This is a genomic window from Kluyvera genomosp. 3, assembly GCF_011765685.1.
Taxonomy (GTDB): domain Bacteria; phylum Pseudomonadota; class Gammaproteobacteria; order Enterobacterales; family Enterobacteriaceae; genus Kluyvera; species Kluyvera georgiana_A.
Map to the genome: position 1 here is coordinate 2,201,687 of NZ_CP050321.1, position 57,543 is coordinate 2,259,229.

General features: G+C 51.0%; 59 protein-coding genes (2 of these 59 only partly in view). 48 read left to right on the top strand and 11 right to left on the bottom strand.

The window, feature by feature from the left end:
- From GY169_RS10265 to GY169_RS10410, 30 genes are all read left to right on the top strand, one after another.
- A protein-coding gene (locus tag GY169_RS10265) for a FliM/FliN family flagellar motor switch protein (protein ID WP_167575679.1) crosses the window boundary here: on the top strand, positions 1–321 show its 3' portion. The gene continues 627 nt to the left of window position 1, outside the view; only the last 321 of its 948 coding nucleotides appear in the window; its start codon lies beyond the left edge, outside the window; the stop codon is at positions 319–321.
- The gene (locus GY169_RS10270) at positions 308–976 is read left to right on the top strand and encodes an EscR/YscR/HrcR family type III secretion system export apparatus protein (protein WP_167575680.1); all 669 of its coding nucleotides are present in this window, start codon (positions 308–310) and stop codon (positions 974–976) included. Before GY169_RS10265 ends, GY169_RS10270 begins: the two co-directional genes overlap by 14 nt.
- Positions 977–988: 12 nt before the next feature.
- On the top strand, positions 989–1,246 hold the full coding sequence (locus GY169_RS10275; RefSeq protein ID WP_167575681.1) for an EscS/YscS/HrcS family type III secretion system export apparatus protein: 258 nt from the start codon (positions 989–991) through the stop codon (positions 1,244–1,246).
- A 2-nt stretch (positions 1,247–1,248) separates the two neighbouring features.
- Positions 1,249–2,025 carry a type III secretion system export apparatus subunit SctT gene (gene sctT / locus GY169_RS10280; RefSeq protein ID WP_167575682.1) on the top strand — a complete coding sequence of 259 codons (777 nt, stop codon included), beginning with the start codon at positions 1,249–1,251 and terminating at the stop codon, positions 2,023–2,025.
- 19 nt (positions 2,026–2,044) lie between these two features.
- The gene (locus GY169_RS10285; RefSeq protein WP_167575683.1) at positions 2,045–3,109 is read left to right on the top strand and encodes an EscU/YscU/HrcU family type III secretion system export apparatus switch protein; all 1,065 of its coding nucleotides are present in this window, start codon (positions 2,045–2,047) and stop codon (positions 3,107–3,109) included.
- 81 nt (positions 3,110–3,190) lie between these two features.
- Positions 3,191–3,697 (top strand): type III secretion system translocator chaperone SicA, encoded by a 507-nt coding sequence (gene sicA, locus GY169_RS10290; RefSeq protein WP_223802738.1) that lies wholly within the window; start codon positions 3,191–3,193, stop codon positions 3,695–3,697.
- A 52-nt stretch (positions 3,698–3,749) separates the two neighbouring features.
- On the top strand, positions 3,750–5,642 hold the full coding sequence (sctE, locus tag GY169_RS10295; RefSeq protein ID WP_167575684.1) for a type III secretion system translocon subunit SctE: 1,893 nt from the start codon (positions 3,750–3,752) through the stop codon (positions 5,640–5,642).
- 18 nt (positions 5,643–5,660) lie between these two features.
- Entirely contained in the window at positions 5,661–6,770 is a 1,110-nt protein-coding gene (locus GY169_RS10300) for a hypothetical protein (protein WP_167575685.1), read from the top strand.
- A 56-nt stretch (positions 6,771–6,826) separates the two neighbouring features.
- Complete coding sequence (locus tag GY169_RS10305) at positions 6,827–7,987, top strand: IpaD/SipD/SspD family type III secretion system needle tip protein (protein WP_167575686.1); 1,161 nt, start codon at positions 6,827–6,829, stop codon at positions 7,985–7,987.
- A gap of 1,287 nt (positions 7,988–9,274) precedes the next feature.
- A complete protein-coding gene (locus tag GY169_RS10310; RefSeq protein WP_167575687.1) occupies positions 9,275–11,665 on the top strand; it encodes a hypothetical protein in 2,391 nt (796 codons plus the stop codon).
- Between the two features lie 31 nt (positions 11,666–11,696).
- On the top strand, positions 11,697–11,942 hold the full coding sequence (locus GY169_RS10315; RefSeq protein ID WP_167575688.1) for an acyl carrier protein: 246 nt from the start codon (positions 11,697–11,699) through the stop codon (positions 11,940–11,942).
- A gap of 602 nt (positions 11,943–12,544) precedes the next feature.
- Positions 12,545–13,762, top strand: coding sequence for a PrgH/EprH family type III secretion apparatus protein (locus GY169_RS10320; protein WP_167575689.1), 1,218 nt, complete (start codon positions 12,545–12,547; stop codon positions 13,760–13,762).
- A gap of 1 nt (position 13,763) precedes the next feature.
- On the top strand, positions 13,764–14,027 hold the full coding sequence (locus GY169_RS10325; RefSeq protein WP_167575690.1) for a type III secretion system needle complex protein: 264 nt from the start codon (positions 13,764–13,766) through the stop codon (positions 14,025–14,027).
- A gap of 15 nt (positions 14,028–14,042) precedes the next feature.
- Positions 14,043–14,345: a type III secretion system inner rod subunit SctI gene (gene sctI, locus GY169_RS10330; protein WP_167575691.1), complete on the top strand. Its 303-nt coding sequence runs from the start codon at positions 14,043–14,045 to the stop codon at positions 14,343–14,345.
- 2 nt (positions 14,346–14,347) lie between these two features.
- Positions 14,348–15,220, top strand: coding sequence for an EscJ/YscJ/HrcJ family type III secretion inner membrane ring protein (locus tag GY169_RS10335; protein ID WP_167575692.1), 873 nt, complete (start codon positions 14,348–14,350; stop codon positions 15,218–15,220).
- Positions 15,210–15,749 (top strand): type III secretion apparatus protein OrgA/MxiK, encoded by a 540-nt coding sequence (locus GY169_RS10340; RefSeq protein ID WP_167575693.1) that lies wholly within the window; start codon positions 15,210–15,212, stop codon positions 15,747–15,749. The genes GY169_RS10335 and GY169_RS10340 overlap by 11 nt, the downstream gene beginning before the upstream one ends.
- Positions 15,730–16,443, top strand: coding sequence for a hypothetical protein (locus GY169_RS10345; protein ID WP_167575694.1), 714 nt, complete (start codon positions 15,730–15,732; stop codon positions 16,441–16,443). The genes GY169_RS10340 and GY169_RS10345 overlap by 20 nt, the downstream gene beginning before the upstream one ends.
- Positions 16,430–16,630, top strand: coding sequence for a hypothetical protein (locus tag GY169_RS10350; protein ID WP_167575695.1), 201 nt, complete (start codon positions 16,430–16,432; stop codon positions 16,628–16,630). The genes GY169_RS10345 and GY169_RS10350 overlap by 14 nt, the downstream gene beginning before the upstream one ends.
- Positions 16,617–17,210, top strand: a complete 594-nt coding sequence (locus tag GY169_RS10355; RefSeq protein WP_167575696.1) for a hypothetical protein — start codon at positions 16,617–16,619, stop codon at positions 17,208–17,210. Before GY169_RS10350 ends, GY169_RS10355 begins: the two co-directional genes overlap by 14 nt.
- A gap of 224 nt (positions 17,211–17,434) precedes the next feature.
- Complete coding sequence (locus GY169_RS10360) at positions 17,435–18,982, top strand: winged helix-turn-helix domain-containing protein (protein WP_167575697.1); 1,548 nt, start codon at positions 17,435–17,437, stop codon at positions 18,980–18,982.
- A 674-nt stretch (positions 18,983–19,656) separates the two neighbouring features.
- The gene (locus GY169_RS10365) at positions 19,657–20,190 is read left to right on the top strand and encodes a fimbrial protein (protein ID WP_167575698.1); all 534 of its coding nucleotides are present in this window, start codon (positions 19,657–19,659) and stop codon (positions 20,188–20,190) included.
- Between the two features lie 52 nt (positions 20,191–20,242).
- Positions 20,243–20,800 (top strand): fimbrial protein, encoded by a 558-nt coding sequence (locus tag GY169_RS10370; RefSeq protein ID WP_167575699.1) that lies wholly within the window; start codon positions 20,243–20,245, stop codon positions 20,798–20,800.
- Positions 20,800–23,298, top strand: a complete 2,499-nt coding sequence (locus tag GY169_RS10375; protein ID WP_167575700.1) for an outer membrane usher protein — start codon at positions 20,800–20,802, stop codon at positions 23,296–23,298. The genes GY169_RS10370 and GY169_RS10375 overlap by 1 nt, the downstream gene beginning before the upstream one ends.
- Before the next feature lie 80 nt (positions 23,299–23,378).
- Positions 23,379–24,131 carry a fimbria/pilus periplasmic chaperone gene (locus tag GY169_RS10380; RefSeq protein WP_167575701.1) on the top strand — a complete coding sequence of 251 codons (753 nt, stop codon included), beginning with the start codon at positions 23,379–23,381 and terminating at the stop codon, positions 24,129–24,131.
- 5 nt (positions 24,132–24,136) lie between these two features.
- Positions 24,137–24,769 (top strand): fimbrial protein, encoded by a 633-nt coding sequence (locus GY169_RS10385; RefSeq protein ID WP_223882161.1) that lies wholly within the window; start codon positions 24,137–24,139, stop codon positions 24,767–24,769.
- A gap of 10 nt (positions 24,770–24,779) precedes the next feature.
- The gene (locus GY169_RS10390) at positions 24,780–25,277 is read left to right on the top strand and encodes a fimbrial protein (protein WP_167575702.1); all 498 of its coding nucleotides are present in this window, start codon (positions 24,780–24,782) and stop codon (positions 25,275–25,277) included.
- 10 nt (positions 25,278–25,287) lie between these two features.
- Positions 25,288–25,803, top strand: coding sequence for a fimbrial protein (locus GY169_RS10395; RefSeq protein WP_163446177.1), 516 nt, complete (start codon positions 25,288–25,290; stop codon positions 25,801–25,803).
- 10 nt (positions 25,804–25,813) lie between these two features.
- Positions 25,814–26,368, top strand: coding sequence for a fimbrial protein (locus GY169_RS10400; RefSeq protein WP_167575703.1), 555 nt, complete (start codon positions 25,814–25,816; stop codon positions 26,366–26,368).
- 10 nt (positions 26,369–26,378) lie between these two features.
- A complete protein-coding gene (locus tag GY169_RS10405; RefSeq protein ID WP_163446175.1) occupies positions 26,379–27,302 on the top strand; it encodes a fimbrial protein in 924 nt (307 codons plus the stop codon).
- A 289-nt stretch (positions 27,303–27,591) separates the two neighbouring features.
- Positions 27,592–28,092, top strand: a complete 501-nt coding sequence (locus GY169_RS10410) for a LuxR C-terminal-related transcriptional regulator (RefSeq protein ID WP_167575704.1) — start codon at positions 27,592–27,594, stop codon at positions 28,090–28,092.
- Between the two features lie 133 nt (positions 28,093–28,225).
- Here GY169_RS10410 and ychF read toward each other — a convergent pair whose 3' ends face one another.
- The gene (gene ychF / locus GY169_RS10415; RefSeq protein ID WP_038641169.1) at positions 28,226–29,320 is read right to left on the bottom strand and encodes a redox-regulated ATPase YchF; all 1,095 of its coding nucleotides are present in this window, start codon (positions 29,318–29,320) and stop codon (positions 28,226–28,228) included.
- A 115-nt stretch (positions 29,321–29,435) separates the two neighbouring features.
- Complete coding sequence (gene pth, locus GY169_RS10420; RefSeq protein WP_064544934.1) at positions 29,436–30,020, bottom strand: aminoacyl-tRNA hydrolase; 585 nt, start codon at positions 30,018–30,020, stop codon at positions 29,436–29,438.
- Positions 30,021–30,298: 278 nt separating this feature from the next.
- Here pth and ychH point away from each other — a divergent pair, with 278 nt between their 5' ends.
- The gene (gene ychH / locus GY169_RS10425; protein WP_064544936.1) at positions 30,299–30,583 is read left to right on the top strand and encodes a stress-induced protein YchH; all 285 of its coding nucleotides are present in this window, start codon (positions 30,299–30,301) and stop codon (positions 30,581–30,583) included.
- A gap of 79 nt (positions 30,584–30,662) precedes the next feature.
- Here the strand turns inward: ychH and lysC are convergent, their stop codons facing one another.
- Complete coding sequence (lysC, locus tag GY169_RS10430) at positions 30,663–32,027, bottom strand: lysine-sensitive aspartokinase 3 (RefSeq protein WP_065356710.1); 1,365 nt, start codon at positions 32,025–32,027, stop codon at positions 30,663–30,665.
- A gap of 614 nt (positions 32,028–32,641) precedes the next feature.
- Here lysC and GY169_RS10435 point away from each other — a divergent pair.
- The 9 genes from GY169_RS10435 to GY169_RS10475 all read left to right on the top strand — a co-directional run bounded on the left by GY169_RS10435 (position 32,642) and on the right by GY169_RS10475 (position 43,203).
- Complete coding sequence (locus GY169_RS10435) at positions 32,642–34,027, top strand: diaminobutyrate--2-oxoglutarate transaminase (RefSeq protein ID WP_167575705.1); 1,386 nt, start codon at positions 32,642–32,644, stop codon at positions 34,025–34,027.
- Positions 34,028–34,042: 15 nt separating this feature from the next.
- Positions 34,043–35,506: a pyridoxal phosphate-dependent decarboxylase family protein gene (locus GY169_RS10440; protein ID WP_411908112.1), complete on the top strand. Its 1,464-nt coding sequence runs from the start codon at positions 34,043–34,045 to the stop codon at positions 35,504–35,506.
- A 196-nt stretch (positions 35,507–35,702) separates the two neighbouring features.
- Positions 35,703–38,468 (top strand): sigma 54-interacting transcriptional regulator, encoded by a 2,766-nt coding sequence (locus GY169_RS10445; protein WP_065356799.1) that lies wholly within the window; start codon positions 35,703–35,705, stop codon positions 38,466–38,468.
- A 100-nt stretch (positions 38,469–38,568) separates the two neighbouring features.
- A complete protein-coding gene (locus GY169_RS10450; protein WP_065356707.1) occupies positions 38,569–38,991 on the top strand; it encodes a PTS sugar transporter subunit IIA in 423 nt (140 codons plus the stop codon).
- A gap of 14 nt (positions 38,992–39,005) precedes the next feature.
- Positions 39,006–39,476, top strand: a complete 471-nt coding sequence (locus GY169_RS10455) for a PTS sugar transporter subunit IIB (RefSeq protein ID WP_163446164.1) — start codon at positions 39,006–39,008, stop codon at positions 39,474–39,476.
- A gap of 16 nt (positions 39,477–39,492) precedes the next feature.
- Complete coding sequence (locus tag GY169_RS10460; protein WP_163446163.1) at positions 39,493–40,272, top strand: PTS mannose/fructose/sorbose/N-acetylgalactosamine transporter subunit IIC; 780 nt, start codon at positions 39,493–39,495, stop codon at positions 40,270–40,272.
- Entirely contained in the window at positions 40,250–41,101 is an 852-nt protein-coding gene (locus GY169_RS10465; protein ID WP_065356704.1) for a PTS system mannose/fructose/sorbose family transporter subunit IID, read from the top strand. The genes GY169_RS10460 and GY169_RS10465 overlap by 23 nt, the downstream gene beginning before the upstream one ends.
- Before the next feature lie 12 nt (positions 41,102–41,113).
- Complete coding sequence (locus tag GY169_RS10470; RefSeq protein WP_167575707.1) at positions 41,114–42,175, top strand: SIS domain-containing protein; 1,062 nt, start codon at positions 41,114–41,116, stop codon at positions 42,173–42,175.
- 17 nt (positions 42,176–42,192) lie between these two features.
- Positions 42,193–43,203 (top strand): SIS domain-containing protein, encoded by a 1,011-nt coding sequence (locus GY169_RS10475; protein ID WP_167575708.1) that lies wholly within the window; start codon positions 42,193–42,195, stop codon positions 43,201–43,203.
- 42 nt (positions 43,204–43,245) lie between these two features.
- On the opposite strand, the gene dauA is transcribed toward GY169_RS10475, so the two are convergent.
- The 4 genes from dauA to lolB all read right to left on the bottom strand — a co-directional run bounded on the left by dauA (position 43,246) and on the right by lolB (position 47,676).
- Complete coding sequence (gene dauA / locus GY169_RS10480) at positions 43,246–44,934, bottom strand: C4-dicarboxylic acid transporter DauA (RefSeq protein WP_263406859.1); 1,689 nt, start codon at positions 44,932–44,934, stop codon at positions 43,246–43,248.
- A gap of 123 nt (positions 44,935–45,057) precedes the next feature.
- Positions 45,058–46,005, bottom strand: a complete 948-nt coding sequence (gene prs, locus GY169_RS10485; protein ID WP_003856663.1) for a ribose-phosphate diphosphokinase — start codon at positions 46,003–46,005, stop codon at positions 45,058–45,060.
- Positions 46,006–46,210: 205 nt separating this feature from the next.
- Complete coding sequence (gene ispE, locus GY169_RS10490) at positions 46,211–47,062, bottom strand: 4-(cytidine 5'-diphospho)-2-C-methyl-D-erythritol kinase (protein WP_167575709.1); 852 nt, start codon at positions 47,060–47,062, stop codon at positions 46,211–46,213.
- On the bottom strand, positions 47,059–47,676 hold the full coding sequence (gene lolB / locus GY169_RS10495; protein WP_167575710.1) for a lipoprotein insertase outer membrane protein LolB: 618 nt from the start codon (positions 47,674–47,676) through the stop codon (positions 47,059–47,061). The genes ispE and lolB overlap by 4 nt, the downstream gene beginning before the upstream one ends.
- Before the next feature lie 206 nt (positions 47,677–47,882).
- Between lolB and hemA the strand changes: the two genes are divergently transcribed.
- The 6 genes from hemA to kdsA are packed head-to-tail and all read left to right on the top strand — an operon-like array spanning position 47,883 to position 53,216.
- Positions 47,883–49,139, top strand: coding sequence for a glutamyl-tRNA reductase (hemA, locus tag GY169_RS10500; protein ID WP_065356699.1), 1,257 nt, complete (start codon positions 47,883–47,885; stop codon positions 49,137–49,139).
- Between the two features lie 35 nt (positions 49,140–49,174).
- Positions 49,175–50,257, top strand: a complete 1,083-nt coding sequence (prfA, locus tag GY169_RS10505) for a peptide chain release factor 1 (protein ID WP_163446160.1) — start codon at positions 49,175–49,177, stop codon at positions 50,255–50,257.
- On the top strand, positions 50,257–51,108 hold the full coding sequence (prmC, locus tag GY169_RS10510; protein ID WP_167577285.1) for a peptide chain release factor N(5)-glutamine methyltransferase: 852 nt from the start codon (positions 50,257–50,259) through the stop codon (positions 51,106–51,108). Before prfA ends, prmC begins: the two co-directional genes overlap by 1 nt.
- Positions 51,105–51,497 carry a SirB2 family protein gene (locus tag GY169_RS10515; protein WP_167575711.1) on the top strand — a complete coding sequence of 131 codons (393 nt, stop codon included), beginning with the start codon at positions 51,105–51,107 and terminating at the stop codon, positions 51,495–51,497. The genes prmC and GY169_RS10515 overlap by 4 nt, the downstream gene beginning before the upstream one ends.
- Positions 51,498–51,500: 3 nt before the next feature.
- Positions 51,501–52,310: an invasion regulator SirB1 gene (gene sirB1, locus GY169_RS10520; protein ID WP_065356697.1), complete on the top strand. Its 810-nt coding sequence runs from the start codon at positions 51,501–51,503 to the stop codon at positions 52,308–52,310.
- Positions 52,311–52,361: 51 nt separating this feature from the next.
- Positions 52,362–53,216, top strand: coding sequence for a 3-deoxy-8-phosphooctulonate synthase (gene kdsA / locus GY169_RS10525; protein ID WP_065356696.1), 855 nt, complete (start codon positions 52,362–52,364; stop codon positions 53,214–53,216).
- Between the two features lie 141 nt (positions 53,217–53,357).
- Here kdsA and GY169_RS10530 read toward each other — a convergent pair whose 3' ends face one another.
- Together GY169_RS10530 and chaA are read right to left on the bottom strand one after the other, a co-directional pair.
- Complete coding sequence (locus tag GY169_RS10530; protein WP_167575712.1) at positions 53,358–53,465, bottom strand: type I toxin-antitoxin system toxin Ldr family protein; 108 nt, start codon at positions 53,463–53,465, stop codon at positions 53,358–53,360.
- 310 nt (positions 53,466–53,775) lie between these two features.
- Positions 53,776–54,876, bottom strand: a complete 1,101-nt coding sequence (chaA, locus tag GY169_RS10535) for a sodium-potassium/proton antiporter ChaA (protein ID WP_064544973.1) — start codon at positions 54,874–54,876, stop codon at positions 53,776–53,778.
- A gap of 364 nt (positions 54,877–55,240) precedes the next feature.
- Between chaA and GY169_RS10540 the strand changes: the two genes are divergently transcribed.
- A complete protein-coding gene (locus GY169_RS10540; RefSeq protein ID WP_163448671.1) occupies positions 55,241–55,921 on the top strand; it encodes a gamma-glutamylcyclotransferase in 681 nt (226 codons plus the stop codon).
- A gap of 46 nt (positions 55,922–55,967) precedes the next feature.
- On the opposite strand, the gene GY169_RS10545 is transcribed toward GY169_RS10540, so the two are convergent.
- A complete protein-coding gene (locus GY169_RS10545) occupies positions 55,968–56,213 on the bottom strand; it encodes a DUF1883 domain-containing protein (protein ID WP_064544976.1) in 246 nt (81 codons plus the stop codon).
- Positions 56,214–56,458: 245 nt separating this feature from the next.
- On the bottom strand, positions 56,459–56,812 hold the full coding sequence (locus GY169_RS10550) for a DsrE/DsrF/TusD sulfur relay family protein (RefSeq protein WP_163448670.1): 354 nt from the start codon (positions 56,810–56,812) through the stop codon (positions 56,459–56,461).
- Positions 56,813–57,208: 396 nt separating this feature from the next.
- On the opposite strand from GY169_RS10550, the gene GY169_RS10555 reads away from it, so the two are divergent.
- Positions 57,209–57,543 carry the 5' end (the start) of a YchO/YchP family invasin gene (locus tag GY169_RS10555; protein WP_167575713.1) on the top strand. 1,057 nt of this gene lie beyond the right edge of the window, so the window shows 335 of its 1,392 coding nt (coding positions 1–335); its start codon is at positions 57,209–57,211; its stop codon lies beyond the right edge, outside the window.

Consider the following 57,543-nt stretch of genomic DNA (forward strand, 5'->3'; position numbering starts at 1 on the left):
GATGGTCATGAATATATCGAAAACACCGACTCTGTCGCTGCCGACGAATCAACAAGTTCGATTGAAAAAAAAGCTTTACTGCCTGTAGATAAGATCAAAATTGAACTTGGTTTCGTTTTACAGAAAAGCACCGTCAGTCTCCAGGATATTGAAGGGTTTTATCAAGGGGAGATTTTGCCTTGTCACTTTGATGCGGAGAAAAATATTGAGATTACCGCTAACGGTGCTGTCGTAGCGAGAGGGGAGTTGGTATGGTTTGAAGAGCATTTTGGCGTGGAAATTAAAGAATTATGCCATGAGGTCAATAATGATCCAAGGTAATGATATTTCGCTGATTGCCATTCTGGCTTTCTCCACGTTATTGCCGTTTATCATTGCCTGTGGCACTTGCTATATCAAATTCTCGATCGTATTTGTGATGGTCCGCAACGCCCTCGGTCTGCAACAAATCCCGTCGAATATGACGCTGAACGGCATCGCGTTAGCATTATCTTTCTTTGTAATGATGCCAGTGGTAAAGAACGGCTATGAAGAATATAAACGCTCTGATATGGATACCAGTAATCCAGAATCCGTGGCATATTTCATTGAGCATGGCATGGATAGCTACCGGGACTATCTACAAAAATATTCTGACCCTGAACTTACGCAATTCTTTGAACGCGTTCAGTTGCAAAGAGATCAAGATGCGATGGGGGCCGCCGAGGAGGAGGAAAAACCTTCTATAATATCGCTGCTGCCTTCTTATGCGCTCAGTGAAATAAAAAGTGCCTTTAAAATAGGATTCTATATCTATTTGCCTTTTGTGGTTATTGATTTATTGGTATCCAGTATTTTGCTGGCTCTGGGGATGATGATGATGAGTCCGGTGACGATATCGGTGCCAATAAAACTGGTGTTGTTTGTGGTCATGGATGGATGGACCTTATTATCCAAAGGCTTGATTTTGCAATATATCAATCTGGCTACTTCATAGGTTTTTATAACAATGAATGAAATAGCATATGCAGGTAATAAAGCGCTGTATCTGATCCTCATGCTATCGGCTCTGCCGATTATTGTGGCGACGGTTGTAGGCCTGTTGGTTGGTCTTTTTCAAACGGTTACGCAGTTGCAGGAACAAACGCTACCCTTCGGCCTGAAACTATTAAGCGTGGCATTATGTCTATTCCTGGTCACCGGTTGGTATGGCGATGTGTTGGTTGGGTTTGCTAAAGAGGTGATTCGTATGGCAATGGTAAGCTGACGATGTACACGCTACTTTTCTTTGATCTTCATCGATGGTTATATGAAATGGCAATGGTATCGGCAAGAGTGATGCCTGCCTTTATCTTATTACCTTTTTTTAACTCCAGTACCCTGAGCGGCGCAATTCGTATGCCAGTGGCCATGCTGGTTGGCGTTTCTCTTTGGCCTTATCCCGGTGCACCCATCGCCGGGTTTGACAATGCCTGGTTTCTCATTCTTATTGCTAAAGAGCTAATGCTAGGGCTGATTATCGCCTTTTTTTTATGCTTACCTTGCTGGGTACTTCATGCTACCGGCAGCTTTATCGATAATCAGCGCGGGGCAACATTAAGTAGTTCTATTGATCCCCTTTCTGGTGTTGATACCTCTGAGCTAGCCAATTTCTTTAACTTATTTGCGGCGGTGGTGATGCTGCAAAATGGCGGGCTGCTGCTGTTGCTGGAAGTTTTTGAAAGGAGCTATCTTCTTTGGGCTCCTTATCAAATGGAAATGCCGGGTTTTATGCTGGTGGTGAAGTTTATTACGCTGGTGGTCAGTCACGCGATTGTCATTGCCAGTCCGTTGATCATCATATTTTTGCTTACCGAGCTTTGCCTTGGCCTGCTAGCACGATTTGCGCCGCAGCTTAACGCCTTCGCATTAGCATTGACCGTGAAAAGCATCATCGCATTTTTTCTTCTGCTTCTGTACTTCACGCCGATCATTCCAGGGAAAATCATGTCTCTACAGTTGGTCCCGGATATTTTAAATGGATGGTCAGTTAAAACAATTTATTGAGTAACAAGTCGAGGAGTAAATGTCAGGAAGTAAAACCGAAAAGCCAACACCGAAGAAGAAAAAAGAAGCCGCCGAGAAAGGACAGTCTTTTAAAAGCAAGGACCTGATTATCTCCTGCTTAATACTCCTTGGTGTGCAATACCTTATTAATACTCATGATGCAGTAGAATTTATGACCCTGTTACGTAGAGTCATTGAAAATGGCTTTGCCAATGATATGGAGGGATATGCTAAAGCCGTTTTCTGGACCGGTATCAAAATATTCCTACCTTTTTTATTGCTTTGCATTGTGGCATCGGCTCTCCCTGCGCTCTTACAAACAGGGTTCCTGCTCGCCAGCAAAGCTCTTAAGCTTAATTTCTCCGCGCTCAACCCAGTGAATGGTTTTAAGAAATTGTTTAGCTTGAGAACCGTAAAGGACGTCATCAAATCATTACTGTTTTTGGTCAGCTTTGTGTGTGCTGCCATCATGTTCTGGAATAAGAATAAGGTTACAGTTTTCGCTCAGGTCAATACAGATACGGTCAATATGTTCCCAATATGGGCCCAGCTATTTGGCGCGTTGGTTTATCTTTGCTTGGGTTGTGCACTTATGGTGTTGATTCTTGATGCCCTTGCTGAATATTTTCTGCACATGAAAGATCTGAAAATGGATAAGCAGGAGGTTAAAAGAGAGCATAAAGAGCAGGATGGCGATCCTGAGATTAAATCAAAGCGTAAAGAACTGCATATGGAACTGCTTTCCGATCAGGTGAAATCTGATATTGAAAACTCCAAGGTTATCGTCGCTAACCCCACCCACATCGCGGTTGGTATTTACGTCAACCTTGAAGTAGTGGGGATACCGTTTATTTCTGTACTGGAGACCAACCAGCGCGCCCTGGCTGTCCGCGCTTATGCGGAGAAAGTGGGCGTGCCAGTTGTAGAAAACATCCATCTTGCCCGTCGCATCTACAAAACCCACCGCCGATATTCATTTGTTAGCCTCGAGGAACTCGATGAAGTTATTGAAGTTTTAATCTGGCTTGAACAGGTTGAGAATGCCTGGAAGAGTGAACATGTTACCCCTACTGAACGTGAATGAGCGTTCTTTGTGCGTACGCCTTAAATCATTATGTTGTAATGCAGTCATCAGTCGGTGATGACGTAATCAGAGAGTAAATAAATGATGAAAAAAGATATTACCGAGCAAGAAGCATCCTTAGTTCTTACGGCCACTTTGGAACATGGTGCTACGTTAAGAGAAATCCATGGTATTCCTGATAATACAATGGAAAACATTTATGCCCATGCCTACCAATATTATAAAGAAGGGCGATTGGATGAAGCGGAGAGTTTCTTCAACTTTCTCTGCATGTACGATCTTAAGAACCCCGATTACTTCATTGGGTTAGGGGCGGTTAACCAGTTGAAGAAAAATTATATTAAAGCCTGTGATTTTTATGCACTGGCATATGTGATGGCTGATAATAATTTCACGCCGGTATTTTACTCGGGGCAATGTCAGCTATTAATGGGTAATTTTGTTAAAGCCCTACAGAGCTTCGAGATTATCTGTAATCGTTGTCCCGATGAGGCCTTGGTTAATAAGGCAAAAATATATATGGAAACCATTCGTAGTAATCGTTTTGAACAAGCCGAAGTTGAAGACACTCAGGAGGTGGAACAGTAGTTTTAAAATATCTATTTATGTGCTGAAAGCTAATAAGTTATAAGGAAATTATATGAGTTTAACTTTATCTAATAATGTTCACGCTGGGAAAGTGGTCGACACCACTGTATCCAGTGATGCCATTAGCCACAAAACGCATATTTCCAGCAGTCAAGGCTCGCGGCTTAACTTGATCGCACAGCAAAAGAGCATGGATGAAATTGCGACAGGTGTTTCTGATGAACTTGCTCGGGAGATTGAGACTGAAATTGACAGGCCCGCTATTCGGCAGTCAACGGGTAAGCTGACCAATAAATCGCAAATGTTATTGACCATGCTGCGTTATCAATCGGTCAGCAACTCAATGAGCGAGAGTATGCTGGCTAACGCGGCGGCTGTTTTTAATGCCCAGGCCAATGCCAATATTCAGAAGGCCCAAGAATTATCTGCCGAACTTGACAAGCTAAAGGAGGAATTTGATACCCAGTCAGGCGTGATTAATGACATGCAGGATGTCTTTGACTCAGCGAAATCAGATTGGGGGAAAGCTAACAGTAAGTTAACCGATGCGCAGAACACGCTCAATAACTTACTCGACGATCCCGACGCGAAAAGCGAAGACATTAAAAAAGCGCAAACAGCCGTTGCTGAAGCTCAGCAGGGATTAACCCAGGCTTCACAGGCGCTGTCGAATGCTCAGCGTAATCTCGATAAGGCGTTGGACGTCGGGCAAAAGATACTCAATAACGTCAACGCCAAAACGGCTGAGATGAATGCCAAATATAGCAACGTTCAGTTTAACAATACTGCAGGTAAACCTGCAGAACAGCATTCAGAACAGGCGCTCACCCGCACGGCAATCATGATCCAATTGATTACCGAGTTCATCATGAAGATGGATGATATTTCTTCTGAAAAGCTAAAGAACGATCTTGAAATCAATAAGATGCAAACTCAGGCTCGTCAGGCTGAAATGAAGCGTAAATCTGATGAATATGAAGAGCAGGTACGCAAAGCTGAGGAAGCACAAAAAACGGCAGGCTGTATCGGCAAAATTTTAGGTGGCTTGGCTATCGCTTTCGGCGCGATTACCACCATTTTTGGCGGTGGCGGCGCGGCGCTGATGGCTGTTGGTATTGCCTTGATGGTTGCCGACCCCATTGTCGAAGCGATTACTGGTCAATCCCTGACCGGCATGATTATGGATCCTCTTATGGAACATGTCCTCATGCCGCTAATGAATGTTCTGGGTGATATTGTTACTAAAATCTTTGATAACACCCCGCTAGGGCTGCTATTGAATGCCATTGATAAAGCAACCGGCGCTAACATGATGGACACGATCCATTCTGTGGTAACCGCGGCGGTGGCGATTGCGGCGATTGTTGCTGTGGCCTTTGTCGCTAAAAGCGCGGCCAAATTCTTGATTGAGAAAATGTCGCAGGCGATGACTTCTGCCATTGTTCAAACGGTGAAAGCGGCGATTGCTAAAGCGATCAATAAGCTCATCCCGACGCTGGTTAAAAATACAGCGAAGCAGGGCGCCGCTGCCGCCAGAGCGGTAGCCACACAGGTTTCGCAAAGCATTCAAAATGTTACCCAGAGTGTCACTAAAAATATTACTGGTTTTCTTCAGGGGAGTGAGTCGACGGTTCTGAATAATCTGAGCAAGATTAATATGAACCATATCATGATGGCGAACGTCGGTGTCAACACTTCCAATGGCATTATCCAGTCCGGCATGAGCATGAATATTGCCAATATTCAACTGGAAGCCCAGAAAGCATTGGCGAGTTTCCAACTCGCACAAACCGATGTGAGAATACTAAGCGATATTATCTCGAGCTATTTGACACGTTTTAAACAAGACCAGGAGCAAGTGCAGAAAATGGGGCTGACGCTCTCTGATATGCTGCAAAATCAGGCTGCGACTGGTGCTGCTGTTATTAAAAATATGAAAGCTTAATTTTATTCAGGATATATTATGACGACTATTTCTAATTCCGTTGTATCACAGCGTCCAATAACTACGCTCGATAATGATAGCTATGTTAAAAAGGCCGAGTCGGCACCGTTAAAATCTCAGGAAATTACGCAAAGCACTGCCACACCTGTATTTGTTGACAGTGCAGCAAAAAATGTGGTGTCTGCGGCGTCTCTGAAAGACACCGCCCCTGATATTGTACCTAGTCCAGTGCAGGCAGACCCAGAAGCCTTCACCAAACAGGTTTCTCAGGCGTTGGGGTCCATTTCTAACTTAACCCAGTCCGAAGCCTCAAAAGCCATGGAGCAGATGAACGATTCATTGGTTGTGCTGGCTAATAAGAGCGGCTTCGATATTTCGACTATTGCCAATGGTTTTAGTGGCAAAGCAGCACAAGTTCTGCAAACGATTTGCCTGGCCGCACAATATAACCAATCTATTATGCGTGAACAGTCTAGTGCCAATAACATGATGGCGCGCAGTTTGGGGGAGATGAGCTCTAAGCAAATTGTTCAGGCTGGTATTGAAAATAAAGCGATGGTGGATAAACAGGCCGGTATTTCGTTAGCGACAACAGCTGTGTCCGGTGGTATCCAGACCAAAGCGTTAACTAAATCAAACCAGGCGATTCAAGTTCATGGTTCAAAATCTATTAACCTTAAGCGCGATTCCGATGCGCTGAGTGCCAGTGCGGTACCAGGCTCACGTTCAAGACTGGATAAGATGACGTCACAGGATGCCTCTGATATCAAGCTGCTGAAGAAAGAGTCTAATCGATTGAAGCATGATTCTTCAGCAGAAAACCTGCAGCAGCAACTGCGCGCCAACGATGCAAGCAAGCTGAATATGCAGGGTATGATGTTTGGTCAGGGGGGGCAGGCGGTTGCGAACCTGTCTTCTTCAAATGGTCATGTTGACAAAGCAAACGCTGAAGCGAACGCACAGCTTCTGAAAACTGATGAAAACGTCTTTACTTCACGTAAAGAATCTGATGAGCGCGAGCAGCAGGCCATCGGTCAGTTTAAGGCGGAATTGATGCAATTGCTTAACCAGATTCTCGCCAACCGAGCGGGCACTGTCAGAGCCATGACTGCTAACCTGAAAGCCTAGTCCTCCTGTTATCATTAAGCCCAGCCTCCTGCTTAAGGAGGCTTTTGTGAGTTAAAATGCCAATTGATCATATTACGTCGAACCCCATTACTCCGGCTTGGCTATTGAACAAAACGGTGGAGAGCGAGTCGCCAGTTGATAATAACCAACATCTGGCATCGACAGATGATATGGCCCCGGAGTCCACCGCCACACTGAAGAGTTTACTGCCAGATTCCGTTGTCCGTTTACTCTTAAAATCAACGCCATCAACCCGTGATGACGTCGCGGAACTTAGCAAGTTGGTTGAAAACGGGCAGACGTCCGAACTACAGAAAAAGCTGGAAGTCATTAAGGCTAAAAATGCCATGACAAGTCTGGCTGTTGAGCAGAAGAAAGCACTTTTAGCGGGTGTCGCAGCGGGATTGTCTTCATCCGTTAGCGCCGCTGGCGTGAGTACAAGTAATGAAGTGCCGGCGGCGCTAACCCTTGCCGATCAGGAATTCCTTAACTCGGCCAGGACTGCCGCGGCGTTTACCCGTACCTCGCTACCGGTTGCAGCCGAAACGCCTGATGACGCCTCCACGGTAGATGCGGAAGATATTCTCAGCATATTTAATGAGGTGGTTAAGGATAGCGAATTTTCCACTTCCAGTAGCAAAGAGATTTGCGATGCCGTTGCCGAGGCAATTGCCTCAATGGGCGAAAACTATCTTGATGTTTTTCAGGAAGCCGTGGAGGTGTACGCCAGCTTTTACGCCGATTTTTCTGATGTCATGGCGAACCTGAAGAAATACATCTCGGTTGATGACGAAGATATTAAATTTAATGGTAGAGGTTTTGCTGCTGAATTAAAAACTGTGATTGATAAGTACAGCGGTGATGCTGGGATCTTATATAGCGCATCCTCCCCGGAGGAGGCAAAGGCCTGGGCTAAGGAAATGGGGCTTGACCCAGATAAATGCGTTGATGGGAATAATGTTCGTATAGATTTATCATCGGTCAGGAAGCTATATACAAGTTCTTATAACGATTACAATAACAAAACACTTAACTCAGCGCAGTGGGCTGCATATCAAAGTAGTGTCGATATTGTGAAGGATTCCGTGCAAACCGGCATGCAGTCTCTGACGCAGAAATATTCAAACGCAAACTCTACATTTGATAATTTAGTCAAAATATTAAGCAGTACTATTTCTCAGCTTTTAGAGTCTGATAAGTCCTTCTTTAATATTTAATAGGGAGTTGTTATGATACCTACTTCACGCACGGCATCACCACTACCTTGTTTCTCATTGAATAACCCTGCAACTCAAGTGCGGGGACCACTTAGTACAGTTACTGGCGTTTCAAACATCAACTCACAGCTTGTGCTGAAAGATGCCGAGCAACAGTTTATCTCTCACCATAAATCTGTTGTTGAGCTCCTGACCCAGGCGGCATCGCTTGCGCAGAACGCAATAAATACCCGTGAAACGGATTCGGCGCAAAGGGCTCAAGAGCCAGCAAACGGGGCGCTTAGTCGAGATTCGGTGGATAATCACGTTGAAGTCACGCAGAATTCTCGTGTGCCAGGGGACGCCTCGCAGAACGAGCAAATTGCAAACGCATTAAAGAACTTGCCCTCTGGTGAGCAGTTCGCTGCCCAAAAAGCTGAAACCGCAAAGCAGGCGCTGTTAAATGAAATTACCACCTTCCAATTGCCAGGTAAAACGGTAGCAGCGTTTATTGCAATTGTTGAGAATAATAGCGGTAACGCTGACCCAAGGGCCATGAAATGTGTTGAAGATTTTATGGTCATGCGTCATGAGATTAAATCACGCCTGGCGCCAGATGATAGTAAGGCGATTAAAGAACTTAACAATGTGACTAAATCATTCATCTCCAGCATTGTTAAGAATGGTGTGGGGATGGATTCTCCAGCGGCTGGGTCGAGTAAAAATCACAGCGAATTAAAAAAACACCAGGCGATCTGCAACAATCTGGTTGCGCTTGATAAGCATTCTCAGCAATCTTCAGGCTTGAGTTTCAATGTCGAAATAGCAAATCGTATTTATGAATCACTGATTAATGAGGGTCTATCTCAGGAGGAATGTGTCCAGGTGATGGACAACGTTCATAACATTTTCAGGAATTCGATTGCGGAGCAAAATTCCTCCCTGAGTATTATCAATCGGAGCCGCAATTTATCCCCTTTCGAGCAGGCCCAGACTCGACTCGGTCAGGAGTCGATAACATTTGATCTATTGAGAAATGCGCTAGCTGATAAAGCGCAACCCAAAGCTGATGATGCGGCCAATCCGGGCCCTGGCCCTGAAATAGAAATGGGGCATTCGAATCAACCGGGTATCAATATTACAATCAATGCACCTTTCACTTACACCTACCATGAAGGTAATCAGGGGAGTGAATCTCCGGGCATGGCTTCGGGAAGCCAACCGGCCTTTACGACATCTTCCGGTATAACTCAGACTGATGATCCCATTGCTCCACAATCAGTGACGACTGCAGTGGGAACTGAGGAAATGGATTCATCTACACATCCGTTACAAGACTCTCAGCGCCCTACGATGACTAATGCCGTCGAACGTTCGGTTCAGCATGCACCCGATCTTTCTGAGCAGGATAGTCAGACAACATCTCCCGATGAGTCTCCGCGCCAATCTGTTAGTCGAGGTTTGGGTAGCAACAATGATGCTGCTAATGAACTGCATCACGATGTCATTGATGCGGCGACGGGGCCAGCCGTTCAACCTACGGATCAGCAAGAAGAACAGAACACCGTAAACGCCACTCGTACTGACCAGGCGAGCGGAACAGATGGCGATAGGGCATCGCTTCGGTCCCCGGTTTCGTCGTATATCGGCGGCCCGGGCTCCGCAAACGCCCGGTCGAACCCGGCAGAAGCCCGGCGTATTGTGGAGCCTGGCCCGACGGTGCTGAACAGCCAGGGGACGCTGTTCCGGATGCCGGCCAGCAGCCTGGCGGGAAATATGCCTGGCAAGCCGGCGTCAGCAGCCACGCCGGATACGTCAGCAGGGCGTACGCCTGATGGCGGGACAATGCGGAACAAAGAGACGCAAACGCCGGGGAACACGCTGTCTCAGGGCACCGGTGACGGAAAGGTACGCGACGCGGCAGGTCAGCCGCCGGCCGCGGCAAAACCAGACTCGCCGTATATCGGCGGCCCGGGCTCCGCAAACGCCCGCGCGAACCCGGCAGAAGCCCGGCGTATTGTGGAGCCGGGCCCGAGGGTGCTGAACAGCCAGGGGACGCTGTACCGGATGCCGGCCAGCAGCCTGGCGGGAAATATGCCTGGCAAGCCGGCGTCAGCAGCCACGCCGGATACGTCAGCAGGGCGTATGCCTGATGGCGGGACAACGCGGAACAAAGAGATGCAAACGGCGAGGAGCACGCTGTCTCAGGGCACCGGTGACGGAAAGGTACGCGACGCGACAGGTCAGCCGCCGGCCGCGGCAAAACCAGACGCGCCGTATATCGGCGGCCCGGGCTCCGCAAACGCCCGCGCGAACCCGGCAGAAGCCCGGCGTATGGTGGAGCCGGGCCCGACGGTGCTGAACAGCCAGGGGACGCTGTACCGGATGCCGGCCAGCAGCCTGGCGGGAAATATGCCTGGCAAGCCGGCGTCAGCAGCCACGCCGGATACGTCAGCAGGGCGTATGCCTGATGGCGGGACAACGCGGAACAAAGAGATGCAAACGGCGAGGAGCACGCTGTCTCAGGGCACCGGTGACGGAAAGGTACGCGACGCGACAGGTCAGCCGCCGGCCGCGGCAAAACCAGACGCGCCGTATATCGGCGGCCCGGGCTCCGCAAACGCCCGCGCGAACCCGGCAGAAGCCCGGCGTATTGTGGAGCCTGGCCCGAGGGTGCTGAACAGCCAGGGGACGCAGTTCCGGATGCCGGCCAGCAGCCTGGCGGGAAATATGCCTGGCAAGCCGGCGTCAGCAGCCACGCCGGATACGTCAGCAGGGCGTACGCCTGATGGCGGGACAATGCGGAACAAAGAGACGCAAACGCCGGGGAACACGCTGTCTCAGGGCACCGGTGACGGAAAGGTACGCGACGCGGCAGGTCAGCCGCCGGCCGCGGCAAAACCAGACGCGCCGTATATCGGCGGCCCGGGCTCCGCAAACGCCCGCGCGAACCCGGCAGAAGCCCGGCGTATGGTGCAGCCTGGCCCGAGGGTGCTGAACAGCCAGGGAACGCCGTTCCGGATGCCGGCCAGCAGCCTGGCGGGAAATATGCCGGGCAAACCGGCATCAGCAACCACGCCGGATACGTCAGCAGGGCGTATGCCTGATGGCGGGACAACGCGGAACAAAGAGATGCAAACGGCGAGGAGCACGCTGTCTCAGGGCACCGGTGACGGAAAGGTACGCGATGCGGCAGGTCAGCCGCCGGCCGCGGCAAAACCAGACGCGCCGTATATCGGCGGCCCGGGCTCTGCAAGCGCCCGGTCGAACCCGGCAGAAGCCCGGCGTATGGTGCAGCCTGGCCCGACTATGCTGAACAGCCAGGGAACGCAGTTCCGGATGCCGGCCAGCAGCCTGGCGGGAAATATGCCTGGCAAGCCGGCGTCAGCAGCCACGCCGGATGCGTCTCAGGGTGCCGGTGACGGAAAGGCACACGACGTGACAGCTCAGTCGCCAGCCTCCGCAACATCAGGTTCCTTAAGCGCCCGCGCGAACACGACTGAAGTACCGCGTTCCAATCAGAAGGAACCCGGCATGTTGAACCGTCAGGGTTCGTACTGGCAAGGACTTGATGGCAATCAGGCCAGCAAAGTGACTCCTGGTCAGACATACAAATCGTCATCGTTTGTAGGGAGTCGTGGTTCATCACAGGCGACGCCATATTTCAGCGGTGTTTCAAAATCCACAGCGAAAAAGTAGTTTGCTGCGAGCCATTTTGAACGAGGAAGCCATGAGAAAAATAGAACAAAATGTTGTAGGTACCGTGAATAATATTATTGCTCAAGCATTATGTTGTGATATTGAGCAGGTCACTAAAGATAAAGATATGTATTACGATCTTTTGGCCGACTCATTAGCAATGATTGATATTTTTGTTGCGCTGGAGCAAACGTATTCGATTGCTTATACAGAAGAAGATATAACAAAAATAGAACGCGTGGAGGATATATATCATTTTGTCAATGTTCACATTTAGAGAGGGACGTTTGATGAATATCAATGCCGTTATCTCTGCGGAGTATCGCTACTACACTCCAGGGGGAGGGGCCTCGTATCCATATCGGCATTTTTTGTCGCAATTAGAGGGCGTAAGGGGAGGGATCCCAACGAATATGTTCAGGAAAAATGTATGTGATTATCATAATCTCATGAATTATAAAATAGATGATGATGATCTTAGTGATGAGTATGTGGTATCTCCATTACGCAAAGACAAGCCACTGCACATAATATCATTTATCCGGTTGGTTTCCGGTGTCGAAAGTCACCTCCTGGCTTATTATGTACCTTACCAGTATCGAAAGCGAACGGTCTTTAAAGTGCGACATCGTGGATACACTGTCAGAAAGTGCAAAAATATCTAGGGTCACTTTACAATTAGATTAATCAGCGTAATCAAAGGGCACTATGACTTTATTATCATAGTGCTTTTTTTATGAAAAAATGATCGTTTTTGTCGTTGTTCGATTATGTTTTCATCACAATTGAATCATGATTTTTATCGCATCTCTGAGTACTATTACGTCATGATTGATGGGCTCGATGTCTATCATTTCTCACAGGATCATAAAACTAATTATGCTGGAAAAAAAACAAAACAATAATTCTGCGCGAAAAGTTGTAATTCGTTTGATTAATGGTTCGCTACGCGGGTGTGAGTTCACGCTTACGGCCGGGAGAACCGTATTCATCGTCTGTCATGCAGATGATATTAAGCAGCAACACCAGGGAACCCTCACCCCCGATAACACGATTTACATCCCCTGTAGCGTACCGTCGCCCAATTTTGAAATATTTGTGCCAGAGGATAAAGATAAGCTTCTTGTTTTACATGTATTTGACGTCGATGGTGCGACTGAACAAGAAATTTCTGCGAACAAATTAATTGCTATCGGTGAGCAGAAGATCTGTTGGAGAGATGAAAAGGATGCCTTTTCCGACGATTTGTTAACCGATTATGTTCATCAACAGTCACATGATGATGCTGAGCAAAATGATGATGTCAGAACGACCACCGGTAAAAGCCCTTGGTGGAAATTGGCTGCGGCTTTCGTCATTATTGGCTGCGTCTCCGCTGCCGGATACTCTTATCTGAACGAAACTCAGCGTCAAATTACTTCAGTTGCTGAATTTCTGGATAATAAGGTAGGCGATTACCATATCATCTATGGTAAGGACAGTATTATCTACATCCTCTCTGAAAGCGAAAGCGCGGCGCAATGGGCCATTCAGAGTATGATTCGAACGCCTTCGCCTTACCGCACTAAGATCTTGACAACCGACAATGAAGCACAGCGAATCGGCACATGGATAGAAAGCAACTGGCCGCAGGTCAAGCTTCATCGTGTCAGACTTGATTATCCCGAGCATCCTGTTATTGAGGTTAGTGCGGAGCGAACGAAATTATCTCCAGCGGAAATGAAGAGGTTTACTGATTCGATCGCCAAAAATATTAATTATGCTACTGATATCTCAGTTAAGAGCATTTCTGACCAAAGCATTCGCCGCCTGGCTATCGATGGCCTCGAAAAATTGTCGCTCTCTTTTACAGAGGTAAAAAATAGCAACAGCGTGACGCTGGTTATTCGTGGAGCACTCGACGATGGTGAGCTTGAAAGATTAAAAACATTTATTACTCACTACTCCCAAATATGGAAAGGAGAGTATGTGCAATTTGCTATGGAGCTTAAAGATGATTGGCTGAAAGGCAAATCATACAAATATGGAGATCGCGGATATGTCAAGTTATCTCCGGGACATTGGTATTTTCCACGCAACATAAAAAAGGAACTATGAAATGAGTGATGTTAATTATGCAGCATTTGCCAACTGGGATGGTTTTTTATCTGAGATGTCTGGATCGTTCGATTCTGGTGTCACAAATCTGAACACTGAACTGGATGAAGCATTAAAATTGTTGACAGCCGATCCATCAAACCCTGAGCTTTTGGCTAAATATCAGTCACGCTTATCAGAATATACACTTTATCGTAATGCACAGTCCAACGTGGTTAAAGTATATAAGGATGTGGCTTCAGCAATTATCACCAACTTCCGTTAATATGAGATTAATGTTATGAGCTTTATTGTTAATCCTATAGAGGCATTCGCTGAGCAATCAAAAGACATCTCAATGGCAGATCCAACCTCTGTCACGTTGGAAGCTCGGATGATTCAGGCCTATGCCAAAACCTCAACATCATTCGAAGCTGAACAAAATGATGTGATCAATCGATTACAACAATCGAAAGTGACATCGGACCCTGCAGAGTTATTCAAGTTACAGCAGCGCACGTCGGATTATAACCTGCAAGTTTCTATGATCAGCACCTTAACTCGCAAAGGCGTCAGTGCGGTTGAAACTCTACTACGTTCCTGATAATGAAAAAATCATACTTATTTTTGCCATTAACAGTGTTGCTTCTTACGGGCTGTAAGGAAGAGCAATTACTCAAAGGTCTTGAGCAGAATCAAGCTAATGAGGTTATTGCTTTGTTGCAGCGGAATAACATCATGGCCGAGAAACTGAGCACGGCTAAAGAAGGTTTTGCCGTTTCTGTTAATGCCCGGGATTTTGCCGCTGCCGTTGATCTTATGGCTATGTATGGTCTACCCAGACCACCTGAGATCGAAATTGCACAGATGTTTCCTGCTGATTCTCTTGTGTCGTCTCCGCGAGCGGAAAAGGTCCGACTTTATTCTGGTATTGAACAACGTCTAGCCCAGTCGTTGTTAGCAATACGGGGAGTGGTCTCAGCCCGGGTGCACGTTAGCTATGATATTGATGCTGGAGAAGGGAACAGCAGGAAAAAGCCTATCCATTTATCGTCGCTGCTCAATTACGATAATCAGATCACTGATACCTCGCTTTTGGTTGGGGATGTGAAACGTTTTTTGAAAAACAGCTTCGAGGATGTGGAATACGATAACATTTCGGTCATTTTGTCAAAAGTTGACAACGTTCAGCGGATAGCGCCAGCTATTGCGCCTGAGCGCTCTCCATCGTTGATGACCTGGTTATTTATCGTAGCTATGTTAGCAGTGAGTTTTGTATTAATCGCTACGATGGTATTCAAAAAGAAAGGGCATACATTAGCTTCGGCTTTAGGTAAGCATTCTATGCTCAATGGGAATAAGGGGCAGCACCAGCAAACGGGCGAGGCACAGGCTGAAATTAACCCCGAAGTTCAGAACAGCGTAGCAGTTTCCGATCAAAAATCTTCGCCGTCTGAAGGGAGGGAGAATGTACGCTGAAACACAGCGGATACTTTATGACCCTGTATCCTGGATTCATCCACATCGATTTCCGGCGATAGAGAATTTATCATCAGTTAGATGTCAATCTGTATTGAATGACCTTCTTTTAGAAGGGTTTAAGTTATCGACTGATTGCGTTGATCTTAATAATAGTCGTGAGCGTTATATAATTTCGCACTGGGCACTATTGCCCGGTGCGGCATTAATGGCTGCCTGCCATCGCCATCGGGCAAAACTCGCGCGCAGCGGTCTGATTGCAAAACTGGATAAGGTGACTCAGCAATTTGCGCTGTCTTGCCTTACCGAGTCAGAAAGCCAGGGGCATGAGAGATTAACAGCTCAGGAGTTAGTGCGGTTGGCCTGTCAGGAGGCAATGGCATTCAGTTGTTCACTATCGGTATCAATACGAGAAAGAGTCCCATTGCTTTTTTCCTCTTCACCGACGATTTCACATAGTGCAGTTTATAGTGAAAATGATGAACTGCTATTAAGGATGGCTATTCAGCATGCAAAACGAGCCTCATGATATTATTTTTCGAAATATTGCCGAAGATGTTTTATTGCCTGCAAGTAAATTATCCCTGATAAAGCGATCGCACGACATTATTGCGCAGGCCAAAAAAAATGCCAGTAGGATAATTAAAGAGGCAGAAGCAGAATGCGAGCAAATCCGCCGTGAATCATATAGCGCTGGCTATGAACAGGGGTTGGTAATGTCTCTCAGTTCGGTCTGCCAATTCATTGACAACAGCGAAAAATATACTCAAGAAATGGCGGTCAAGATACGAAATGATCTGAAAAATACTTTGTCTGATATCATTAGCGAAGATGATTTTAATGTAAAGGTGGTTGAGCATTGGGCTGAAGGACTTGACAAAAGTGATGAATCTTTACCATTACATATCCTAATGCCTTATGCCAATCGAAAGCTAAAGGAAAGGTTTGCTCAGGCGATCAAAAAGAACCATTCCGGGGGTGTGATTTTTGAGTTCCACGATGAGCCTCGGTTCGTATTCAAATATAATAACCGACTGGCTGAGTTTTATCCTGAAGAGTTTATCTACGCTACCGTTGATGCACTGACATCAAAATATACTTTTGCCGAGCGAAAGCGCGAAATATCTAATGAGGCCATCAGATATCTCCATGAACAGTTGAGCTTATTGTATCCACCGTTACAAGAAGAAGGCATTACGGAGTTAACAGATGAACAATATTGATACAATCAGTAGTTACAACTCAGAAGTGGTCTTGCAAAATCATGTCGAGGAAATTAAAAGTCTCGATGAAAATATGAGTGAGTCGAAGACCGACCTGAATCTTGGCTTCTTGATGATGTATGAAGAATGGAAACAAAAGATTCTCTTATCCAATGGGATTAATGAGGATGAAAATGCTGAATGGTAAATTGTTGTATATGAAATGCAGTATTGCTATCAGTGTTATTTTGCTTGGCGGCTGTCAATCATTCCCGCCGAATAAAACGCTAATGGCAAGCCATCATCAAGAAGTTGTTGGCCCGGCATATCGTTGCGTCCCTGGAGAAGGCAAAATCAATAGTGTATTGCCGGCGACACTGTATGAGCATATGAATGCGTGCATTGTCAGAGAATCATGGAGTGATGCGGTATATTTGTATGCTCTGGCCGGGAGTTTAACATGGTATGACGCGGTTCAGGTAGATACGCAATTTGCGCGTTCCATGCACACTCGGTTGCTAAAAGAAAGTATTGATGCTCTTGATAATAACCAGCGAAATAATTTCTGGCTGCACATTCAAGCTACTATGTCAGACCTTACTCAAAAGACAGCATTATGTGAAAATCTCATTGCCTTAGGTGCACCAACATATCAACCTGATTATATGCTGTTATCTGCTTCTGTGAACGTAGAGAGAAGGGAGCCAATAGCGATGTACTGGAAAAAAGCCGTTTATTCATATATTGGTTGTGATAGTGAAAGTTACCTTGATAACTATTCTTCATAAAAAACGAGCTATTCCTGGACATTGTGCATGTTTTTTCGTTTAAGATGTTTCAACTCCTTTCTTTTATTATATGGGTGTGTTAAAAAACAATAGGTATGATGATTTGAGCTATCCTTTTATCTGCAATAAAATGCTTGGGTAAAAAATCATTGTGTTTATCAACTCGTTTATAGAATATTTAGACTATATTGGGATTTTTATCTTCACGGTAAAAGGATTTTTTTATGGATTCTATATGTTACAAATTTGAAGGATTTAAGTTTCGATATGGACGTCTTGTCAACAGTGAAATGAATGAGATTACGCTTGCACCAAAGGAAAGTGCAGTGCTGAAACTATTGCTGGAACGTGCAAATGAGGTTGTCACTAAGGAGGATTTCGTACGGCTAGTTTGGAAAGGGGGGATTGTTTCCGATGAGTCACTGACACGCTGCATCTATGTTCTGAGACGAATTTTGGGGCACTCTCATAGTAAGCGCTTTATTGAGACAGTATATGGTAAGGGTTATCGTTTTGTCTTTGATGTGCAGATAGCCGATGACGATGTTTCCTTAGATGATACACCTACGCCAGTGCTACAACCCCCTGCATCGGGCAACCCCAGCATTGCATTATTTCCGTTTGAAATGGAGAATAATAAATTATCTATATCACTTCACGATATGCTGGTAGAAAGATTACAACGCATAAAAATGAAAAGTTCAGTATCCATGCATGTGATTTCTTCATTTGTCACACGAGCCTATCGGGACTATAGTGATTTTTTATTAGCAATTGAAAAATCAAATGCAGACTATTACATCACTGGTGCAGAAGTCTATTCTGACGATAACTGTATTATCAGGCTGGAGTTAGTCAGAGCTTACGACCATTCTGTGCTTGGTCGTGAGGGGGTGACCCTGACGGGCGATCATCATCTTAATTTTCACGCTATTTTTAAGATGATCACCATACTGCTTTCAGGGATTGGTGTAACGATAAGAGATGTGAATATCGCTACTCCCGTGACAGAGATAGGTAGTGAAATAATCGCGGAAGAAAAGCATCAACATTACTCTACTCGCACATTGAGAAAACATCTGGACCTTATCTGTGAAGAGGAGGGACTGCGAAAACACTATGTGAATAAATTCCATGAGGCCATGGCTATCTACTTCTCAATCGTTAATCATGGAATCATTAAATATTCGTATTTACGCGATGAGATAAACCATATCTTTAAGAAGATGGCTGCCAGGGAACAAAATAAAGCGATCGCTTTAGCGTTGCAGGGCGTTCTCGATGAAGGGGATACCGCAGAGGAGAAATTCAAACTCGCACTGTTGTTGTACCCTGGTGTGGCGGAAGTCTATTACTACTACGCTTGTTATCTTGTCACCAATGGCGACTATTATAATGCACTGCGGATGAATAATATTTCTATTGATCTTAATAAGGCGTCATACTCTGCAAGGACATTATCACTGATTATTTATTATCTGATGGGAGACTATTCTAACGTCTTTGAAATCGGTGACAAGTTGTTACTCACACGGTCCTGCTTTACATCAATTGTGAAAGGCATCCTGGCTTTAATTTATGTCAGAGGAGGGGAGCTAAAAAAAGCACAACACTTCACCCATGCTTTTGAGAAAGTAAAGAGTGAGTGTGATTTTATCGCCTACTGCTATGATGAGGTGCAGTCCAAAGTGAAGGGTAATCACACAAGCCATGTCCCAAATGCAGTAGAGAGAAAGGCTCAAGAAAGTAAATACGTTGCTTGTAATCCATGATAATTATTATTTACACAAGGCTATTGTAATGTGATTTTAAAACGCGCATTTATAATTATGAATGATAATGAATGTCCTCTCCGTATAATTAGCGATAAGCATGTGTCAGGTGTTTTTTTTCGATTTGATATATGGTGTATGTCGAATTGAAAGTGTGTTTATTGAGTTAGAGGTTATTCATAATGATATTTAATGCGTTTTTAATTGGCGCTGTGAAATAGAGGAAATAGAACGTCGATTGATTTTATTGTCAATGTATAAACTCTTCCTACAACTTCAATAATGATGAGTGCAGAAAGCGCACAGATATATAGTTTTTAAAACTAGAGTCTCCTTCTGGCGACAATCGCCAGAAGGGTGTTAAGAACTTGCCCTATCCTACTAACAGCAGTGTTTCACCACGCCCTAAAACTCTTAACTTGGACAGGTTGTCTGATTATATGCGTGGAGAACAATGCTGGTATCAGCATACGCGAGTAACGCTAAAAATCAGCCGTAATTATTCTTGCAAAAAACACTTTTATCAAATGGCATATATTAACTGTGTCGTTTTTTGAAAGTCCTGATTGTATAAATTAAGTAGATTTAATCCACATAAAAATGTGGTTCACCAGCACTATGCGGATAAAGCAAGTGTTGGTGATATCTATTCACTTTTGCAGGAATGAACAAAGATGCAATTAATTAAATGGGCTTGGGCTATTGGCTTGACGACCACCGTATTCTCCGGTTATGTGCAGGCAGGAGATCAGGGCCATGGTAAGGTTACATTTACCGGAGCAATTATTGATGCCCCATGTTCAATCACTCCCGATAGTATTGAGCAAACAGTCGATCTTGGCGAAATTTCTAACAAAGCCCTGATGAATGGGGGAAAATCACGTCCACGACCATTTGATATCAAATTGGAAAGTTGCGATCTCTCCGGACTCACAGATAAAACGGTCACCATCACCTTCACCGGCTCAGAGTCCAGTGCCCAGCCGGGCTACCTGGCGCTGGTTGGCACCGCCAAAGGCGCGGCAATCGCCATTACCAATGATGAAGGTACCAATATTCCACTCGGAACACCCAGCACGGCAACGAAAACTCAGCAAGGGGATAACACCCTGACCTATGCCGCTTATTTGCAGGGCAATGGTGCCTCTTCGTCCGTTGTGCCGGGCGACTTTTCCTCGGTTGCTAATTTTACCCTGGCCTACCAGTAAGCCGAGTCTGGCCTTACGCATTTTCGGTACGGTTTTTATATGCGGGGTACCTATGAAATGTAGTGCTTCATTTGTCACGCCTTTGCGGCTGCTGTGGTTAACACTGCCATTTTTCTCCGCGAGCGTACTGGCGACCTCCGTTGGGGATCAGGGGCATGGAAAGGTCAGCATGCAGGGGGCAATCATCGATACGCCCTGTGCGATTAAGGTCGATAGCCGGGATCAGGTTATCGACCTTATCACCTTGCCGTTGGACCAAATTATCAGCACCGGTGTTGGACCGTCGAAGTCGTTCAGTATTCACCTCGAGAACTGCGCGCTGGAGCCGATGTTGCCAAACCATCCTGACTGGTCACATTTTAGCGTCACTTTCGATGGCGCTATCACCGATGGAACATTGTTTGCCCTGGGTGGTGAGGCCCGTGGAATTGGTCTCGAAATTATGGATGCGGCGGGAAACCGTATGTTACCGGGTATCGCTTCTTCTGAGGGGCAGATAATGCCTGGCGCCATGCGTCTTGATTACAGTCTACGTCTGGTGGGTAACCATCAAAAATTGCGGGCTGGTGCCTATCAGACGACGGTGCGTTTTAAACTGGATTATTTTTGATGAGGCAAGTTTTTAACTACTCAGGGATTGCGCTGCTGGTTGCGCTGGCTATACAGGGAGCGCCGAGCCTGGTATATGCGGCGGAAGCTATCCAGTTCAATACCGACGTGCTGGATGTTGGTGACCGGGCGAAAATAGATCTCAGCCAGTTTTCTCGCGCCGGTTTTATCATGCCGGGAAAGTACCATATGGTCGTGCGTCTGAATAAGACCGAGTTGCCTGAACAGCCGCTGAATTTTTTCGCGCCGGATGATGACCCAAAGGGGAGTGAGGTTTGCCTGACCCCGGATCTGGTCGCGCAGCTAGATCTTAAATCTTCCGTGAAGAACTCGCTCACATGGTGGCACCACGATACCTGCTTACAGTTGGTCAGTTTGCCTGGTGCCAGCGTCCGCGCGGATCTTGGTAGTAACACGCTATATCTGAGCATTCCCCAGGCGTATCTGGAGTATACCGCTGAGAACTGGGATCCTCCCGGAAGTTGGGATGAAGGAATCGGTGGGGCGATTTTCGATTATAACCTCAACGGACAATCCTCTCGCTATGCGGTGGGAAACCGTCGTGAGACGAAGTCATTGACCGGTAATGGGACGACCGGTTTTAACCTCGGCAGCTGGCGTGTACGCGCCGACTGGCAAGGGCGCTATAGCCATAGTGATGGAATGAACAAGGACGAACAACGTGAGTGGGCGTGGAGTCGATATTACGCATGGCGCGCTCTACCTACGCTTAAGGCGAAACTGATGTTAGGCGAAAACTATCTTAACTCAGGATTGTTTGACAGTTTCCGCTATACGGGAAGTAGCCTGGAGTCGGATGACACCATGCTGCCGCCAAATCTCCGCGGCTATGCGCCGGAGGTGGTTGGCGTCGCCAGAACTAACGCTAAAGTCACCATCAGCCAGCAGGGGCGTGTGCTCCACGAAACCACCGTCGCGGCGGGGCCGTTTCGTATTCAGGATCTGAATACGGCGGTCTCCGGCACGTTGGATGTGGCAATACAGGAACAGGATGGCAGCGTACGCAGTTTCCAGGTGGATACCGCCAATATTCCCTATCTGACACGGCCGGGAATGGTGCGTTACAAACTGGCAATGGGTAAACCGTCGGACTACCGTCACAACAGCCTGGGACCGGGATTTGTGACGGGGGAATTTTCGTGGGGTGTGAACAACGGTTGGTCACTGTACGGCGGTAGCCTGCTGGCGGGCGAATATAACGCGCTGTCAGCGGGGATCGGACGCGACCTGCTGGCTTTAGGTGCGATCTCATTTGATTTGACGGAATCTCATGCCGTACTGCCGCACGCGGGCAGTAAAACGGGTGGATCCTGGCGTCTTAGTTACTCTAAACGCTTTGACGAATATGACAGCCAGGTCACTTTTGCGGGCTATCGATTTTCGCAGCGTAATTTTATGAATATGTCTGAGTTCCTCAACGCGCGCTATCACGGCATTGCGGGTAATAACAACAAGGAGCTTTACACCATTGCCTTCAATAAACAGTTTCGGCAGATCGGGCTAAGTGCCTACATGAACTATAGCCACCAGACCTACTGGGACCGACCAGATAACGAAACCTACAATTTCTCGGTATCACGCTTTTTTGATGTCGGGCAATTGAAAAACCTGGGTCTGAATTTCTCCGCCTACCGCACCTTTTTTAACCATACCCGTGACGATGGCGCTTACCTTAGTCTCTCGGTGCCGTGGGGAAATGGCGGAACCTTTAACGTCGATAGCCAGGCGGGAAGTTCAGGCAATGGCGCAACGGTGGGTTATTTCAACAGCATAGATCTGAACAACAGCTATCGACTTAAAGCCGGTGTTGCTCAGCAGGGACGGGGAACCAGTAGCGCGTATTTTACCCATAAAGGTGATGTCGCGGAACTCTCGGTTAATACAAGCTACGAACAGGGACACTATCGTACATGGGGCGGCGCCATCCAGGGGGGGCTTACGGCCACAGCGCAAGGGATGGCGATGCACCGGGTAAGCAGTATGGGCGGGACGCGCATGATGGTGGATACCGCTGGCATAGCCGGGGTACCCATTCGCGGCTACGGTGCGGGAACGCAGACGAACCGTTTTGGCAAGGCAGTAGTCGCGGATATCAACAAAGGCTACCGCAGCAGCGTCAGCGTGGATGTTAACGATCTTGCCGATAACGTGGAAGCCACGCGATCGGTCGTGCAGGGAACGCTAACGGAAGGGGCTATCGGCTATCGCCGTTTTGGCATGATCGCCGGACACAAATCCATGGTGCGATTGCGTCTTACGGACGGCAGTGCGGTGCCATTTGGCTCGGTGGTGGTCAGCCATCACGAAAGCCAGGCAGGGATCGTTGACGATGATGGAATGGTGTGGCTAACGGGGATGGTGGCAGGAGAGAGCATGCGGGTGATGTGGGATGGGCAAACGCAGTGCGCAATCATGCTGCCAAAACCCTTACCGACAACTACCCGTATTCTACCGTTAACTTGCTCACCGCAAATTTAACACCTCAACTCTCCGCAGCCGTGGAGACAACATGCGGCCCGGCGTATTTATGGCGGGCCAATAACAGCGAGTATCTCTGTATGAAATATCATTTATTACCCACGATGGCTGGCGCGGCTCTGACTTGCGCACTGATAAGCCACGGTTCTCAGGCTGCCGTCACGCTCGATCGCACTCGAGCGGTGTTTAACGGTGCAAACAAGTCAATGAGTTTGAACATCACCAATCAAAACAAAGCATTGCCATATCTGGCACAGGCGTGGATTGAAGATGAATCGGGAAACAAAATCAGCGGCCCGATTGCGGCGTTACCGCCATTGCAGCGGGTAGAATCAATGGCTAAAGGGCAGGTGAAGCTGCAGCTGACTGATGATGCACAATCGCTACCGCAGGATAGAGAGTCAATTTTTTATTTTAATCTAAGGGAAATCCCGCCTAAGAGCAGCAAAGCAAATACCCTTCAGATTGCGTTGCAAACGCGAATTAAACTGTTTTATCGCCCCGCTGCGCTACAGCTCAACCGTGGCAACGCCCATGATCTTTGGCAGAAAAAACTGGTGTTAACCCGCCAGGGTGAGGGCTATCGCGTCAGTAATCCCAGTCCTTACTATGTGACGCTGGCCGCCGCTTTCAAACAGCCTGACGGTAAACCTGTTTCGGGATTCGACCCGGTAATGATTGCGCCTTTCAGCGAATCACCGCTCACAGTGAAGGCCGGTGCGCTAGGTGATAAACCGGTCTTGACCTGGATTAACGATTATGGCGGTCGGCCAAAGCTGATATTTAGCTGTCAGCACGATATTTGTCGGGTTGTGGACAGTAAGGCCGGATAAGTGCCATGACGATGATTGAAACGATGAATGGCCCTGGATGGCGGATGGTGCAGGCGAGAAAAGTTATCGCGATGTTGCTTGTTGCCGGCACCGTCGGTCTGCCATCTGTGGCTTGCGCCGATCCGGACAACTGGAAGGTGGAAGGGGAACACGGCGAGTTGCACGTTTACGGTGAGTTTGTCGAGGGCGCCTGCCGTCTCGATATGGCCTCACAAAATCAGGAGATCACGTTGGGGCGGATCCCGGCGCAGGTTCTGAGCAAGGTCGGGTCCCGCAGTGAGGCGATAGCTTTCGTTTTGCGCCTGCGCGACTGCGTTCATGTTGGTGGCAATATGCTCGACCAACGTACGGGCAATCACCTTTGGGATCGTTATCAGCCTATGGTCAGCGTGACGTTTGTCGCCCCTGCGGATGCCGATACGCCTGAGCTTGTTAAAGTCGAGGGCATCACCGGAATGGGGCTACGTATGACTGATAGCGCGGGTCGCAATGTTCGTCTTGGGCAACGCGGCGCGCCACAGTTCGTCACCCCGGGGAACGATGCGTTGATTTACCGCGTTCAGGCGGAAAGGACGGCGCAGGCGCTGATGTCGGGCGAATGGCGCGCAACGGTGGGGTTCGAGCTGAATTATGACTGAGGAACGCTTTATGAAGTCTCTGACTTACAGCGTGGCCGCGATGACCCTGCTCGTGGCCGCTAACTCGGCTGCCGGGCCGGGCTCCAGCAATGTGAATATCAGTCTGACCGGCGAGGTCATCGCGACCGCGTCCTGCAGTTTTTCTAATGGCGACCCCATTAAAGTCGAATTCGGCGATGTTTATATCAATGAGATCGTTGGAACGACCTATCGCCAGATGATCCCCTATCAGGTGAACTGTAAAGGTGATCCGGATGGTAAAACCCTGCAGATGCAGGTTGCTGGTACCTCGGCGGACGGTGATAACAGCAAGCTTAAAACGGATGCCAACGGCCTGACGATAAAATTGCAAAATGGCAGTGTGACTTTACCGCTTAATCAATGGTTTGACTTTAATAATGCCAGCCCACCTACGTTGTATGCAGTGCTGGAAAAACAAAACAGTGCCCGGTTTCAGGATGGTCAAGCGTTTAACGCTACGGCAACCCTGAAGGTGGCTTATAACTAAGGCGAACAGGATGAACTATTCCATTATCAGCCGACAATCTCTGTGCGCTGCACTTTTTTTAGTTGCCCTTTGCGGCACCGGGCCGGTTCTCGCCGTGGCGACCGGAGACAGCCGTGATATAGCATTTCATGGCACCTTGAGAATCCACCCCTGTCATATCAACAACGATCGTGACCTGAGTATTCATTTTGACAATGTGGGTATTCATAAGGTGGACGGGCAGCGTTACAAACAGACTATTGGTTACCAACTGGTCTGCGATGATGTCGACCCGATGTGGCGTTTGACCATGATAGTGAAAGGCAACGCCACGTCGTTTGACGCCAGCGCGCTGAGCACCAATGCCACAGGGCTGGGAATCCAAATTCGTCAGAACGGCCAACCATTTGAGCTCAACAAAGCGTTGGATATCACCTATCAGAACCCGCCTACGCTCGAAGCCGTGCCGGTAAAAGATCCCAACGTTAGCGAGCTGACTGAAGGCGCGTTCAGCGCAACCGCAACCCTGCTGGCGGAATATCTATAAGGAGAGTGGCATGAATAACATCAGCAAGCGGCGCATCGTGCTCGGCATATTACTCCTGAGCGCGGCGCAGGGAGTTGTGGCTGCCGGAGGTGGAGTAAAAGAGGTCAGTAATAATCTGCACTTTGATGGCCAATTGGTTGCCGATCCTTGCGAACTTGACCCAACCTCTACTGCAATTACCCTTGATTTCGGCACGGTGATAGATACCTACCTTTATTTGCACACCCGCACACATGCGCAGCCGTTTGTCATCAAACTTAAAGAGTGTGATCTCACGCTGGGCAACCAGGTTGAAGTGACGTTTAAGGGCACCGAGAGCACGGAGCTTCCAGGTCTGTTAGCCGTAGCTTCGCCTACCGATAGCGGGTTGGCCATCGGAATGTCGCTGCCTGACGGTACGCCATTGCCTTTTAATAAAACGATACCTGCGTTTTCTCTTCATAGCGGTAATAGTGAGCTGGAGCTTAATGGCTACGTGATGGGTGAACCTGGTGCGTTGGCAAATCGCACTTTGCGTCGTGGCGTATTCAGCGCGTTGGCGACTTTTGAGCTTAATTATCCCTAGGAAAGATCAAATGAAAACAACATTGCCTTTGCTGGCATTTTTGCTGCTTCAAAGTGCGGCTGCATCGGCCTACGAGTGTGCTTCGATAGGTTGGCACGGTGGTGACGCTGATATCCATGTTAACATCAGTTCAGATGTCAGCACCGGGAAAAACAGAATTATCGATCTCGCCCCACAAATTACCTGTACAAATACGGCAGGACAGAAAGGATGGATAGATACCATGTGGCTGGGGAGTGATGGGGTAAAACTTGATAGTACTATTTTTAAAAATCTTAAATATGGTGTGTTGATCTCAGGTGTGGATCATCCGTCGCCGGTATCAGAGACGAAAATTTTCGATCTCGACGACGGCGAATCAAGACAATTGCCCGTCGTACTCTATTTTGAATTAACCTCGCTGGGTGAGGAACTTCATATCAAGTCCGGTGATAAACTCGGTAGCATACGATTCGTGCAAACGAATAATCACGGCGAGCGTCATAACTATACCTGGAAGTTCTTTGCGGCGAATGATGCAGATATTAATACCGCTACTTGTAAAGTTTTATCCGGTTCAACTTTTAATGTAGATTTGGGGCAGATAGAACGTGGCGATATTGTCTCTGGCGGCACATCATCACAAACTATAAATAAAGATTTCAACATTGTTTGTGATGCCGCACATACTGTAGATTTTGATGTCAGAATGAGCCTGGTATCTCCTGCGTGGAATAATAAGGCGATTCGAACCAGCAATGATAATCTGGGGGTGGAAATGCGCTGGAATGGCCAGACGGTCAGCGACGGTGTGAGTCAGAAGTTAAGTGTGACGAACGGTAGCGCGACTGTGCCATTAAGTTTTACGCCAGTTAAGCCGGCCTCACTGAGTTTTGATGATATTGCAACGGGGGCATTTACTGCTTCGGCTACCTTAATTTTGACGCAGTATTAATAGGCTCAATAGCGTTTTTTGATAGAGAACATTCTGTTCCCTGTGTTAGATTTTAACCATGGATTGAGTCGGAGGTAATGATAATTTATGTTATCAATACAACTCCGGGTAAAGGTAACCACTCATGTAGCATGAGGATATTGCTTTTGGGCGAACAGGGACGTTCGCAATTCCATATGATTATTTCTCTACAATACGGTGATATGGGACAGCAGAGTTTATTATTCTACTGATGTGTTTTCTGTTGCTGAGCTAGTCAAACTAAAAATAAACAAAAATGGATTAGGATGTGAAAATTCTTTCGAGGGATAATTATTTCATTTCTGGGATGACGAACATTATTAAGCGGATGCCAGTTTTCAATACTGATGATCTTATCGTTTTCGATACCGGGCAGCACTATGTTTATATCTTTCACTCCGCTGAGTTACAGAAACATAAGATATCAGACCCATATCGTGCATTGCTGTACTTTTGTGATTATCGGATCATGCGTGATGCGCCAGTAAAGGAATATATTCAATGCTTGTTAACCGAAGAGACGAATAAGGAGCTAATCCCGAGTTTAAGCGGCAGAGAAGAATGGGTCATTAAGATATTGTTTGGCGAACCTGATGCAGACGAATTGAGCGAGCGGTTGTGTATTAGCAGAAAAACGTTCAGTGCGCACAAAGTTAAAGTTTTACGTAAGTTTGGGGTCAAGAATTTGAATCTGCTTCATTCGTTGCTACAGACATGGACGGAACACTGGCCCTCCATTCAATCAGAGCTTCACTGTGAAGCGACATAAACATGTCCTCAAGCCATGAGGAAAATCTATTTCTCAGTTTTCGTCTATAAAAAATCCACGCAATTGCGTGGATTTATAGCTTTTTTGATGTTTATGAGATTCAGCGAAACCTCATGAGACAGCAGATTTTATTTTAGACGTTGAACAAGAAGTTCATCACATCGCCATCTTTAACGATGTAATCTTTCCCTTCTGCACGCATCTTGCCCGCTTCTTTCGCGCCTTGCTCACCTTTATAGGTGATGAAATCTTCAAACGCGATGGTCTGTGCGCGGATAAAGCCTTTTTCGAAGTCGGTATGGATTTTACCCGCCGCCTGTGGTGCGGTTGCGCCAACAGGGATGGTCCATGCGCGAACTTCTTTCACGCCCGCGGTGAAGTAGGTCTGCAGGTTCAGCAGTTCGTAACCGGCGCGGATCACGCGGTTCAGGCCCGGTTCTTCGAGACCCATTTCAGCCATGAATTCTTCACGGTCAGCATCGTCGAGTTCAGCGATATCGGCTTCGACAGCGGCGCAAACGGCAACCACGACTGAACCTTCAGCCGCGGCGATTTCGCGCACTTTGTCGAGGTACGGGTTGTTTTCAAAACCGTCTTCGTTGACGTTGGCGATATACATGGTCGGCTTCAGCGTCAGGAAGCTCAGGTATTTGATGGCCGCTTTATCTTCGTCAGTCAGATTTTTCAGCGCGCGCAGCATGCCGGCGTTTTCCAGCTGTGGCAGACATTTTTCCAGGGCAGCCAGTTCTGCTTTGGCGTCTTTGTCGCCGCCTTTGGCTTTCTTCTGCACGCGGTGAATCGCGCGTTCACAGGTGTCGAGGTCGGACAGCGCCAGCTCGGTGTTGATGACGTCGATATCGTCAGCCGGATCCACTTTGTTATTCACGTGGATAATGTTGTCGTTTTCGAAGCAGCGAACAACGTGGCCAATCGCTTCGGTTTCGCGGATGTTGGTCAGGAACTGGTTACCCAGGCCTTCACCTTTAGATGCGCCTTTTACCAGGCCCGCGATGTCGACGAATTCCATGGTGGTCGGCAGGATGCGCTGCGGTTTAACGATTTCCGCCAGCTGGTCCAGACGTGGATCGGGCATCGGCACAACGCCTGTGTTCGGCTCGATAGTACAGAACGGGAAGTTCGCCGCTTCAATACCCGCTTTGGTGAGCGCGTTGAACAGGGTGGATTTGCCTACGTTTGGCAAACCAACGATACCGCATTTGAATCCCATGTTTAAATCACCTTAATCTTTTGATATTCAATCTGTTATAGAGAACAGATTGTAGAAAAGTAAATAACTCAGACCATTATACACGTCATGCGGGAAAAATACCGCAGTCGTCGGTCTATTGCGCCTTAAAAGCGTGTAATCGGTTAGTTGCTTTGGTCAGCCCGTCTTTCAGCCAGATCTCGGTGCAGCGCGCCGCTTCGTCTACCGCATCGTCGATCAACTTCTGTTCAGCCGCCTGCGGTTTACCCAGCACAAAACCCACAACTTTGTTTTTATCGCCCGGATGGCCGATTCCAATACGTAAGCGATGAAAATTAGGGTTATTGCCCAGTTTGCTGATGATGTCCTTCAGGCCGTTATGGCCGCCGTGGCCGCCGCCGAGTTTAAACTTCGCCACGCCCGGAGGAAGATCCAACTCGTCATGAGCCACCAGAATTTCATCCGGATTAATACGATAGAAGGTTGCCAGCGCCGCCACAGCTTTACCGCTGAGGTTCATAAAGGTGGTTGGCACCAACAGGCGTACATCTTCCCCGGCCAGATTAATGCGGGAGGTGTAGCCAAAAAACTTACTTTCTTCACGCAGCGGAGCGCGAAAGCGCTCTGCCAGTAAATCGACGTACCATGCGCCCGCGTTATGACGCGTTCCCGCGTACTCTGCGCCGGGATTCGCCAGGCCGACAATCAGTTTAATCGTCACGTTTTTGTTCCTGAGTGGGCAATCTTTCCGGCGGTTAGTTTACGTTGTGACGACGCGCTTGACAAAAATTAGCGCTGAAAGGGCTGAAAACTGAATAGTTGATGTGCGGAATAATATTGTTTGAAAAGTATTTCAGTCACTTAAATGTAAAGTTATGTTGATGATATGTTCACGTTTGTGATCGGCCACGCACTTATCCACAGCGCTGTTGTCTATACTTTACACACAAGGAATAGGGATATATCCCTAAACCCAAAGCAATCTACGGAGGTGACACTATGAAACGCAAAAACGCTTCGTTACTCGGTAATGTGCTCATGGGGTTAGGTTTGGTCGTTATGATCGGCGGTGTAGGTTACTCCATTTTAAACCAATTGCCGCAGCTTAACCTGCCTCAGTTTTTTGCGCATGGGGCGATTTTAAGCATCTTCGTTGGCGCTATTCTTTGGCTGACCGGTGCACGTATCGGCGGGCATGAGCAGGTGAGTGATAAGTACTGGTGGGTTCGTCACTATGATAAACGTTGCCGCCGCGGTGGGGGTACCTCGCACCGTCATAGCTAAATAAAGGGTTCCTGAGAGGGGCCAGTAAACAGATAATAAAGTCCCGGTCGCAAGGCCGGGACTTTTTGCTTTTATCGCCTTATGACTCGAAAAGCTGGAGATGCAGGGCCTTGATGGCGCTATCGGCCTCGTCGGCAGGTAGCAGGAAGCACAGGTTATTACTGGATGCGCCGTGGCAGACCATGCGTACCGCGTGTTCTTCAAGCCAGGCAAAAACATCTTTAAATACGCCGGATGCCTGCGTGAGCTGATTCCCAACCAGCGTGACCAGCGCCAGCCCGGTTTCCACTTCAACTCGACAGTGGGAAGAGAGCTCGGTAAATAATGACGTGGTTAGCGTATGGTCCTCACCGGAGGTGGCGTGAGTAGAGTCCAGCGCCAGCGCGATGCTGTTTTCAGAAGTGGTGACCAGGTCGGCGGCGACAGAATGACGCGCTAACAGGGCAAACATCTGGGCTAAGAAGTGGCAGGACGGCTGCGCGTCAAGGCTGTGCAAGCGCAGCAGCGTTTGCTTACGTCGTACTGCCACCGCGCGATAACGCGGCGGGTTCTCGGTGGTGCTGCACACCAGCGTGCCACCGGCGGCGGTATTTTTACTTGAGCCGACAAACACCGGGATGTTTTTGCGCATGGCCGGCAGCAACGTTGCCGGATGGAGCACTTTCGCGCCGTAGGCGGCCATATCGCTGGCCTCGGAAAACGAGATACGATCGATACGTTTGGCGTTCGGCGCGATACGCGGGTCGGTGGTGTAGATTCCCGCCACGTCGGTCCAGATATCAACCCGACCAGCATTCAGCGCTTCGCCGAGCAGTGAGGCCGTGTAGTCGCTGCCGCCGCGACCCAGGGTCGTGGTATGGCCCTGCGCGTCACGGCCAATAAACCCCTGAGTAATCATAATGGCTTGTTCAAGGCGCGGGCGCAGATGCGTCTCGGCCAACGTCGCCAGGGCATCAATATCGGGCGCTGCACAACCGTAGGTGTCGTCCGTGCGAATGACGCTGCGGGCGTCAAACCAGCTGGCCTCCGCTTCACGCTCACGAAGGACCTCGGTAAACAGCAGGGAAGACATCAGCTCACCGTGGCTGACCAGTTCATCACTCAGCGCGGCGGATGGCGAAGTGGCCGCCGTTTGCGCCAGGTGACCGATATTGTCGAGGAGATTATCAATTTCCTTGCTGATAACGGTCGGCTGCTTCAGGCGGGAAATAATATTGTACTGGATAGTACGTAACGTCTCGAGCTTGTCTAATTGCTGACGACTTTCCAGACCTTCAGAAAGCTCGACCAGAAGATTAGTCACGCCTGCCGAAGCAGAGAGAACGACTAAACGAACGTTGGGATCAGCAAGAACAATGCTGGCACTGCGGTTCATCGCGTCAAAGTCAGCGACGCTGGTGCCGCCAAATTTGGCAACGATGAAATGTGGATAAATGCGAGTCATAACAATCTCATATCAGGGCGCCATCATGTAATGGCTAGAAAATTTTCATTCTCGGCATAAGGGAAGCGGTCTTCGCCTTACGAAATGTCCGCCCGCGAACATTTCTAATAACAACCCAGGAATCACTCCTGTTGTCGATAACGTGTTTCGCCTGTACGCGTTACCGGGTGATGCGCATTAGTTCTTTATTTACAGAGCCTGCAAATAAGCGCGCCATAGTAAGTGATTTATTCAGAGGGATCGACTTTTTTATTATATTTCATCGCAAACAAGTGAAAAATCATGCTTTAACGACTTAATGCATACATTAATAATGGTAAATTCATGTAAAAGAATAATAAAACCATGAAAAACCGATGGCTTTCTTTACATCATTCGGATGACAGCTGTATGACGTTTTGTAAGATGAAAAGTAACAAATTCTTATAAAATGAGCATTATGATGTTGCTGTTATGCATTGATTTTAAAGGTGAAAATGACATTTTTCTGCAATGCAAAATAAATGATTGAGTCCAGTGCTAAAACAACATATATTAGCCGCGCTTTTTTACAGGTAATCCTTATAACCATTTATTCAATCAGGCGTTAATCTACACCTGGTTGTAGGAGGGATATGATGACGGATAAAGTCCGTATTGATACTTTAAGTGCTAATTCATTACCACAGAGCAATGATACCTTTTTAGCAAGACAGGCTGAGTTTGAATCTAATGTCCGCAGCTATCCGCGTAAACTGCCATTGGCGATTGCCAAAGCGCAGGGCGTCTGGATTACCGACGTAGAAAATAATCAATATCTTGATTGCCTTGCAGGTGCCGGTACCCTGGCGCTCGGTCACAATCATCCTGAAGTGCTCCAGAGCATTCAAAGTGTCATCACAAGCGGCTTACCGTTACATACGCTTGACCTTACTACGCCGTTAAAAGATGAATTTTCATCTTATTTACTTTCTTTATTGCCGGGCCAGGGCAAAGAATATTGCCTGCAGTTCACCGGGCCGTCCGGCGCCGATGCCGTTGAAGCGGCGCTGAAGCTGGCGAAGAAAGTGACCGGCCGTTCCAGCATTATCAGCTTCTCCGGCGGCTACCACGGGATGACCCATGGCGCGCTGTCCGTGACGGGCAACCTGTCGCCGAAAGAAGCCGTCAGCAACATGATGGCGGAAGTGCAGTTTATGCCGTATCCGCATCAGTACCGCTGCCCGCTGGGTATTGGCGGTGACGCTGGCGTGAAAGCATTGACCTACTACTTCGAAAACCTGATCAACGACGTTGAAAGCGGCGTGCGTAAACCGGCTGCGGTGATCCTCGAAGCAGTACAGGGCGAGGGCGGTGTAAACCCGGCTCCGGTCGAGTGGCTGCAGCGCATTCGTAAAGTGACTCAGGAACACGGCATTCTGCTGATCATCGATGAAGTTCAGGCAGGCTTCGCGCGTACCGGTAAGTTGTTCGCCTTCGAACACGCCGGTATTGAGCCAGACATCATCGTGATGTCCAAAGCGGTTGGCGGCGGTCTGCCGCTGGCGGTACTGGGCATTAAAAAGCAGTTCGATGCGTGGGCTCCGGGCCACCATACTGGTACCTTCCGCGGCAACCAGCTGGCGATGGCCACCGGTCTGACAACGCTGAAAATCCTCAAAGACGACAAGATTGCCGATAAAGTTGCCGCCCAGGGCGAGTGGCTGAAAGGCAAACTGGCCGACCTGCAGAAACGCTACCCGGTGATTGGCCAGGTACGTGGTCTGGGTCTGATGATCGGTATTGAAATTGTTAAGCCGAACGAAGCGCAGGATCACATGGGCTGCTATCCGGCCGATGGCGAGCTGTCCGCGCTGCTGCAGAAAAAATGCTTCGAAAACGGGCTGATTCTGGAGCGTGGCGGCCGTAACGGTTGCGTACTGCGCCTGCTGCCGTCTCTGCTGATCACTAACGCTGAGCTGGAAGTGTTCCTCGATAAATTCGAAAACGCCCTGCTGGGTGCTGGCGTGAAGCCGGTTTAAACGGAGTTGGAACGAATGTCAGACGTAAACCCGATTCTGTCCGGCTCGGCGCAGAGTATTGCCGCCTATCAGGACGCTATCGAGCAGAGTACGAAAGCGGTTGTTGAATGGTTGAAACAGCCTGAGATGTATCAGGGCAAAACCGTTGAACAGCTGCGCGAACGTATCAACCTGAACTTTACGTCTCAGGGCCTGGGCAACCAGGCCGCTATTGAGCGTGCGGTTGAATACTTTCTGAAAGACAGCCTGTTGGTTCACCATGCGCAGTGCGTGGCGCACCTGCACTGCCCGAGCCTGGTGATTAGCCAGGCGGCGGAAGTGCTGATCAACGCCACCAACCAGAGCATGGACTCCTGGGACCAGAGCCCATCCGCGACTATCATTGAGATCAAACTGATCGAATGGCTACGTGAGCAGGTAGGTTATGCGGCGGGCGACGCGGGCGTGTTCACCAGCGGCGGCACCCAGAGCAATCTGATGGGCCTGATGCTGGCACGCGACGCTTTCTTCGCGCGTCAGGGGCACTCCATTCAGCAGAATGGCCTGACCGGCGATCTGAGCAAAATCAAAGTGTTCTGCTCTGAAAGCGCGCATTTTTCCGTGCAGAAGAACATGGCGCTGATGGGGCTGGGCTACCGTTCCGTCACCCAGGTGAAGACCGATGCCTTCTCACGTATGGATCTGGCGGACCTGAAAGACAAGCTGGCCCAGGCGAAAGCCAACGGCGAGCAGGTGATGGCGATCGTCGCTACGGCCGGAACGACCGATGCGGGCGCAATTGATCCGTTAGCGGACATCGCGGCGCTGGCGGCAGAGCACCAGATCTGGATGCACGTGGATGCGGCATGGGGCGGAGCGTTACTGCTGTCTGAGAAGTATCGTCACTTCCTGAATGGCCTTGAGCTGGCTGATTCCGTTACCCTGGACTTCCATAAGCAGTTCTTCCAGACCATCAGCTGCGGCGCGTTCCTGCTGAAAGACGCGCGCCACTATGAGCTGATGCGCTATCAGGCGGCGTACCTGAACTCTGATTTCGATGAAGAACACGGCGTACCGAACCTGGTATCGAAGTCGCTGCAGACCACGCGTCGTTTTGACGCACTGAAGCTGTGGATGGGCCTCGAAGCGCTGGGCAAAAAGCAGTATGCCGAAATCATTGATAACGGCGTAACGCTGGCGCGCGATGTGGCTGAGTTTGTTAAAACCCAGCCGCATCTGGAGCTGGTGATGGAGCCGCAGCTGGCAAGCGTGCTGTTCCGCTTCCGTCCGGCAAGCGACGATATGGCGTTTGTTGCACTGCTCAACCAGCGTATCGGCGACGTGCTACTGGCTTCCGGTAGCGCCAACGTCGGCGTCACCGAAGCCGACGGCGTCACCTGCCTGAAGCTGACGCTGCTGAACCCGACCGTGTGCCTGGAGGATGTGAAAGTCCTGCTGGCGAGCGTGAAGGCGACGGCTGAGCAACTGCTGAAAGCCTGAAATTTAAGGCTTGCTCGCGAGCCCTGACAGGCCGACGAATCCGGAAGCGTGTTACGCTTCCGGATTTTTTTATCCTCGTGACCAAACGTCCTCGTGCTGGTTTTGTGGCTTAGAGCACAAAAAATAAATTATGCGCCAACGCCGGGTCGATTTCCCCTCATCATAAACGCCTGTGATGGTGATGATGGGGGATGAGATGCGTAAAACGGAACTATTGGCTTTTCTACAAAATCAGACGGATTTTTTTGACCCCGATAACCTGAGTGACGTTTTTACCGCCAGCGACCTGGCTCAACGTTTTGCCATGCAGCGCAATACCGCCAGCCATTATCTCAATCAGCTGGTTGCTCAGGATGTCCTGGTGAAGATCAACACGCGTCCGGTCTACTTCCTGCATAAAAAGGCGTTCAGCCAGCAGTTCTTTCCACTATCCCGTAACGAGTACGCCAGCATGGCGGATCTGCTTGCTGAGAGCGATCGTCGCCCGGAGCCGGTCGACCATTTTTCACTGCTGACCGGGCATGACGGTAGTCTGCGAAAGCCCATTGAACAGATGAAAACCGCGCTGTTTTATCCTGACGGCGGGCTGCCGCTGCTTATCACCGGCGACAGCGGCACCGGGAAAAGCTATATGGCGGAACTGATGCACGCATACGCTATTGCCCAGGGGCTGCTGGCACCCGACGCTCCCTTCGTCAGCTTTAACTGCGCGCAGTATGCCAACAACCCGGAACTGCTGGCTGCCAACCTGTTTGGCTATGTCAAAGGGGCTTTTACCGGCGCGCAGGGCGATAAAGCAGGGGCCTTTGAGGCGGCGAACGGCGGGATGCTGTTTCTCGATGAAGTTCATCGTCTGAACGCGGAAGGGCAGGAAAAGCTGTTTACCTGGCTGGATCGTAAAGAGATATACCGCGTTGGAGAGACCGCGCAGGGGCTGCCTGTTTCGCTGCGGCTGGTTTTTGCTACCACCGAAGACATTCACAGCACCTTCCTGACAACTTTTATTCGCCGTATCCCAATTCTCATCAGCCTGCCGGATTTACAGCATCGCAGCCGCCACGAGAAAGAGGCGCTGATGCTGCAATTTTTCTGGCAGGAAGCACGAACGCTCAACGCACGGCTACAGCTGACGCCGAGGTTGTTGCAGGGGCTGACGCACTATGTTTATCGCGGCAATGTTGGCGAGATGAAGAATGTGATCAAATACGCGGTGGCTTCGGCCTGGGCCCGGCGGCCGGGCAGCGAAGTGCTTAATGTGACGCTGCACGATCTGCCGGAGAACATCGTGGCCGCAACGCCCGCGCTCAATGAGCCTCTTCCCCAGGAGGAGCCGCTGCTTGTTGAACCCCAGACCAGCCTGCACTGGCTACAGCGCGCGCGCGATCCGGCGCAGAGCTTGATTTACGATACCCAGTGCCGCGTGCTGGCGCTGTATGAAGCGGTGCTGAGTCAAAAAAGCAGCTGGGAGGAGGCGCAAAAAAGCATGGGTGAAGAGATTGAAACGCTCTTTGACCGGCTGATTTTCGATAACCCGGACGCCCACAGTGCCCATATGCTGTTGCTGGCCACGCAGCAGGTGCGGGAAGAGTTCTATCGGCTGGAAAAACGCTTCAATATTCAGTTTAACGGCAACTGTATTTATGCCCTGAGCCACTATCTTATCCATCGCTCCCGCCAGACACTGTCCACTTTAAGCCGCGAGAAAAGCCGCCAGCTGGAGAATTTTCTCGCGCAGAAATTTCCGCTGCTGTACCGCTTCTGCGAAGCGATTCTCGCCGCGCTGGCGCTGAAGCTTGATATCGAACCACGGCGCGTGGATCTGCTCTTGCTGGTACTGTGGCTGCAAAAAACCGGTGCCGTCAGCCAGCAGCAGGTGACCCGGGCGATCGTTCTGGCCCACGGCTATGCGACCGCCAGCAGTATCGCCAACGTGGCGAATCGGCTGCTGAAAAGCCAGCTGTTCGAGTCGTTTGATATGCCGCTCGATGTGACCCCCGAGGCGATCGCCAACCAGGTTCAGAGCTACATTGAGAGTCATGCGCTGGGTTCCGGGCTGATTATTCTGGTCGATATGGGCTCGCTAAAGGCGATTCACAGTCACTTTAATCGCCGCCTGTCGACGCCGGTCGCAATCGTCAACAACGTCTCGACCAGCATGGCGATGTATGTGGGAGAACGCATATTGCAGGGGGATATGCTGGAAGATATTGTGCGGGAGATTGACGGCGCGCTGGCCGTTGAGCATCAGCTTTATTACCCGCAAGCCGATAAACCCAGGGCCATTCTCACCACCTGCGCGACCGGTATGGGCGCGGCGGCTAACCTGTCGGCACTATTAAGCGCCAGCATCCCGGCTGCGCTGGCCATTGATATTGTGGCCTGCGATGTCGATACGCTGGCCTGCCCGGCACGTCGTGAGCCGCTGCTCAGTCGCTACGAGGTGCTGGCGGTGGTCGGCACTCTCGATCCTCATCTCGAGGCGCTGCCGTGGATCTCGCTGGATTCGCTGATGTCAGGCGAAGGCAGTAGGCCGCTGATGCGCATTTTTGGCGAGCTGGCGACGGCTGAGCAGGTGAGCGAAATTAATAACCTGCTGCTCAAAAACTTCTCGCTGCGCCGGGTCATTGAATCAGTAACGATCCTTGATACGGGGAAAGTGATAAACCAGGTGGAGCAGTTTTTACTGCGCTATGAGCACCTTGCCGGCTGCCAGGTGGCTAACGATCGGAAGGTGGCGCTGTATGTTCATATTAGCTGCCTGATTGAGCGGCTGATCCGTAATGCCTCGCCGACCCCTGATGCAGGGAAACAGTGTCCGGAGAGCGAACTGGTTATTCTGCGAGAAGCCTTTAGTGTCATAGAGAGCGGATATAGTGTCAAAATCCCCCGCGTTGAGCTTTGTTACATTCACGATATTCTGACGCGCGAGACAGAATATATCCAGCAAGATCAAGAGTTTTAACACACTTCATCTTTTCATTCTGAGCCTGACCGGTGCGCCACTGTTTCTGGCATGCCGGTTGCAATAAGAGAAAGCAGTGGAATGCGCTTTCGAGGTAAGGATGAAACGACACTATATTTTTGCCAGTCATGGCACTTTCGCAAACGGCCTGTTGAATTCCGTGGAGCTGATTCTCGGTAAGCAGCCGGATATTCACACCCTGTGCGCCTATGTAGATGATGACGTTGACCTGACCCAACAGGTCGAATCACTGCTGGCGAACTTTCCCGCCGACGATGAACTGATTGTGATTACCGATATCTTCGCCGGTAGCGTGAACAATGAATTTGTCCGCTTTTTATCGCGCCCGCACTTTCATTTATTGTCCGGTCTGAATTTGCCGCTAATTATCGACTTACTTATTTCCACGCAGGAAAGTGATACCGATAAATTAATTTCTGAAGCGCTAGCTAGCGCTAAAGAGAGCATTCAGTACTGCAATCATACCATTGCCAGTGCGACGACTATTGATAAAGACTTCTGAACACAGGAGGCGTCATGATTAAATTTTTAAGGGTAGATCATCGTTTACTTCACGGTCAGGTGGCTTTTTCCTGGACGCAATATGTTGGCGCAGACTGTATTTTAATCGCTAACGACAATGTGCCCAACGATGAACTGCGGAAAACCACGATCAAGCTTGCTAAACCGCCTTCGGTCAAGCTGGTGATTAAAAATATCGATGACTCAATCGAGTCGATAAAAAGCGGCGTCACGGATAAGTACAAACTATTTATTGTCGTGGAATCGGTGACCGATGCCTGGCGCATCGTGAATGCCGTGGAGGGTATCAAAAGTATTAATTTGGGTGGGATTAAAGCGAAAGAGGGCAGCCAGAATATCTCTAAGGCGATTAATTTATTGCCGGAAGAAATCGTGCAGCTGCAGCAGCTCATCGACAGCGGCGTTGAGGTCGAAATTCGCCAGGTCCCGAACGATCGCAAACAGTTTTTAGCGGAATGCCTTTAATTCCGGAGGACAGATTATGGTAGAGGCTCTGTTACTCGGTCTGGTGGCGTTTATCGCGCAATCAGAATACGCGATGGGAACATCGCTCATTTCGCGGCCCATCGTCACCGGCCTGCTGACCGGATTAGTACTGGGGGATGTGCAAACCGGCGTCATCATGGGGGCTACGCTGGAGCTGGCGTTTATTGGCTCTTTCTCGGTGGGCGCATCGATTCCGCCCGATGTGGTCACTGGCGGCATACTCGGCGTGGCGTTCGCGATTACCTCCGGTGCGGGCACGGAGACGGCGCTGCTACTGGGCCTGCCGATTGCCACCCTGACGCTGATTTTGAAAAACGTCTACCTGGGGATGTTTATTCCCTGGCTCAGTCAGAAGGCCGATGGTTATGCCGAAGAAGCGGATACGCGCGGTATTGAGCGTATGCACCTGATTGCCGGATTCGGGCTGTCGTTAATGTTGGCGACGGTGGTCACGGTATCGTTTCTTGTCGGCAGTAACGCGGTGAAATCGCTGCTGGACGCGATCCCGGAATTTATTAAACACGGGCTCAGCGTGGCGACCGGCATTATTCCGGCGCTCGGCTTCGCAATGCTGGCCAGATTGCTGATTAATAAGAAAGTCGCGCCGTACTTTTTCCTCGGCTTTGTGTTGATGGCCTATCTGAAAATCCCGGTGACCGGTATTGCCATTCTGGGCGCGATTGTCGCGGTAGTGATGGTTAACGTCACTGCATTGAACTCACCCCGTACGACGACAGAACAAGGAGTCAGCGATGACGACGAAGATGATTTCTGAAGAGAATCTCGCGCCTCAGGAACAGGATGACACGCGCATCACGCCGCGCGACCTACGCCGGGTATTCTGGCGCTCTTTCCAGATGGAGTTCTCGTGGAACTACGAGCGGCAGATGAATCTCGCCTTCGTTTATGCGTTGATTCCGGTGTTGAAAAAACTCTATCCACGTAAAGAGGAGCTGGCTGGGGCGCTAAAACGGCATCTGGTGTTTTTCAATACCACGCCGCATATCGTCACCCTGTTGCTGGGAATTACCACGGCGATGGAGGAGAAAAATAGCCAGCAGAACAAGATGGACGCCAGCGCGATTGATAACGTAAAAGCGTCGCTGATGGGACCGCTTGCCGGGCTGGGAGACTCTTTCTTTTGGGGAACGCTGCGGCTGATCGCCACCGGCATCGGCACCAGTCTGGCGCTGAAGGGCAACATCCTTGGGCCAATTTTATTTCTGCTGGTGTTCAACGTGCCGCACATCCTGGTGCGCTGGTTCTTCACTCGCTGGGGTTACGTACTGGGGACAGGTGTGCTGCAGCGGATCCAGAAAAGCGGAATGATGGAAAGCCTGACCTACGGGGCGTCGATTATCGGCCTGATGGTGGTAGGGGCGATGACTGCCTCAATGATTGATATCACCATTCCCATCTCTTTTGGTGCCGGGGAGGCGAAAACCCAGGTGCAGGACATTATCAACGACATTATGCCTTGTCTGCTGCCGCTGGTGAGTTTTGGCATTGTCTACTGGCTGCTGGGGCGAAAGGTCAAACCGCTCACGATTATTGGCGGGATGGCGCTGGTGGGCATTGCTGGATCGTGGATTGGATTGTTTTAACGGGAGATGAATATGGTACCCACAATGATGACGTATATCCGCGAGGAACCTGAATGCCTGGCGCAGATCATCCGCGACTATCGGCAAAATCTGGCGGCAATTGAAACATTTGCCCGCCAGCATCCGGTACGCCGAATTCTGCTGTTGGCTACCGGGTCGTCACTGAATGCCGCGCTGTGCGCACGCTATTTCTTCGAGCAACGCTTCGGCCTGCTGGTGGAGATTAAAGAGCCGTATAACTTTACCCACTATGAAATGATTGACCCGCATACCGATCTGGTGGTGGCGATTTCACAAAGCGGAAAAAGCGCGTCAACGCTGGAGGCGATGCGTAAGGTACAGGCGGCGAAGCTTCCTGTATTCGCGCTCACCTCTGATCCGCAAAGCCCGATTGCGAAGGCGTGTGACGGCGTTCTGGATATCAATACCGGTATTGAGAGCGTGGGCTTCGTTACCCGAGGTTTTAGCGCGACGGTATTGAATTTGTTGCTGATGGCCCTGTTGATTGCCCGAGGTCAGGGGAAAGCCAGCGCTGATGAAGAACGGCATTATCTCGCGGAACTGCGGCGGTTGGCGGCGGCAATCCCGGCGGCGATAACCCGTACCTCGCACTTTATCGAGCGGCACAGCGCGACGCTGCGCGACGGCGAGCGTTTTGTCGCCATCGGCTATGGGGCGCTGGTGGGCGTGGCCAAAGAGTGTGAAACCAAATTCACCGAGACGGTGCGCGTCCCTTCCAGCGGTTTCGAGCTCGAGGCCTATATGCACGGCCCTTATCTGGAGGCCAATGCCCGCCACATCATGCTGTTTATGGAAGACCAGCCGGATGAACGCAGCCGGGCGCTGCGCGACTACATGACGCCGTCTGTCGCGCAGGCTTTCACGCTGACGCTCAACGACGAGGAGGATGAGCATACTCTGGCGCTGAACTGCCCGTGTGAACATCATCTGGCGCCGCTTCTGCTGGTGGTGCCGATCCAGATGCTGGCCTGGCATATCGCCGGACTTAAAGGTATCGACCTGGGAAAACGTATTTTTAACGACTTCGATCGCGTATTAAAAAGTAAAATCTGATTATTCAGGAGAAAACTATGTTGGGTTTTAATCAGGACGAGTACCTGACCAGTGCTCGCGAGATCATTGCTGCGCGCAAACAGGCGGAAGCCGTCGCCGATGATATTTATCAGAGTGGCTGTAGCGCATTATTTTTTGCCTCAGTAGGCGGTTCTTTGGCGCCAATGATGGCGATTAATGAATTTGCTAAACAATTAACCGACGTGCCGGTTTATCTTGAACAGGCAGCGGAATTGATCCATCACGGGCATAAGAAATTAACCAAAGACGCGGTGGTCGTGACCTTGTCTAAATCCGGTGATACGAAAGAATCGGTGGCGATTGCGGAATGGTGTAAGGGGCAAGGTATTCGCGTGGTCGCCATTACCCGGAATGCCGATTCACCATTAGCTGAGGCGGCGAAATGGCATATTCCGATGTGTCACAAAAACGGCGTAGAATATGAATATATGCTGCTCTACTGGTTATTTTTCCGCGTAATTTATCGTCATGGTGAGTTTGCGGATTATGAGCGCTTTGCCAGCCAGTTGGAATTATTGCCGGAAAATCTCTTACAGGCTAAACGGCAGTTTGATCCGCAGGCGGATAATATCGCTGCGCAGTATCATGACCGTGATTATATGATGTGGATCGGTGGAGCCGAGATGTGGGGGGAAGTTTACCTGTTCTCGATGTGTATCCTTGAAGAGATGCAGTGGAAGCGAACCAAATCAGTCAGCTCGGCGGAGTTTTTCCATGGCACTCTGGAACTGCTGGAGAAAGATGTTCCGCTGTTCCTGGTGAAAGGCGAGGGTAAATGCCGGGCACTGGATGAACGTGTTGAGCGCTTCGCGAAAAAGATAACCGATCATCTGGTAGTCATTGACCCACGCGACTATCCGCTAAACGGTATTGATGACGCTTTCCGTTGGATAATGGCACCGTGTGTCGTGTCAACGTTGCTGGTGGACAGACTGGCGGCCCACTTTGAACATCATACCGGGCACGACCTGAATATTCGCCGTTACTACCGGCAGTTCGATTACTAATGTGTCTGCGGCGGCCAGCGCTCTGGCCGCCGCAAATGTGACTCAGCGTTGTGAGACGTCTGCCAGCGCCGCGTCTTTATTCGGGAAGAAGGCCAGACGTCCTGGAATTGGCTGAATCCCGGCACGCGCCATGGTGCGCAGCGGCTGGAACTCGAGGTTAGATACGCGCAGTTCGCAGCCGTCAGGCAATTTTTTGACAAAGCGCTGGAAGGCATCCAGACCACCGGCATCCAGTACCGGCACTGCATCCCATTTCAGCACCACAATTCGCTTACCCGCAATCCGCGACTCCAGGTCGGTAAACAACCCTTCGGCGGCGGCAAAGAACAGCGGGCCAATCACCCGCAGCACCAGCACATCATCCGGGACGGTCACGTTGACCGCAGACAGTCGCGTCATGCGTGCAATGCGGCGCATAAACAGCAACGAAGCCAGCACGATGCCTACGCTAATGGCGATAACCATATCGAACAGCACGGTCAGCGACATACAGATAAGCATCACGATAATGTCGTCTTTCGGCGCTTTACGCAGCAGATAGACCACTTTGTGCGCCTCGCTCATGTTCCATGCCACCATCAGCAGCAGAGCAGCCATTGCTGACAGCGGCAGCCAGGAAAGCACGGGCGCGAGGATCAGCAGCGCCAGAATGACCAGAATGGCGTGGATCACCGCAGAAACCGGAGAGGTGGCTCCGGCGCGAACGTTGGCCGCCGAGCGGGCAATCGCGGCGGTGGCGGTAATCCCACCGAAGAACGGCGCCACAATGTTACCAAGACCCTGGCCGATCAGTTCGCTGTTGGCTTTATGTTTGGTGCCGGTCATACCGTCGAGCACCACCGCGCACAGCAGCGATTCAATCGCGCCGAGCATCGCCATGGAGAACGCGGCGGGCAGCAGCGCGTGCAGCGATTCCCAGCTCAGGGTGAAACTGGAGCCCGGCAGATCCCACGGCAGAACAAACTGTGGCAGCAGCTGCGGAATCCCGTTGCCCTGGGTACCGTCGGCCAGAATATAGTGGAACTGGGAGCCAATAGTGGCAACGTGGCCGCCGAGCAGATTGACAATCAGCATCACAAGGCAGCCGGCAATCAGCGCGGGCAGGTGGCCCGGAAGACGCAGTCCAAGACGCGGCCAGAGAATCAGCGTGCCGAGAGTGACAATACCAATTGCGGCATCACCAAAGTTAATGGTCGGCAGCGCCATCACCAGCGCGCCCACCTTCTGTAAATAGTGTTCAGGGACATGCGCCATCTGCAGACCGAGAAAATCCTTAATCTGCATGGTACCGATGGTAATACCGATCCCCGAGGTAAAACCGAGGGTCACTGACAGCGGAATGTATTCAATCAGGCGACCAAAACGGGCCAAGCCAAAGAGGATTAAAAACAGTCCCGAAAGCAGGGTGGCGACCAACAGGCCAGCCAGACCAAACTGCTGAGATACCGGGTAGAGTATGACCACAAAGGCGGCGGTTGGCCCGGAAACGCTGAAGCGCGAGCCCCCGGTCAGCGCGATAACGATCCCCGCGACGGCGGAGGTGTACAGGCCGTACTGCGGCGCGACGCCACTACCAATTGCCAGCGCCATCGCCAGCGGAATGGCGATAATACCGACGGTGATCCCGGCAATAAGGTCGCGCATAAAGCGGGCCGAGGTGTACTTTTCCTTCCAGCAAGCGTCAATCAGCGCGCGGAAAGGCATAACCTGGGGAGAGAGTAATTTATTCACAATACTGTTTCATCCATGAGCGCATCATCTGTCACGTGAATGGCAGTGAAGTTGGCATAAATCATACAAATAAACAATACAGACAAAAAAACCCGCCGCAGCGGGTTTTTTAACCAAATCCGATTAATGTTCGAACATGGCGGAGATAGATTCTTCGTTGCTGATACGACGAATCGCTTCGGCCAGCATCCCGGACAGGGTCAGGGTACGTACGTTTGGCAGCGCTTTGATCTCATCGCTTAACGGGATGGTATCGCAGACAACCACTTCGTCAATGACGGAGTTACGCAGGTTATTGACCGCATTGCCGGAGAAGATCGGGTGGGTTGCGTAAGCGAATACGCGTTTTGCACCGCGTTCTTTCAGCGCTTCTGCTGCTTTGCACAGCGTGCCGCCGGTATCGATCATGTCATCGACCAGCACGCAGTCACGACCGGCAACGTCGCCGATGATGTGCATAACCTGGGAAACGTTCGCACGCGGGCGACGTTTGTCGATGATAGCCATGTCGGTATCGTTCAGCAGCTTAGCGATAGCACGAGCGCGAACCACGCCGCCGATGTCCGGAGAAACCACGATCGGGTTGTCCAGGTTCAGCTGCAGCATATCTTCAAGCAGGATTGGGCTACCGAATACGTTATCCACCGGAACATCGAAGAAGCCCTGGATCTGTTCAGCGTGCAGGTCTACGGTCAGTACGCGGTCAACGCCAACGCTGGACAGGAAGTCAGCCACAACTTTAGCAGTGATAGGTACACGAGCAGAGCGAACGCGACGGTCCTGGCGAGCATAACCGAAGTAAGGGATAACGGCGGTGATACGGCCTGCGGAAGCACGGCGCAGGGCATCAACCATAACGACCAATTCCATCAGGTTGTCGTTAGTAGGGGCACAAGTGGACTGGATGATGAAAATATCACCACCGCGTACGTTTTCGTTGATTTGTACGCTGACTTCGCCGTCGCTAAAGCGACCTACAGCGGCGTCGCCGAGAGAAGTGTACAGGCGGTTGGCAATACGTTGTGCTAGTTCCGGGGTGGCGTTACCAGCAAAAAGCTTCATATCAGGCACGAGAAGAACCTCAGGCATGCGTCCAGTGGTGGATGAATCGGGCCGAAAACTGTGCGGGCCAGGCCGATTTCATCCAGGCGGTGTATTAAAGAGCGCGATGCAACGTCTGGAACAGGGTGACGTTGTCACCGGAGCTCAGTTTGCCCGGCAGGGTTACTCATCACCATTCTTCTTTCGTCAGCAGAACTGACGGAAACCGAATGATTCAGAGCAGGGCTTGCTTCAATGGAGAGAGGTTGACACCTTTCGCCACAAAGCCTTGCAACCATTCCGGGGCTTGCTCAAGCACCTGGCGGGCAGCGAGTTCCGTGTCGAATTCAGCAAAGACACAGGCTCCTGTTCCAGTCAGGCGCGACGGCGCGTATTCTAACAGCCAGGAAAGCACATCATCAACCTCGCGAAAACGTTTTCTTGCGATAACCTCGCAATCATTGCCGAATTCACAATTTAATAACGTTTCTATTGACCTGACCGGGGTATTTCGTGGCAGCTCCGGATCGCGAAAAATGATCGGCGTCGGGATGCTGACGCCCGGATGGGCCACCAGGTACCATTTTTCCGCCACGTCGACCGGCGTGAGCACTTCGCCAACGCCTTCGGCAAACGCAGCGTGGCCGCGAACAAACACCGGTACGTCGGCGCCCAGCGTCAGTCCGAGCGTCGCCAGCTCATCTTCCGGGAGCCCACACTGCCAGAGATGATTCAGCGCGACCAGCACGGTGGCCGCGTTTGACGAACCGCCACCGAGGCCGCCGCCCATGGGAAGGCGTTTCTCAATGCTGATATCGGCGCCGCTGCCTGCGGGCAAACGACCCGTTTCCGCTGCGGCTTTCATCAAAAGACGTGCAGCGCGGATAATCAGGTTCTCTTCATCCGGCACGCCTGCGACTGGAGTGAGCAGCCGCAGCTGCCCGTCGGTGCGTGGCGTAATCGTCAGCGTGTCGCCGTAGTCGAGAAACTGAAACAGCGTCTGCAGCGTGTGATAGCCATCAGGGCGCTGGCCGGTGATGTACAAAAACAGGTTCAGCTTTGCGGGAGAGGGCCAGGTGGTCGTCATTTGGCGATCCAGTTATCCATTTTCAGCTTGATGCGCTGGGACCCTTCGGTCAGTTCCATGTTAGACGGCAGCGCCGGCTGGGTTTTGCTGTCGTACCCGCTGTATACCACTTTCCAGGTCTTGCCGTTCTGGGTGTAGTTGAGTTCACTCAGGCGATACTGGTCGTCGAGCTTATAGTCGGTGGCGTCGCCCGGCAGGCCAAGGATCCACTGGCGCAGGCTGTTAAGCGGAATCGGCATGCCGGTCAGCTTGCCAATCATCTCTTCGCCGTCGGTGGCGGTATAGTGCTGGCCTTTGTTATCGGTCAGCTGCGCGGAGCCTGGCTGACCAACCAGCTCCAGCTCGGTGCTGCCCAGTGGGTTGGTCAGCAGCAGACGATAGTTGTCCTGACCGGTTTGCTGCCAGAAGAAGCGGGCATAGACTTTTTGCTGCTCGGACAGATAGGCAAACGCGCCGCGCGTCTGGTACTGGCTAAGCTGGCGCACTTCCTGCTGGTGCTGTTGCCACTGCGGCGAGGTCGGGCTTTTGCCTGGGCCTTTTGGCGCATTGACGGTACAGGCGGTAAGAACCAGTGCTGCTAAAGGCAGCAGACGAATCAGGCGAGGCAGGGCCATGATGACAATCCTTGATATGCGTTGCGATTATAACGCTTAATGCTAGCGTCGCTGGTGGGCAGCGTCTACGCTCAAGTTGTCTTAAATCATAAAATTAACCCGTAATACCTATTACTCCAAAAGGGGGCCGTCCCTTTTATTGATCTCGCGCATCCTGTATGATGCGCTCAGACTAACCTTATCAACGCTGGTACTACTCCCGCACAATGACCCTTTTAGCACTTGGCATTAACCACAAGACAGCCCCGGTAGCGCTGCGAGAACGCGTCACGTTTTCGCCAGACACGCTTGACCAGGCGCTGGAGAGCCTGCTGGCTCAGCCAATGGTGCAGGGGGGAGTGGTCCTGTCGACCTGTAACCGCACCGAACTCTATCTCAGCGTCGAAGAGCAGGATAACCTGCACGATGCCATCGTCCGCTGGTTGTGCGAATACCACGGGCTGAATGAAGAAGATCTGCGCCAGAGCCTGTACTGGCACCAGGATAACGACGCCGTCAGCCACCTGATGCGCGTCGCCAGCGGCCTTGATTCGCTGGTACTGGGCGAACCGCAGATTTTAGGCCAGGTCAAAAAAGCGTTTGCCGATTCCAGCCGCGGCCATCTGCACGCCAGCGAGCTGGAACGCATGTTCCAGAAATCATTTTCGGTCGCCAAACGCGTGCGTACAGAAACGGATATCGGCGCCAGCGCGGTGTCGGTGGCGTTCGCCGCCTGTACCCTGGCGCGACAAATTTTCGAATCTCTCTCCACGGTGACTGTGTTACTGGTTGGCGCGGGAGAAACCATCGAGCTTGTCGCGCGCCATCTGCGCGAACACCACGTGCAAAAAATGCTGATTGCCAACCGTACCCGCGAACGCGCACAGCTGTTGGCCGATGAAGTGGGCGCGGAAGTCATTGCGCTTAGCGACGTTGACGAGCGCCTTAAAGAGGCCGATATCATTATCAGTTCAACCGCCAGCCCGCTGCCGATTATCGGTAAAGGCATGGTGGAGCGCGCGTTGAAGGCGCGTCGCAATCAACCGATGTTGCTGGTGGATATCGCCGTACCGCGCGACGTAGAGCCGGAAGTGGGGAAACTCGCTAACGCCTATCTCTACAGTGTGGACGATCTGCAAAACATTATTCAGCATAACCTCGCGCAGCGTAAGGCCGCCGCGGTGCAGGCTGAAACCATCGTTGAGCAGGAAACCAGCGAGTTTATGGCCTGGCTGCGCGCGCAAAGCGCCAGCGAAATCATCCGTGATTATCGCTCCCAGGCGGAAACGGCGCGTGAAGAACTCACCGCTAAGGCGATGGCCGCGCTCGAACAGGGCGGCGATCCGCAGGTCATCATGCAGGATCTGGCGCGGAAATTAACCAATCGCCTGATCCACGCGCCAACCAAATCTCTTCAGCAGGCTGCCCGTGACGGGGATGACGAACGCCTGCATATTCTGCGCAACAGCCTCGGGCTGGAGTAGCACAACTCTATTTATAACAAGGTGCATTTACGCCAATGAAGCCTTCTATTGTTGCTAAACTGGAAGCTCTCTACGAGCGCCATGAGGAAGTTCAGGCGCTGCTTGGAGACGCAGCAACTATTGCCGATCAGGACCGTTTCCGTGCGTTGTCCCGCGAATACGCACAGCTGGGCGATGTGGCCCGCTGCTACACCGACTGGCGTCAGGTTCAGGAAGATATCGAAACCGCGCAGATGATGCTCGACGACCCGGAAATGCGCGAAATGGCGCAGGAAGAACTGCAGGAAGCCAAAGCTAAAGAAGAACAGCTGGAACAACAGCTGCAGGTGCTGTTGCTGCCGCGTGACCCGGACGACGAACGTAATGCCTTCATCGAAGTGCGCGCCGGGACCGGCGGTGATGAAGCAGCGCTGTTTGCCGGCGACCTGTTCCGTATGTATACCCGCTATGCTGAATCACGCCGCTGGCGCGTTGAGATCATGAGCGCCAGCGAAGGCGAGCACGGTGGCTTTAAAGAAGTGATCGCCAAAATCAGCGGTGAAGGCGTGTATGGCCGTCTGAAGTTTGAATCCGGTGGTCACCGCGTGCAGCGCGTACCGGCTACCGAATCTCAGGGGCGTATCCATACCTCCGCCTGTACGGTCGCGGTATTGCCCGAAGTGCCGGAGGCCGAGCTGCCGGATATCAACCCGGCGGATCTGCGCATTGATACCTTCCGCTCCTCCGGCGCGGGCGGTCAGCACGTTAACACCACCGATTCCGCTATCCGTATTACCCACTTGCCTACGGGGATTGTGGTGGAGTGTCAGGATGAACGTTCTCAGCATAAAAACAAAGCGAAAGCGATGTCGGTGCTGGGCTCGCGTATCCGTGCGGCGGAAATTGCCCGTCGTCAGCAGGCGGAAGCCTCCGAGCGCCGTAACCTGCTGGGCAGCGGCGATCGCAGCGACCGTAACCGCACCTATAACTTCCCGCAGGGACGCGTTACCGACCACCGCATCAACCTGACGCTCTATCGTCTGGACGAGGCGATGGAAGGTAAGCTTGATATGCTGATCGAGCCTATCGTGCAGGAATATCAGGCTGACCAGCTGGCTGCGCTGTCCGAGCAGGAATGATGACCTGGAGAGAGTGGCTGCAACAGGCGATAGCGGCGCTTCAGGGGGGCGAGAGCCCTCGTCGCGACGCCGAGATCCTGTTGGGGCATGTTACCGGCAAATCGCGCACCCAGGTTCTGGCCTTTGATGAGACCGAGCTAAGCGCCGCGCAGGTGGACACGCTGGCGGCGCTGCTGTCACGGCGTCAACGCGGCGAGCCGGTCGCGCACCTGGTGGGCACGCGTGAGTTCTGGTCGCTGCCGCTGTTTGTCTCCCCGGCGACGCTGATCCCGCGCCCGGACACTGAGTGTCTGGTGGAGCAGGCGCTCGCCCGTCTGCCGCAGACGCCGTGCCGTATTCTTGATTTGGGCACCGGCACCGGCGCGGTCGCGCTGGCGTTAGCCAGTGAGCGTCCTGACTGTCAGGTGACCGCCGTCGACTTTATTGCCGATGCCGTCGCCCTGGCGCAGCGCAATGCCGTTCATCTGGCTATCAACAATATTACGATTGTGCAAAGCGACTGGTTCAGTGCGCTGGACGACCAACGTTTTGCAATGATCGTCAGCAACCCGCCGTATATCGACGAGCAGGATGAACACCTGTCTCAGGGTGACGTGCGTTTTGAGCCCAAAACCGCGCTGGTGGCAGCCGATCAGGGGCTTGCCGACCTGGCCCATATTATTTCGCAAGGCCGCGCCTGGCTTGAACCCGGCGGTTATATGCTGCTGGAGCATGGCTGGAAGCAGGGCGCCGCGGTGCGTGAATTGTTTAGCGCAGCAGGCTATCGGCAGGCGCAAACCTGCTGCGACTACGGCGACAACGATCGTCTGACGCTTGCGCAGTGGCACGGATATTCGGAGGCGCAGGCGTGAATTTGTTCCAGTTCGTGCTCTATTTACATATCGCGTCGGCGATTTTCTCCGCCTCATTTTTTGCGCTGCGTTACTGGTGGATGCACCAGCGTAGCGCCTTGTTTGACGCGCGTTGGGTGCGTGTGCTGCCGCATTGCGTTGACAGCACGCTGTTGCTCAGCGGCGTGGCGCTAATGGTGATGACGCGCTATTACCCCTTCACTGAAGAGGGGGGATGGCTGACGGAGAAACTGTTTGGCGTTATCATTTACATCTTTTTAGGGTTTGTCGCGCTTGGACGTCGTCGTCCGCGCAGCCAGCAGAGCGGGTTTGTCGCGTTTTTGCTGGCGCTGATGGTGTTGTGCATCATCGTTAAACTCGCCATCACTAAGGTTCCGCTGTTGGGGTAAGGTATGAAGTCACTGGCTGATTTTGAATTTAATAAAGCGCCGCTGTGCGATGGCATGATCCTTATTTCCGAATTGATTCGTGATGATTTCCCGTCGCAGAAGGTGCGCGAGCAGCTTGATTGTCTGTTGGCGCTGGCGCGTGAAGAGATTAGCCCTTCCTGGACGCTGACGCGTCAGATGGAGCGTCTGATTGAACTGTTTTACCACGAATGGAATTTTGGTGATTCCTCCGGCGTGTATCGTCTGTCCGACGCGCTGTGGCTCGATCAGGTCCTGAAGAATCGTCAGGGCAGCGCCGTGGCGCTGGGGGCCATTGTATTGTGGATTGCGGCTCAGCTCGACATCCCGGTCGTGCCGGTGATTTTCCCGACCCAACTGCTGCTGCGTGCTGATGTCGACAGCGAAGAGCTATGGCTGATTAACCCGTTTAATGGCGATACCCTCGATGAGCACACGCTTGAAGTCTGGCTGAAGGGGAATATCAGCCCGATGGCGGAACTGTTTAACGAAGACCTCGATGAAGCAGATAACGCAGAGGTAGTGCGTAAACTGCTCGATACGCTGAAATCGGCATTGATGGAAGAGCGGCAGATGGAGCTGGCGCTGCGCACCAGCGAAGCGCTGCTGCAGTTTAACCCGGAAGATCCGTATGAAATTCGCGACCGCGGGCTGATTTATGCCCAGCTGGAGTGCGAGCATATTGCACTGAACGATTTGAACTATTTCGTTGAACAATGTCCGGAAGACCCGATCAGCGAAATGATTCGTGCGCAGATTAATACCATCTCGCACAAACAAATAACTCTTCACTAAACGGTAATAACCTCGGTTATAATCGCGGAAATACCCTAACAAGGCGATCTTATGAAAGAAAAAGTGGTTAGCATTGGTGATATCAAGGTAGCAAACGATCTGCCGTTTGTTCTGTTCGGCGGCATGAACGTGCTGGAATCACGCGACCTGGCGATGCGTATTTGCGAACACTACGTGACCGTGACCCAGAAGCTGGGCATTCCTTACGTATTTAAAGCTTCATTTGATAAAGCCAACCGTTCTTCTATCCATTCCTACCGTGGTCCAGGTCTGGAAGAGGGGATGAAGATTTTCCAGGAACTGAAGCAAACTTTCGGCGTTAAGATTATCACTGACGTCCACGAAGCCAGCCAGGCGCAGCCGGTTGCCGATGTGGTTGACGTGATCCAGCTGCCGGCGTTCCTCGCTCGTCAGACCGATCTGGTAGAAGCGATGGCGAAAACCGGCGCGGTTATCAACGTCAAGAAGCCGCAGTTCGTCAGCCCGGGTCAAATGGGCAACATCGTTGACAAATTCATTGAAGGCGGCAACGACAAAGTGATTCTGTGCGACCGTGGTTCCAACTTCGGTTACGACAACCTGGTTGTCGATATGCTGGGCTTTGGTGTGATGAAAAAAGCGTCCAACAACTCCCCGGTTATCTTCGACGTGACTCACTCTCTGCAGTGCCGTGACCCGTTTGGCGCAGCAAGCGGTGGTCGTCGCGCACAGGTTACCGAGCTGGCCCGTGCCGGTATGGCGGTAGGGATCGCGGGTCTGTTTATTGAAGCGCATCCGGATCCGGACCACGCACGCTGTGACGGCCCGTCCGCGCTGCCGCTGGACAAACTGGAACCGTTCCTGAAGCAGATGAAAGCCATCGACGACCTGGTGAAAGGGTTCGACGAACTGGATACCAGCAAGTAAGTTTTGCTACTGCATTGAAAAGCCGGGCCGTTTATCGCGGTCCGGCTTTTTTTATGGCCGCAAAAAAGGCCGCAGGCTGTTACCCCTGCGGCCCGTTTCGGGCGCACGTTGCCATTACGGCAGCCTGACGCCCTCAGTGCGTTACTTCCTGTTACGCCACCCGCTCACAATCGCTGCGGTGATGATCCCCGCAATGACAGGAGCGGCAAGATCGTGCCAGAAAGCGACGCCAAACTGCGCGAGCGTCATATAGCCGCCTCTATTGTAATAACAACGGTTCGCGGCTATTCTTGAAGGGTCTGGTTTCAAGATAGCCCCCCGTTATGCTGTCAGGTTTACGCCTCTCAACGTGCGGGGGTGTTTCTATCCAGCAACCTATGCCGCCAGGGATCAAGCCCCCGCAACATTGCGCCTCACCGGAGCAACTCCGGCTTAGCGCAGATTCTACGTGTACATCCTGAACCACTTCACTTAGCGAACGCGCGCGATGCGTGAGGCGTTCCAGCTTTTCTGCGCGCGTTGCATTCTATTAGCCGTATACTCGCGTCGGCTCGCAATATCAGGCAAATATCGTCATCAGATAGGCGGCAAACAGCGCCAGGTGTGCCGCGCCGTTCAGTACATTGGTGCGTCCGGTGGAGAATGAGATGTGGCACAGAATTAACGACGCGACCATCACGATCATCTCCGGCATTCCCAGACCAAACATCAGGTCGTTGCCGGTCATAAAGGCGATCAGCGTGACGACCGGTACCGTCAGGGAGATGGTTGCCAATACTGAACCAAAGAACAGATTCATGGCGCGCTGAACCTGGTTGTTCAACACCGCCTTCAGTGCGCCCAGCCCTTCCGGCGAGAGAATCAGCAGCGCCACCAGGAAGCCAGTAAAGGCCACTGGCGCGTTCATGCTGGTCAGCAGCGTCTCCAGCGGGTTAGCATTCATTTTGGTGACTGCAATCACCGCCACCAGATGGACAACCAGCCAGATCGCGTGCCACATGCTGCTGTGCGCCGAAGGCTTACCGTGGTGCGGGTCATCATCATCGCTGTCATCTTCGTGCTCGTAGACAAACAGACTCTGGTGGGTTTTGGTTTGAATTAACAAGAATACGCCATACATCGCGGCGGAGATCAGCGCTACCAGCAGCGATTGGCCGATCGTGAAATTGGCGCCCGGCAGTGAGGTCGGGAATACCAGCACAATAATGGCCAGCGGAAACAGCGCAATTAAATACTGTTTAATACCGAAAAGATTCATATATTGCGTGGCAAATTTACGTCCGCCAAGCAATAACGAGAAACCGACCAGGCCGCCGGTGACAATCATGATGATGGAATAGAGTGTATCGCGCATAAGCGTTGGCGCGGCGTCGCCGGTGGCCATCAGTGCGGATATCAGGCTGACTTCCAGAATAACAACGGAAAGGCTTAAAATCAGAGAGCCATAGGGCTCGCCAAGGCGGTGGGCTAATACGTCCGCGTGGCGGACTACGCTAAATGCGCTGCTAAGAATGCCGACCAGCGCTAAGGCATTGATGGCAATAACCACTGGCAATGACTGACTGCTTCCCCAGAAGAACAGGATTGCCAGCGCCACCACCGGGAAAATGAGCGACGTCTCCTTGTGGCGAGTTTTCACCGCCTCATGTGCGTGAGTCATGTGTTTCTCCATGTATGCAGGTATTTATAATTATAGAAAAATTAAGTGACGTAAATTAACAAATTTTTCGACCTGGAATGCGATCTTTTACTAAAGTTTACCTGTGAGGCCATTTTTCATTAAAGATGGCTATAATATAAATTATTGGTCAAATATCTATTAAATAACAGCATATTGATGCACGGATTTCCCTATTTTTACCATCGGTGAAATCCTCGTAATAGCCCGAACGCCCCGGGAGACAAATTGCATCCCGGGTCATAAAGCTGGATAATATTTCGTCAACGACAGCTCCGGATGTCGCCATTCGTTCCCTTGAGGGCGCATGTGTTGCAGGGAAGAGAAGTGGTGGTGGAGGTTTAAAGTGTTAACGCGTGATTTCTTGATGAAGGCGGATTGTACAACGGCGTTTGGCGCAATAGAGGAATCGCTGCTCTGGTCCGCTGAACAGCGCGCGGCATCGCTGGCGGCGACGCTGGCCTGTCGTCCGGATAATGGTCCGGTCTGGATTTTTGGCTACGGTTCGCTGATGTGGAACCCGGCTCTCAACTACAGCGAGTCGGTCACCGGCACCCTCATCGGCTGGCATCGGGCGTTTTGTTTGCGGCTGACAGCGGGGCGCGGAAGCGCCTGCCAGCCGGGGCGGATGCTGGCGTTGAAAGAGGGCGGACGTACCACCGGCGTGGCCTATCGTCTGCCGGATGACGAAATTGAAAATGAGCTGTCGCTGCTGTGGAAGCGCGAGATGATTACCGGTTGCTATCTGCCGACCTGGTGTCGGTTGAGCCTTGACGATGGGCGTACGGTGAATGCGCTGGTGTTTATTATGGATCCCCGTCATCCGCTGTATGAGTCTGACACCAGTGTACAGGTGATTGCACCGCTGATTGCCCGTGCCAGTGGCCCGTTAGGAACCAACGCGCAGTATCTGTTCTCGCTGGAGCAGGAGCTGCAAAAGCTGGGCATGCCGGATGATGGTTTAGATGAGCTGATTAATAAAGTGCGTGTCCTGGTCAGTGGCGTGAACCCGCCGGGGCTGGCATAAGCGCAAAAAGCGGAAACCCCGGAAGTGCGTGCTTCCGGGGACATTATCAGGCTGCGACGTAGCTGATAGAGTGCTCAAGCGACTGGCTGTGGCTATCAATCAGTACATTCCAGGTGCCGCTATAGGGCACGGTGAGATACGCTTTTTCTTCGTTTTGTACGCTCAGAATATCGGCGCCATGATTGCTGGCGCTCTTTTGGGTGCTCATTAAATGAATGTGGCAACGCTCAGAGCAACGCACCACCACCGTATCCCCGCCAAATAATGTCAAACTTGCCTTTACCATCACCAAAATACCCCGCTGCCATGAGTCAACGCGTTCCCTGCGACCAAATCCTGCCTGTGATGTTGTTCACAATTCACTCATCGCATAACACCAAACACCGCGTGCATTGATGCTGATTTTGATCAAAAAATGCCGTAACGCTTCAACAAAAATGACAAAATCCCTGAATCCTTTCAGCCTTCGTGACATTCATACGCAAAATGTGGCAGAGGTAACACAATATCCTCCAAAAGCAGGTAAAAGCGGCAAAATCAGAAGGTCAATACTTTATCTGCGGCCAGGGTCCACTGTGCCAGCTCAACCAGGGTGCCAATCTCCACGCCATCGATCAGCGGCAGGGAGGTCATACCGCGCCCGTCGGTGCAGGTTTTACACAGCTTCACCGGCACGCCCTGAGCGGTGAGGATCTCCAACATCTGCTGGATGTTGTAGCCTTCAGCCGGTTTTTGCCCACGCAGACCGGCAGTCACGGCATCCGACATTAAAAACAGCTGCAGGTGAAGGTCGCTCTGCTGTTCGCGCAGCGCGATGGCAAGGCGCAGGCTGTTAAACAGCGATTCGCTGCCGTAGGCAGCTCCGTTAGCGATAATGACAATACGTTGCATCTGAACTCCTTAATCAACTTCATGAAGATAGAGATCATCCTCTACCGGGTGTGCAAATGATACACCCGACACCGCAGGGGCTTGAAACGGTGGTGAAAAAATTGTGTGGAGCTGTTTCAACACAGGCGAAAAAAGCATCGTGGAAGCCATTGAAAAACAAGGCTGCTCAGCGGTCGACGAAGGAGGGAAATGCCTGAAAAGCAGGACAAACTGCGGTTTCTGTATGCCATAACTCTCAAGTGCTGCTGGCCGGCGTAACGTGTAAAACGGTGATTTCATCGTCTTTCAGTCTATTCCTGGAATGCGGCGTGAAAGCTGAAGAATGAGGGGGATGGGGGTAAACTACAGGTTTGGGTGGGTGACATCTGACCCCCATTCGTTGCTGGCTATGAGGTTGTGGTTTTGTCTTTGCGTTTTTATTCGGCATTTCTCGTCCTGCTGGTGCTGACCAGCGGCAGCGCGCGGGCGCGGCAGAACTTTGTTGAAGAGGCGAAACATCCTTTCGATAATCTGCCGGATCTCGGCATCGCGCCGGAAAATCGCGAGGGCGAAAAACAGTTTGCTGAAATGGTGAAGTCTTTTGGCGAAGCCAGCATGACCGATAACGGCCTGGACACCGGCGAACAGGCGCGGCTTTTTGCGCTCACGCAGGTGCAGGAGAAGCTGAATAGCGAAGTGAACCAACAACTGGGTAGCTGGCTCTCGCCCTGGGGCAATACGGATTTTCAGAT

Excerpts from the sequence above, each read along its gene's own strand:
- GY169_RS10460 (WP_163446163.1), top strand. The coding sequence starts at position 39,493 with ATGGTAGAGGCTCTGTTACTCGGTCTGGTGGCGTTTATCGCGCAATCA.
- prfA (WP_163446160.1), top strand. The coding sequence starts at position 49,175 with ATGAAGCCTTCTATTGTTGCTAAACTGGAAGCTCTCTACGAGCGCCAT.
- GY169_RS10345 (WP_167575694.1), top strand. The coding sequence starts at position 15,730 with ATGCAAAACGAGCCTCATGATATTATTTTTCGAAATATTGCCGAAGAT.
- sirB1 (WP_065356697.1), top strand. The coding sequence starts at position 51,501 with ATGAAGTCACTGGCTGATTTTGAATTTAATAAAGCGCCGCTGTGCGAT.
- ychF (WP_038641169.1), bottom strand. The coding sequence starts at position 29,320 with ATGGGATTCAAATGCGGTATCGTTGGTTTGCCAAACGTAGGCAAATCC.
- GY169_RS10440 (WP_411908112.1), top strand. The coding sequence starts at position 34,043 with ATGTCAGACGTAAACCCGATTCTGTCCGGCTCGGCGCAGAGTATTGCC.
- sctE (WP_167575684.1), top strand. The coding sequence starts at position 3,750 with ATGAGTTTAACTTTATCTAATAATGTTCACGCTGGGAAAGTGGTCGAC.
- GY169_RS10360 (WP_167575697.1), top strand. The coding sequence starts at position 17,435 with ATGGATTCTATATGTTACAAATTTGAAGGATTTAAGTTTCGATATGGA.
- GY169_RS10355 (WP_167575696.1), top strand. The coding sequence starts at position 16,617 with ATGCTGAATGGTAAATTGTTGTATATGAAATGCAGTATTGCTATCAGT.
- GY169_RS10320 (WP_167575689.1), top strand. The coding sequence starts at position 12,545 with ATGCTGGAAAAAAAACAAAACAATAATTCTGCGCGAAAAGTTGTAATT.
- GY169_RS10445 (WP_065356799.1), top strand. The coding sequence starts at position 35,703 with ATGCGTAAAACGGAACTATTGGCTTTTCTACAAAATCAGACGGATTTT.
- GY169_RS10390 (WP_167575702.1), top strand. The coding sequence starts at position 24,780 with ATGAAGTCTCTGACTTACAGCGTGGCCGCGATGACCCTGCTCGTGGCC.
- GY169_RS10300 (WP_167575685.1), top strand. The coding sequence starts at position 5,661 with ATGACGACTATTTCTAATTCCGTTGTATCACAGCGTCCAATAACTACG.
- GY169_RS10530 (WP_167575712.1), bottom strand. The coding sequence starts at position 53,465 with ATGACGCTCGCGCAGTTTGGCGTCGCTTTCTGGCACGATCTTGCCGCT.
- GY169_RS10315 (WP_167575688.1), top strand. The coding sequence starts at position 11,697 with ATGAGAAAAATAGAACAAAATGTTGTAGGTACCGTGAATAATATTATT.
- ychH (WP_064544936.1), top strand. The coding sequence starts at position 30,299 with ATGAAACGCAAAAACGCTTCGTTACTCGGTAATGTGCTCATGGGGTTA.
- hemA (WP_065356699.1), top strand. The coding sequence starts at position 47,883 with ATGACCCTTTTAGCACTTGGCATTAACCACAAGACAGCCCCGGTAGCG.
- GY169_RS10340 (WP_167575693.1), top strand. The coding sequence starts at position 15,210 with ATGTACGCTGAAACACAGCGGATACTTTATGACCCTGTATCCTGGATT.
- sctI (WP_167575691.1), top strand. The coding sequence starts at position 14,043 with ATGAGCTTTATTGTTAATCCTATAGAGGCATTCGCTGAGCAATCAAAA.
- kdsA (WP_065356696.1), top strand. The coding sequence starts at position 52,362 with ATGAAAGAAAAAGTGGTTAGCATTGGTGATATCAAGGTAGCAAACGAT.
- GY169_RS10365 (WP_167575698.1), top strand. The coding sequence starts at position 19,657 with ATGCAATTAATTAAATGGGCTTGGGCTATTGGCTTGACGACCACCGTA.
- GY169_RS10310 (WP_167575687.1), top strand. The coding sequence starts at position 9,275 with ATGGATTCATCTACACATCCGTTACAAGACTCTCAGCGCCCTACGATG.
- lolB (WP_167575710.1), bottom strand. The coding sequence starts at position 47,676 with ATGGCCCTGCCTCGCCTGATTCGTCTGCTGCCTTTAGCAGCACTGGTT.
- GY169_RS10285 (WP_167575683.1), top strand. The coding sequence starts at position 2,045 with ATGTCAGGAAGTAAAACCGAAAAGCCAACACCGAAGAAGAAAAAAGAA.
- GY169_RS10375 (WP_167575700.1), top strand. The coding sequence starts at position 20,800 with ATGAGGCAAGTTTTTAACTACTCAGGGATTGCGCTGCTGGTTGCGCTG.
- GY169_RS10455 (WP_163446164.1), top strand. The coding sequence starts at position 39,006 with ATGATTAAATTTTTAAGGGTAGATCATCGTTTACTTCACGGTCAGGTG.
- GY169_RS10385 (WP_223882161.1), top strand. The coding sequence starts at position 24,137 with ATGACGATGATTGAAACGATGAATGGCCCTGGATGGCGGATGGTGCAG.
- lysC (WP_065356710.1), bottom strand. The coding sequence starts at position 32,027 with ATGACTCGCATTTATCCACATTTCATCGTTGCCAAATTTGGCGGCACC.
- GY169_RS10335 (WP_167575692.1), top strand. The coding sequence starts at position 14,348 with ATGAAAAAATCATACTTATTTTTGCCATTAACAGTGTTGCTTCTTACG.
- GY169_RS10465 (WP_065356704.1), top strand. The coding sequence starts at position 40,250 with ATGACGACGAAGATGATTTCTGAAGAGAATCTCGCGCCTCAGGAACAG.
- GY169_RS10370 (WP_167575699.1), top strand. The coding sequence starts at position 20,243 with ATGAAATGTAGTGCTTCATTTGTCACGCCTTTGCGGCTGCTGTGGTTA.
- GY169_RS10400 (WP_167575703.1), top strand. The coding sequence starts at position 25,814 with ATGAATAACATCAGCAAGCGGCGCATCGTGCTCGGCATATTACTCCTG.
- GY169_RS10270 (WP_167575680.1), top strand. The coding sequence starts at position 308 with ATGATCCAAGGTAATGATATTTCGCTGATTGCCATTCTGGCTTTCTCC.
- chaA (WP_064544973.1), bottom strand. The coding sequence starts at position 54,876 with ATGACTCACGCACATGAGGCGGTGAAAACTCGCCACAAGGAGACGTCG.
- GY169_RS10550 (WP_163448670.1), bottom strand. The coding sequence starts at position 56,812 with ATGCAACGTATTGTCATTATCGCTAACGGAGCTGCCTACGGCAGCGAA.
- ispE (WP_167575709.1), bottom strand. The coding sequence starts at position 47,062 with ATGACGACCACCTGGCCCTCTCCCGCAAAGCTGAACCTGTTTTTGTAC.
- GY169_RS10305 (WP_167575686.1), top strand. The coding sequence starts at position 6,827 with ATGCCAATTGATCATATTACGTCGAACCCCATTACTCCGGCTTGGCTA.
- GY169_RS10405 (WP_163446175.1), top strand. The coding sequence starts at position 26,379 with ATGAAAACAACATTGCCTTTGCTGGCATTTTTGCTGCTTCAAAGTGCG.
- GY169_RS10450 (WP_065356707.1), top strand. The coding sequence starts at position 38,569 with ATGAAACGACACTATATTTTTGCCAGTCATGGCACTTTCGCAAACGGC.
- GY169_RS10475 (WP_167575708.1), top strand. The coding sequence starts at position 42,193 with ATGTTGGGTTTTAATCAGGACGAGTACCTGACCAGTGCTCGCGAGATC.
- prmC (WP_167577285.1), top strand. The coding sequence starts at position 50,257 with ATGACCTGGAGAGAGTGGCTGCAACAGGCGATAGCGGCGCTTCAGGGG.
- GY169_RS10380 (WP_167575701.1), top strand. The coding sequence starts at position 23,379 with ATGAAATATCATTTATTACCCACGATGGCTGGCGCGGCTCTGACTTGC.
- sctT (WP_167575682.1), top strand. The coding sequence starts at position 1,249 with ATGTACACGCTACTTTTCTTTGATCTTCATCGATGGTTATATGAAATG.
- GY169_RS10470 (WP_167575707.1), top strand. The coding sequence starts at position 41,114 with ATGGTACCCACAATGATGACGTATATCCGCGAGGAACCTGAATGCCTG.
- GY169_RS10325 (WP_167575690.1), top strand. The coding sequence starts at position 13,764 with ATGAGTGATGTTAATTATGCAGCATTTGCCAACTGGGATGGTTTTTTA.
- GY169_RS10435 (WP_167575705.1), top strand. The coding sequence starts at position 32,642 with ATGATGACGGATAAAGTCCGTATTGATACTTTAAGTGCTAATTCATTA.
- sicA (WP_223802738.1), top strand. The coding sequence starts at position 3,191 with ATGATGAAAAAAGATATTACCGAGCAAGAAGCATCCTTAGTTCTTACG.
- GY169_RS10275 (WP_167575681.1), top strand. The coding sequence starts at position 989 with ATGAATGAAATAGCATATGCAGGTAATAAAGCGCTGTATCTGATCCTC.
- GY169_RS10350 (WP_167575695.1), top strand. The coding sequence starts at position 16,430 with ATGAACAATATTGATACAATCAGTAGTTACAACTCAGAAGTGGTCTTG.
- GY169_RS10395 (WP_163446177.1), top strand. The coding sequence starts at position 25,288 with ATGAACTATTCCATTATCAGCCGACAATCTCTGTGCGCTGCACTTTTT.